Raw genomic sequence first — 57,671 nt, 5'->3', positions numbered from 1 at the left:
ATTTCATTGATATTGTGCCCCAATTAATGGATGAATTAGAGATCAAACTTGCACGCTATTTCCCAAAATCTGAAGTAACTGAGTCAACTTGGGAAGTACACTGCGGCGATGTGGTTGATATTGCCTTTGAGCAGTATGAAGGAAAACACCTAGTCATTATTGCGGGTGTGGGGGGCGATCTGACTCAACATTTTATCGAATCTATCCATGCACAGTATCCAACTTTAGCACTCGACTTTTTAATATGCCCGGTCCACCAGCAGTTTGAATTAAGACAGCAATTACAACAGCTCAATTTTCAGATGAAAGACGAATGCTTACTAGAAGAAAACCGCCGCTTCTACGAGATCATGTTGCTCAGCAATCAGCCCCAACAACAACCGAGTCAAAAAGTTCACCCTGTTGGCGAGAAAATATGGCAAGCCGATACCGAGCTTCAGCTTAAAACCGCGCTCAATTACCGCAGTAAAACCCTTCAACATTACCAGCGTTTACAGCTAGGAAAGCAAAATCAGGTAGAGCACATCATTGAAGCCTACCAAGCGATCCAATTACCCGAGCTATCTAGTTAATTACCTGAAGTCATCTAATAATGACCAACAGCTATCCAGTAAAATACCTATATAAAATTGCCTAGACCCAGATACAAAAATGCCAGCGACTATGCTGGCATTTTTATAGGATTATTCAGATGTTTTCATCGATAAGCTATTTACTGTACTTACGATAAACACCTTGTAGATATTCGTCTTTTTCTTGCCAGGTTTCATTCAACCAAGCATGGAAACGGCGTTTAAACGCTTTATCTTTGAAGTAATCACCATTTACGTTTTCATCCATAGGGTACACTTTCACACGTACCACAACAGAAGTTAGTTTGCCTTTTAGCATGTCCTCAAACGGAGAAACTTGGTTCTCTGGGTACGCTAACGTCACATCAACAATACCATCTAAAATCGGTCCCATTGCAGATAGAGCAAAAGCTACGCCACCAGTTTTAGGCTTTAACAAGTGTTGGTAAGGTGTTCTAACTGTTGATAGTTTTTCTTGGTTAACGCGAGTACCTTCCACAAAGTTAACCAGAGTTGTTGGCGCCAGCTTAAATTTTTCACACGCTTTATTGATAGCATCAAAGTCATCATTTCGTCTTTCTGGATGACGGAGTAGGTATTCACGAGAATGTCGCTTCATAAATGGCATATCCAGCCCCCAACATGCGAGCCCGACAAAGGGTACATACAACAGTTCATGTTTTAAGAAGAACTTAGGCATGGGTAATTTATCTTTCAAAATGGAAGACAAAATAACGATATCTGCCCAACTAAGGTGATTCGCCATCATCAAATACCATTGCTTTGTTGAAACGTCTTCCGCTCCCTCAACCTGCCACTTAATATTGTTATTAATATTTAGCATCCACAAGTTCAAAGACGCCCAGCACCAGAAGGTAAAGTTAGCCAAGCGTGTACACGACTTTTGAACGGTAGGGACAGGAAGAATCAACTTAATTAACCCAAAAAAACTCACTGTGAAGGCGGTCATTGCGGTATTTACAGTCACAAACAAGACGTTCAAGACCATGCGGAATTTATCAAACATAAACAAGGCTACATTAACAACGAAAAGCGCACATTATACTCATCTTATAAATAATCTCTCGACTAATTATATTGATGATTTGATCACTTGATTACCCCCTAAAGTGTACGCGAAAGCCTTGCGGTACAACCTTGGTGTTCATTATTTTCAATCTCAAACTTCCAGCCATAAGTAATGCATAAGCGCCGTACAATCAACAACCCAAGTCCATGCTCTGTTTCATTGGTTCCACATAACCCTGTACCACTGTCGCAAACTGTAATCTCATTAGAGGCAATGCTTATCGATATTTCGCCTTCCACTGTAAACCTAATCGAATTTTGCACTAGATTCTTCAAAATCATATTCAGTACAACAGGAGGGAAGTTTAGCTGACTATCCTTAGCTATGTTTAAGTTCAGTGCTACTGCTTCTGGGCGCTTTTTACTAAAGTCAGCTAAGGTAATATCGCTAGTCTGAATCAACCAAGGCTCTTGATTCAGGTTCGCATCTTCCTGTTTCACAATATTGAGCAGCACCTCCACTGTAGCGTGCATGTTTCCTGCTGCGGTCAAAATTCTTTCACGTTGTTTAGTCTGGAACTCAGGATCATCTTTCATCGCTTGTAAGTTCGCAGCACCCAATACAATCGCTATTGGTGTTTTCAATTCATGACTAGCATATTTTGCAAACATCATTTCCTGTTTAGCGACACGGTCTCTCATTTTCTGATAATGGTTTAATTCTCTTGTCAGCTGCTTTAATTCATCAACACCTTGTTCAGATACTGTAAAGTCCCCTTTCACGCCTGAATTTAACTGTTTGCTAAGCTCAGCTACAGGAGCCATCAACTCATCAAACGTTCTTTTCACTGAGAAGTTTAAAACTACGACTAAAAAAATGATTAGCAGCATAGATATACCCATCAATGTATCCCAGCTATCATCACCAAAATCTATCGACCTAGTGCCGATAGTCAAATAAAGCGGTAAACGCACTCCTTGGAAATCAAATTGCACGTGATAAATCATCATGCCTTGCTTGCTGTAAGTTCGGTACTGAGTGACTTTGTTTTCTTGAAAAGGCAGTTCTTTCTGTAAGTATTCAGGCAGATATTTTTCGTCAAAATACGCGGTAACTGACTGGCTTAACTGGGCTGTAGGCACTTGCTCCAGTTCATAATGTTTAGTCGCAATATTTTCGAAAGATTTAAGGTGAACTTCAAGTTGGTAATCCTCCCCTAAAATTAAGCGAAGAGAGAAAGCAAAGAAAACGACAAAGGATGTCGACAACGCAATTTTAGCAAAAGTCACAATCAAGCGTTTTTTAACTTGAGATATGTTGTGTACTTTTGGTTGACCAAACAACTGAAGCCTAAGTTTTGACCACCGACTCATACTCATAGCTCTAACCTGAAGCCACATTTAGGTACTGTTTTCAGCATGGGTGTGGCAAAAGGCTTATCCAGTATATTTCTGAGCAGATAAATATGACTACGCAACACGTCATTTTCGGGTGAGTCATCACCCCAAAGTTGTTGTATTAAAGACTCACGAGTTACGACTTCTCCTTGCGCTTTCACCAGCAAAAGCAAAATTTGGTACATAACTGGGGTAGTCACGAGGTTATGACCCGCTCGCTGAACAAGCCTGGTTTTTTCATTGATTACAAGCTCCCCAAAAGACAACTCAACCGCAGCGACATGCCCTCTAAATCGCTTAATCAACGCCGTAAGTCGCACTTCCAACTCTTCAAAGTCAAAAGGCTTACTCACAAAGTCGTCTACTCCATTTTCAAACCCTTTTAACACATCATCACGCCCATTCAATGCCGTTAGCATCAAAATAGGTGTGGTGCACCCTCTTTCCCGGAGTTCTTTCGCTACCTGCATACCGTCTTTTCTCGGCATCATGACATCAAGGATAATGGCATCAAATTCATTGCTTAACGCAAGCTTAAGCCCTAAATCACCATTATCGGCAAAGTCTACTGTCGCTCCTTTCACTTCAAGGAAATCCGCCAAAATCCCCTGAAGTTCATCGTTATCTTCAACAATTAAAATTTGTTTACCTTTTAACATTATCTGCTCGCCTGTTTACCCTGATACCCAATTATTTACCGCAACACCCATTTACTACGATGCGAATGAAATAATAATGGCTCAATGTCGAATTAATGTCGAATTTCGTACACACATAATTCAACACCATGATTGATAAAAAAAAACCGCGTTCACTCCAAGCCAAAAATACAATCATTCAAACATATAGGTATGTCATTCTATAAAATATACGAGTTTATATAATCCATATCGACAAAAACTCGACAAGAGAGAAGTAACACTAGACGTATCAAATTAAAGGGATACTCACATGAAACCACAACTACTGATCAGCCTGCTGTGCGGCTCTCTTCTTACCTCTTCTGTTTTTGCCGTTGACCTCATCGGTCAAACGATCAGCAAATCCCCGTTGAATGTGGTCGCAGAAATCAGCGGTGTTGTTGAGAGTGTCAACTTTGACTCTGGTGAAGCAATTCAACAAGGGCAAGTTATCGCTACGGTTAAAACACAAGACTTCGATTTTGCGGTAGCGAAACAAACCGCCAATCTACAACTTGCTAAAGCAGACTTGCAACTCAAGCGATCTGTCTATGAGCGTTATGTAGAACTGCGTAAGAAAAACAGCTTATCGCAAAACGAATTAGATATTGCGAATGCCGATTTCCTAAGTGCAAAAGCCAGCCTGACACTTGCAAGAATTGAGTTAGAGAATGCGCAACTTGACCTTAAAAACACAAAAATCACATCCAACATCTCAGGGTTTGTAGTCAATCGAAATACAGATAATGGCGCATGGGTTAATCAGGGGGATCTGCTTTATAAGATCGTCAATATCGACACATTAACAGTTCGGTTACTGGCAAGTGAATACGACATTAATTCACTCAATGTTGGTCAACCTATCGAGCTATGGGCTGAAGCCGATCCTGCTAAAAAGTTTCAAGCAACCATCAACCGCATTGGTGTCGAAGTAGACAACCAAACTATGGCTTACCCCGTAGAAGTTGAGATTAACAATACCAACCAAAAGCTAAAGCCAGGCATGTCCATTCATGCCTCTACAACGCTTTCTAATATTGCTGTCATTCAATAGGTAAAAACCATGTCATCTCTTATCGCTTACTTTGCACAGAGAAGCTTCTTAGCTCGCATCATCACGATCATGGTACTGCTGCTCGGCGTCGCTTCTTTATATACTTTAAAGCTTCAAGAATATCCTGATGTTGCTTTTGAAACGGTTGAAATCGAAACTCTATACCCAGGCGCTACCGCTCAAGATATCGAACTGAATATCACTAACCCTATTGAAAAAGAGCTGCGCAGCGTCCAAGGCATCAATTACTTCTCCTCTCAATCAACTGATGGCATGTCTTTTATTGAAGCCGAGCTTTTACCCGGGGAAGATGCGGCTAGAGCATTACGAGACATTCAACAAGCAATCGACCGTGTGAACAACTTACCGGCAGATATCACGAATCCACCAGTCGTGACTCAAAAACAAACCTCATCTTTTGAGGTGCTGACTTTTGGTGTCAGCCTTGCAAACAGTGAACAAGTACACTCAGACTTATTGCAGCAATATGCTTACCAACTAGAGAAGAAAGTGAATGCGCTTTCAGGGGTCAGTAGCGTCAGCATGTCTGGTTACAACGAGCGCGAGTTCTGGGTAGAGATCGACCCTACAAAAATCAGCCGTTACCAATTAACGTTTGATGAAATTGGGCAAGCCATTAACCAGCGTAATTTATCTCAATCTGGCGGGGTGGTGGAATCTTGGGTGAGTGAGCAAAAGATTGTCACCATGACACAAGTTCATTCGGCAGAAGACATTGCGAATATCGTCATTAAATCACTGCCAAATGGTTCCGTGATACGAGTATCTGATGTAGCAAGCGTGGAAGATACCTTTGCTAAAGCGACACAAATGGGAGTAATTAACGGTCAAGAAGCGGTTCTATTTTCAGTGACGAATAGTGCCAGTTCAGACATCATCGCGACAGTGGACAGCATAAAAGCGTTAGTGGAAAAAGAACAAGCTCAATATAGTGACCAGTACCAATTTCAGTATGGTTTAAACCTTGCTGATGACATGAATGATAAGTTCTCTATCGTGTCTACCAATGGCGGTATTGGTTTGGTATTAGTGCTGGCAGTCTTAAGCTTAATTCTTAAAAGACAAGTGGCTTTCTGGGTATCGGTTTCTATTCCATTTTGTATTTTAGGCGTGATGTTTATTCTACCTATGGTGGGCTTAAACTTAGACAGTATTACGCTTGCGGCTCTACTTTTGGTGATCGGTATTATTGTCGATGATTCAGTTATTGTGGCCGAGAGTATTTACCAAGAAAAAGAGAAGGGTAAAAGTGCATTAGAGGCGGCAATCACTGGGACGCAAAAAGTCATTAAGCCAATCATCGCCAGCTTAACGACCACCGCTCTTGTTTTCATTCCTATGTTTTTTATGCCCGGAACAATGGGTAAAGTGTTAATCGTTATTCCGATCACGGTGATCTCAGCCCTTCTATTCTCACTGGCTGAATGTACTTTCACTTTGCCCGCTCACTTAGCAAGTGCGTTAAACACCAAAGGAAAAGACAACCAACAAACACAAAAAGACCGCTTTGAAGGCATTATCAGCGCCTACAAAAAAATGCTGACATTCAGCCTTCAATACAAGAAGTCAGTTATCGCTTCAGCACTGGTCATTAGCGCCCTTTCGACCAGCATGGTCATGGCATTAAAATTGGATATATTTCCATCTGAAGCGGCTAAATACGTAGAGATTTACACGGAAGTTAAACCAGGGACACCATTAGAGAAAATACGTGACGTTCATAATGATATTGAACAGGCGATCGCGGCTTTACCCGATAACGAACGTGTCTCTTACAACATGACTTACTCATCACCGGTAAGTACTGGTTTGCTGATTTTGACCAGCTATGAGTTACGTGATCGCACCGCTGACCAAATTATTGCTCAGTTAAACGAGAAAGTGGCTAACAATGACCACGGGATTTTTGTGAAGTTCTCGGTTGATGCTGGAGGTCCACCTCCGGGAGAGCCGATTGAAATGCGCGTTCTTGGGGGCACAACAGATGAGCGTAACCTCGCAGTAACGGCGGTGAGTGAATGGCTGAATCAACAGAGTGGTATAAGTGGCGTTACCAACAATGAAGCGTTGAAAGATCCTCAGTTGAGCATTGTTCCTCAATATGAGTGGTTAGCAAAATACAACTTAACCGTATCTGATTTAGCCACCACACTTCGCCTTGCGTTTGAAGGTGACTCAGTCACATCGACATGGCTTGGTGATCAAGAAGTAGATATTCGTGTCATTTTGAAAGACGAATACAGAGACATTAAACGCTTAGCGACCACCAAAATATTTACGCCAGATGGAGTCCAAGTACCACTGAGCCGTTTAGCAAAAGTAGATAACATTGAAGCACCACGTTTAATCAAACACTACAACGCAGAAAGAGAAGTCACCGTTACGGCGCAGATTACAGATGACACACTCAGCTCTGTCGCACTTTCAGAGAAAATGCTCACCGAGCTGCAAGGTCATTATTCGAGTAACGTGACGCTAGATGTGGGCGGAGAAGCAGAAAGTACCAATGAAACCATGAGTGGCTTTGTATTAGCGTTCCCTGCTGCCATGATCGCTATCTACTTTGTTCTAGCAGTGATGTTTAATTCATTGATACAGCCGTTACTCGTTATGGCTGTGATCCCGTTTGCAGTTGTAGCGGCATTAATGGCACTAGTCGTTCATATGCAAGCTTTATCTATGTTTGCCTTAATTGGCGTACTTGGTATGACAGGCGTCGTGGTGAACAATTCTCTGGTACTGATAAACCGCATTAACGAGATTCGAGCAGAAGGTAAAGACACTTTGGAAGCGGTGATTGAGGCATCTGCTAGCCGCTTAAGACCGATACTATTAACCTCTATAACCACTGTCGTGGGTCTACTGCCTCTCGCTTATGGTTTAGGCGGAACCGATGTGTTTATGGGACCTATGTCTTTAACACTAGGCTATGGTTTATTGTTCTCATTGCCAATTGTCTTATTCGTCATTCCTAGCCTATACGCGCTTTGTTTTGGACGAACCAAACGTAAATAGCCCATCCATATCCTTCATCTGAAGCCTTTTGTTTTCGCCTTTAAGCTATCACTCCAAGTGGTGTAAAGGTGGAATAAGAGGCTTCTTCTTTCTTCTTTCTTCTTTCTTCTTTCTTCTTTCTTCTTTCTTCTTTCTTCTTTCTTCTTTCTTCTTTCTTCTTTCTTCTTTCTTCTTTCTTCAGGAAAACACATGCACGTCATAATGACATTAAATTTATGGGTCTTTATGACTCAAATAAATTCATGATGTTTACCGAAGACCCATTTGATAACAATTCTCATTATCGGCATAGTTAATGCACTATGATTAGTACAGGCTTCTGGTGCACCGAATGTAATAGGCATCACCAGTGGATAACCCAATCGATAAGGTGGCTCTATGGACAATGTTTCTCAAGGTATCCCTCACGGTTTAGTTCAAGGAAAAGTAACCAAGAAAATAGAATGGAACGACCAACTATTCAGCCTACATGTGCACGCCCCTGTTTCACCTTACCTTGCGGGGCAGTTTACTAAACTGGCTTTGCCACTTGTTAATGAGCAGCTAAGACTTACTGAACCGGCAATAGCGACTGAATCCGCGGCCTTTCCAGAAAACAGTAACCCTGAGAGACAAGAGTATGTGCGCCGAGCTTACTCCATGGTGAACTCACCAAGCCATGCACTAGGGCACCAGCACTTAGAGTTTTTAATTGTTAAAGACGCCTCCGGTCAACTTTCACCAAAACTTCATGAATTAAATACTCACGATGAGATTTTTGTAGGGAAAGAGCCCAGCGGTTTCATGACGTTAGAAGAAATACCGCCAGCCGCTAAAGATTTGTGGATGTTAGCCACAGGTACCGCGATTGGTCCTTTTATTGCCATGCTTGAAACACCTCACATGGCCGATAAATTTGCCAACATCATATTGGTTCACGCCGTCAGAACTCAGCAAGATCTCACTTATCAGTCGCGCATCGCGCAGCTTGTTCACCAATTTCAAGGAAAACTACGTTATGTGCCAATTATTTCTAGAGAATCAATCACCGGAACATTGCGCGGACGAATCCCAACGTTGTTACTTCGAGGCGAACTCGAACACGCTTCCTCCATCGCCATCGATCAGCAACATAGTTTCTTCTATCTTTGTGGAAATCCCGCCATGGTTCGCGACACAAGTGAAGCGCTTAAACAAATCGGATTAACCAAACACTTACGCCGTCAAGCGGGGCAATTCAGTAGCGAGAATTACTGGTAATCGTTCCGAGCCCGCCCTTCGATTTAATCGCTACGGGCAGTTATTCATTAACAGTAATTCTAAGCTCCATGTTTCTAATTATCACAAGCTTCATGTTTGTCATTATCAAAAAATCCATATTTCTATTTATCAGAGGTTCATCATGAGTCATTTACGCATTCCATCTCACTGGACAATTCAACGCTCAACGCCATTTTTCACAAAGGACAACATACCTGCGGCATTACTTAACCATCACAATACTGCTGAAGGAGTGTTTGGCCAGATTTGCGTGATGGAAGGAACGGTAACTTTCTATGGTTTTGCTAACGCTGACGCAACCGAACCAGAAAGCGTCGTGGTGATTAATGCAGGTCAATTTGCAACAAGCCCTCCTCAATATTGGCACCGAGTTGAGCTCAGCGAAGATGCTCAATTCAATATCAATTTCTGGTCAGAAAAAGAAACCAAGAAAATGTTCAATACCCGAAAAGATAAGTGATCGATTTATGCATTTCACTCGTTGTGAAATTCATTGATGATTCAATTAAGCGCGATAAATACGGTAAAACCAGAACAAGCCGTTTAGCTAAGTAAAAATAATTCCAAAATAAGCATAGCTAGATATAAATATAATAACCTTAATAATTACAATGACTAATGATGATAGACAAGATAATAAATCTCTAGCAAACTGCCCTAATTATTAGCCTGAATACACGATATTCGCATCTTTCGTACAGAGAGGAAGTTATGCTCAACATTGCTTTTTTTAGCTCAAAATCATACGACGAAAAATCATTCAATCTTGCTAAAGGGGAGCTCAACGCTGAATTTCACTTTCACGATTTTCGCCTCACCAGAAAAACAGCAAAAATGGCTTATCAAAGCGAAATAGTTTGTGCTTTTGTAAACGATGACCTGTCTCGTCCCGTTCTTGAAAAATTGGCGAAAGGCGGTACAAAACTCATCGCAATGCGCTGTGCTGGTTTTGACAAAGTCGATTTAGAAGCCGCAAAAGAATTCGGTTTACAAGTAGTTCGCGTGCCAGCTTATTCGCCAGAATCAGTTGCCGAGCACACTGTCGGTATGATGATGTGTTTAAACCGCAAGCTACACAAAGCCTACCAACGAACTCGTGATGCTAACTTCTCTCTTGAAGGGCTGGTTGGTTTCAACTTCCACGGTAAAACTGTGGGTGTGATTGGTTCGGGGAAAATTGGCTTAGCAACAATGCGTATTTTGAAAGGTCTAGGCATGAACATTCTATGCTATGACCCGTATCCAAACCCATTAGCAGAAGAGCTTGGCGCAAAATATGTGGAACTCGATGAGCTGTACCAAGAGTCTGACGTAATTACGCTGCACTGCCCAATGAGTAAAGAAAATTACCACCTTCTAGATGCAACAGCATTTGGCAAAATGAAAGACGGTGTGATGATAGTGAACACCAGCCGTGGTGAACTACTGGATTCAACCGCTGCTATTGAAGCCTTAAAACAAAGCCGAATTGGCGCACTAGGTCTAGACGTATACGACAACGAAAAAGAGTTGTTCTTCCAAGACAAATCTAACGATGTGATTGTTGATGACGTTTTCCGACGCCTATCCGCTTGTCATAACGTGTTATTTACAGGGCACCAAGCATTCTTAACCAAAGATGCTTTATTCAACATTGCCAACACTACACTCACCAGCGTTGAAGCATTTTTCAGTGATAAAAAAAGTGGCAATGAATTGATCTAGCTTGGCTAGAATCATGAAGCCTCGACTTAATGTAATCGCTGCTTAGCAGATAAATCAAACCACTAAAGCCACGCTTGCTACAGCATTAAGCGTGGCTTTTTGATCGTTTCAATTTACTAGTTTCAATTTGATCGTATGAATCGCTAGTCTAAGTGAAACTACTGTTCATAAGATTGCCTCGACATCAGGTCTTTAACTGGCTATCCATAAACATTAGATACAGAAATGGCAATTTTCAGTATCTAGCCCGTGTACCCCTTGTCGAATTGCTAGGTGCTCTTCACCTGCTTGAACGCCCATCTCATAACCTGCGTTTAGAATCCCTTGATCCATCGTTAACCGTTTAACCGCGAACGCTTCTGGTGGAGCAATAACTTTAATGATCGCATCTTTAGGTGGATTTCGGATGAACTCCAAAGATTGATTGTAATTCTCAGCGCGTACAGCCATGGACTTTGCAATATTCGGATACTTAGACAGCAGCTTTTTTAGCATCCATTGATACTTCTGAGGTTTCATTTGATAGCTCAGAGGGTGAGACAAAATCACGGTAATGTCACGAGCACCACGGCGGTATGCTTCACGAACTGGAATCGAGTCCGCCACACCACCATCTGTGTAACAACCACCTGAAAAACATGGCGTTTCACGATAAGCAATGGGCAGAGCAGTGGTTGCTTCCACAACATTCGATAAGTTTTCAGGCTGAATACGATAGTAATCCGCACTACCAGTATCGATATTTGTAACAGCAGCAAGCAACGGAACACTTGAGAATAATTGCTCACAGTTAAGCGGGAAACGGTTATTGGATTCATCCCATAACCACTTAACATCCACCAAGTTGCCGCCTTTAGCAAAGCGAGTTGGGTTAAAAAAAACTTTGTCAGTCGCCATGGTCGTTATCACGTTATAACTGCGCTTTGGTGCTTGAGATAAGTAACCAACAAGGTTAGACACACCAGCAGAGACGCCAATGGCAAAATCATAAGGTCGGAATCCTTCCTCCATAAAAGCATCCAATACTCCAGCGGCGAAGATGCCTCTCATTGCTCCACCTTCTACAATTAATGCGCTTTTACTCATCTCAAACTCTACTGCTGTATCAACTAATGAGAATAGGATAATCACATTTAGAACGTGAAGATAATGGGTTGAATTTATCATTTTGATAGGCAAAAACTATTAACCATAAAACATAAAAACTTCATAAAGTTAGTCAACATTCTGGTGAATACGCGATCAAAAAAGGCCGCTGAGCGAGTAACTCACGGCCTTTTGATTAACAAGTCTAGTTATCGATTACGAATTAAATTCGCTCACATCGATTGCAAGCAATTTACCGATGCCTTCGCCATATGCAGGATCAGCCTTGTAGCAGTGTTTAAGGTGACGAAGTTGAATTTCTTTAGGCACACCACCTAAGTTACGCGCTGTGTTATCAAACAAAATATCTTGCTGCTCTGGCGTCATTAAACGGAACAAGTCACCCGGTTGCGAGAAGTAATCTTCATCTTCACGGTGGTTCCAATGATCAGCCGCGCCTTCTAGATTCAGTGGTGGCTCTGCAAAATCGGGTTGCTCAGCCCATTGCCCTTGATCGTTTGGCTCATAACCCAAGGTGCCACCGTGATTACCATCAATACGCATTGCACCATCACGATGATAACTGTGTACTGGGCAACGTGGCGCATTCACTGGAATATGGTGGTGGTTTACTCCCAAACGGTAACGCTGAGCATCACCATAAGCGAACAAGCGGCCTTGCAGCATCTTGTCTGGCGAGAAACTAATACCCGGAACCACACTTGCTGGATTGAATGCAGATTGCTCTACTTCTGCGAAGAAGTTTTCTGGATTACGATTCAGTTCAAGCTCACCCACTTCAATTAATGGGTAATCAGCGTGTGGCCATATCTTCGTTAAATCGAATGGGTTATACGCGACTTTTGAAGCGTCCGCTTCTGGCATGACTTGAACTTTAAGAGTCCATTTCGGGAAGTCTTGGTTGTCGATGCTTTCTAGCAAATCACGTTGGTGACTTTCGCGATCATCACCAATTAATTTCCCAGCTTCAGCATCAGATAAGTTTTTAATACCTTGCTGAGATTTGAAGTGGAATTTAACCCAGAAGCGTTCGTTGTCATTATTGATGAAGCTGAATGTATGGCTACCAAAACCATGCATGTGGCGATAAGTTGCTGGGATACCACGGTCACTCATTACGATAGTAATTTGATGAAGCGCTTCAGGTAGCGACGTCCAGAAATCCCAGTTATTTTTCGCGCTGCGCATGTTAGTTCGTGGGTCACGCTTCACAGCGTGGTTTAGATCAGGGAATTTCAAAGGATCGCGTAAGAAGAACACTGGCGTATTGTTACCCACCATGTCCCAGTTACCTTCTTCAGTATAAAACTTCACAGCAAAACCACGGATATCACGTTCTGCATCCGCCGCACCACGCTCACCTGCAACCGTTGTAAAACGTGCAAATAAGTCGGTTTTTTTGCCCACTTCAGAGAACAGTTTTGCTTTAGTGTATTTGGTAATATCGTGCGTAACGGTGAATGTGCCATATGCACCAGACCCTTTCGCGTGCATACGACGTTCTGGAATCACTTCACGGTCAAAATGCGCCAGTTTCTCTAAGAACCAAACATCTTGAAGCAGTTGTGGACCGCGTTTACCCGCAGTTTGAACATTCTGGTTATGTGCAACAGGGCAACCCGCTGCTGTGGTCAGTTTCTTACTCATGGTCTATTCCTTACGGTTAAAGATGTCACAGCCTCTGTCACACCTTAGGTTCAAGTGAATTCACTTTTTAAATAAACCACTTGATTAGTATGGATAAAGAATAGACCTGAGTAAGCAGAAAATATAATTGTTTATATTTATCGTTGCTATCTATAAAACCTATCAAACTTAAGCTGGAAAACTTAAGCTATAAAGCTAAAAGCTCAGGCAGCCTTTAGCCATCATGAACCCCATAAATATGAATCGAGCATATAAGAACCTTAAGCATAAACTTCTTAGGTTATCTTCTGACCTAACTGTAATGTCGCGGCAATATTTCTTGCTGTTCTCGTTAAGTTTTTTTCTGCTTCTTGTAGCACCTGATTGAGGGATTGAGGAGAGCGCACCGTTCCAAATAGGCTACTCATTTCACCATATAAAGCTTCAACTTCAGTTCCTAATGACCCAGCTATTCCTATGGTTGGAATACCTTGCAAACTCGCGCGTTTGGCGATGCCGTAAGGTGTTTTCCCTTGCAAAGTTTGATTATCCATCTGCCCTTCCCCTGTAATCACAAGGTCAGCACCTTTTAATACTTCATCGGCTTGCAATACATCCAATACCATTTCAATACCGGGTTTGATTTGCATATTAAATAGTAAACTTAGCCCCAGAGGTGCACCACCAGCAGCACCATAACCCGCGCGCTTCTTAATGGGTTCATCACCAAGACAATCTTGTGCCTCTACTACCTTAGAAAAATGTGCGAGTGCACAGTCAAGCGTCAATACTTGATCTGAATTCGCCCCTTTTTGCGGTCCAAATATATGGCTTGCACCGTTATCACCGCACAATGGATTATCAACATCGCACGCGACAACCAGCTTTATGTCAGCACAGATCGCATCGACATTAGACAAGTCGATGGCTGCTAATTCGGCTAGCGCAGCGCCACCGCGGCTAATCTCTTGTCCATCACTATCTAATAGACGACCACCTAATGCCTGAACGATACCGGCGCCACCATCATTTGTAGCGCTTCCACCTAACCCTAAAATAATGGTTTTCGCACCTTGCACGGCGGCTTCTAAAATCAGTTGACCAGTACCAAAAGAGGAAGCCATTAGCGGATTTCTCTGCTCAGGAGAAAGTAAATCCAAGCCGGATGCTGCCGCAATTTCAATAAGTGCCGTTTTATTAGGGTTCAGTTCTGAAGGCTCTAGCATTGCCCATTCAGCATGAACTTTATCGCCTAATGGTCCTTCAACCTGAAGCGTTCGCTTTTGCCCTGGTAACCCTTGAAGCAACACGTCAACCGTGCCCTCACCACCGTCAGCTAAGGGCAGAGTCACGTAATCAGCATCTGGGAATATTTCACGAAATCCTTCCTCAATACACTCTGCCACCGAAACTGCGGTTAATGATTCTTTAAATGAGTCTGGTGCAATAACAATTTTCATACTGATAGATCCAAAGGAATATAAATTTTGATAAGTCGTGGGAAGCAAAAATTTTGGAAACCATAAGCAGTTGAAACAAAAAGCCGTGGAAACCAAAATGCCCTTACCACTGATTAGCTGAAAGCCAATCAAATCATAAGGGCAGTATAAGAGAGATAGCAGGTTAGTTAGCGATTGCTGGTTTTACTTGTGATTTCTCTTTGCTTTTTAGCCATACAAACAGAGCGCCTAACACTGCAATTGGAATTAATGGGTCAATCAACGTACCACCTTTACCAAACACTAGGTTAAGAATCATGATGATGCTTGCACCAATAGCCCAGGCGATGGTTGAAGACACTGACCAGATTTTAATTTGGTCTGCAAGTTCAGTAATGCCTAACGTACGGTTGATAATGTGAAAGTATGAATCGTTCAAGTGAGAGAAGCCTACAGGACCTACCGCACAAGCTAATGCTACAAATACAGGGTCTAGACCTAGCGTTTCAACTAGAGGTAGTGTCATGGTTGCCGCTACCATCATAGATGCAGTTGCTGAACCTTGAATTAGACGCAGCATAGAGGCAATAGCTAATGGTACAAGTAGTGGGGGAATACCGCTGCTTGCAATCGCTTCTGCAACTTGGGGACCCGCACCAGATGCTTTCAGTACAGCACCCATTGCGCCACCACAACCCGTTACGACAAGGATTAGACCAGTTGTAGACAATGCATCATCCATTGAACTAACCATATCTTTACGCTCAATATGGCGAGTAAGACCGTATAGCGCCATCAGCACACCGATACCTACCGCAACGACTGGGTTACCAATCAACGAAATAGCCATGTGTACTGCGCTATCACCTTGACCAACAAGTGTATTGATTAGGATAAATGCAATTGGAAGAAGAATCGGACCAAAAGATAAGAAGTTACTTGGCAGTTCTTTGTCGTCCGTTTCTTTAACTTTCTCTAGGTTTGCCCAATCAGCTTGGTTAGTAATCCATGTTTCACCATTTGGCACACGGTAGTATTCATTACCTACTCGGCGGATATAAATCATAGAAAGCAACATCATAGGGATAGAAACCATCAAGCCCCACAGCATATATTCACCTAGGTCTACACCTAGAATACCTGCCACTGCCACTGGACCCGGCGTTGGCGGCACAAGTGCGTGAGTAATAAGTAGACCAAGCGCTAAAGTTACACCTAAACCCACCGCTGATTTACCTGTATCTCGTGAAATTGCGCGAACAAGAGAATGCAAAATGATGTACGCAGAATCACAAAAAACTGGAATAGCGACTAATACGCCAGTAAAACCCAGAGCTAAGTCTTCACGACCTTTACCACACAGTTTTACAAACGTTTTTGCCATTCTTACCGCGGCACCAGAACGCTCAAAACATGCGCCCATGATTACGCCAAATGCGATAATCAGACCAATGCCACCAAGCACACCACCAAAACCTGCTTTGATCGCATTAATTAAGTCTGTCGGTGCCATACCAGCAAATAAACCCATGATAATACTGGCAATAATCATAGCAAGTGCAACTGGGATTCTCGTTTTAATAATCATCCCCATCATGGCTAAAATGCCAATTACAATGCCTATCAGTGCTCCATCCATTGTATATTCCTTTTTATATCTATTTTGTTGTGTAGGGTTTGCATGCGAAAGGCATAGCTACGCCTCCCGCTGCACTTTGTTATGCAGCGGCTTATTATTTAGCCACTTTATTATGTTGTAACGTGCTAAAGAGTCGGTGTTAAAAGCTCATGCTTAGTCACTATCTCTATAAGTAGGGTTTTACCCATCCCAAGCCTTCCTCGGTTGAGGCTCTCGGGTTGTATTCACACCCAATCCAACCTTGGTAACCCGTATCATCCAACACATTAAATAGGTGCGGATAATGCAGCTCACCTTCAGATGGTTCATGCCTTTCGGGTACAGATGCAATTTGAATATGACCGGTATACGGCGCCACTTCGCGGATTAAAGTGCTTAAGTCACCATCCATAATTTGAGCGTGATACAAATCAAGTTGTAGTTTCACATTTGGTCTGTCGACAAACTTGATTAGCTCAACAGCGTCACGCTGATGCGCCACAAAGTAATTAGGGACATCGCGACTATTAAGTGGTTCAATCATCAATTCGATGCCTTGCTCAGCAAATTTATCTGCGGCAAATCGAATATTTGATATAAAGGTTTCGACGTGCTGCTGGTGAGTAAAATTGGCATCCATCAGACCAGACATCGCATGCACTTTTTTACAGTTCAGTGCGGTGGCATACATCAATGCAGTATCAACGCTAGCCTTAAACTCTTCTTCACGACCCGGAATCGCCGCAAAACCACGCTCACCCGCATCCCAATCACCAGGAGGCATGTTGAAAAGTGCTTGTTCAAAACCGAATTTTTGCACTTTCTCTGCTAACTCTTCAGCTTCAAAGGTATATGGGAATAGATATTCAACCGCTTTGAAGCCAGCTTGATGTGCTTTTTCAAAACGTTCCATAAATGGCACTTCTGTGAATAACATAGTTAGGTTTGCTGCGAACTTAGCCATTATTTGCCTCTCCCTTTTAAATCCATCACTTCTTCATCAGTGAGGTAGCGGATATCTTTATCTTTTAGTAAGAACGCCAGTTTAGCGGTCTCTTCTAATTCTTCAGCATTATCTACCGCATCAACAAAATCAGTGCCGGTTACTACCGGGCCGTGGTTTGCTAACAAGAATGCTCGATAATCACCTGCTCTTTTCGCCAGTTCTTCAGCGATTTGTGGATCGCCAGGACGCAGATAAGGAATGACTGGTAATTCACCAATTCGCATCACGAAATACGGTGTAAACGCCTTAATTGCATTGTTACGATCTAGCCCTTCAATACATGAAAGTGCAGTTAGGTATGTAGAATGCAGGTGGACAATTGCATTGCATACAGGATTATTACGGTAAATCGCTAAGTGAAACGCCGCTTCCTTTGATGGCTTCTTACCTGAAATATGATTGCCGTCGATATCGACGACTGACAATTCCTCAGCAACAAGACGACCAAAAGAAGACCCAGTTGGCGTTGCCAAAAAGTGACCGTTGGGTAATTTAATAGACAAGTTGCCAGCCCCGCCTGTCGCGTAGCCCCGTTCAAACATAGAACGAGCGAGCGTGACCATTTGATCTCTTAATTGCTGCTCGTTCATCAAAATCTCACTCATCTGAACCTCGCTTATGAAAAGAATGCTTGCGCTTTAGCAAAGAAGTTTTCGTCACCAAAATTGCCCGATTTAAGCGCCAATGAAAGATCACCTTCAACGGATTTCACCCAAGGCACACCTGGCGCAATTTGAGGACCAATATGGAAACCTTTTACCGCTAAACTTTGAGTCACAACGCCAGAGGTTTCACCACCAGCCACGATGAAATTTTTCACACCATTTTTTTGCAGCTTGATAGCTAATTGGCTAAAGAACTGCTCAACCGCATGACTTGAAGCTTGCGCACCGTATTCTTCTTGAATCGCTTTAAGGGCAGCAGCATCGGCGGTTGCGTATACCAAAGGAGCAAATTCGCTTTGGCTATGAGTCATAACCCAATCGAAGACTTCATTTGTGTATTGAGCATTGGTTAAGCACGCTTTCACATCGATAGCAAAATGCGGCGCAAGTTGTTTATAAGTGGTCACTTGTTGATTCGTCATCACAGAGCAAGAACCAGAGAACACAACAGTTGGGGCTTTTACTGGGCTACCCGCAAGTTTTGCATCGCTTTGATCTACAAGATGCTCTGTCCAATTTTTTGCAATACCAGCAGCTAGCCCTGAACCACCAGTGATTAGCTTCAGAGATTTCGCAGCTTGTCCTAGTGTCACTAAGTGTTCGGAATTAAAAGCATCAACGACCGCATAGCGATTTCCTTGGCTTTTTAATTCTTCAAAACGAGCAGTGATCGAATCAGAACCTTGCTCAATAGTTTGGAAGTTCACCAAACCAGAAACACCTTCCGATTGCGCGTTCATCATGCGAACCACACTTGAATCTGTCATAGGCGTAACGGGGTGGTTACGCATTCCCGAATCACTTAATAGCTCACCAAAAACAAACAGATGACCGTTATAAACCGTGCGGCCATTGACTGGCAATGCCGGACAAACCATAGTGAAAGACTCACCGAGCTCAGCCAAGAGTGCATCGGTAACAGGGCCAATATTCCCCTGTGCAGTACTGTCGAACGTAGAGCAATATTTAAAATAAAACTGTTGGCAACCTTGGGATTGCAGCCATTTAAGAGCAGTAACGGAATCAGTAATCGCTTCATCTACAGGACAAGAGCGAGATTTAAGGCTGATGACTACCGCGTCTGCCGATACATCAAAGTCACCTGCTGGAATGCCATTTAATTGAATGGTGCGCATACCGTTTTCAACTAGGAAACCAGCAATATCTGTTGCACCTGTAAAGTCGTCTGCAATAACACCTAACAACATGATTATTTCTCCACTTTCGGCGCATTCACACCTGGTAAGTCAATGCCTTGAAATACTTTAATCACAGCACTGTCGTCTTCTTGACCAAAGCCTGCATTACTTGCACTTACAAACATATTCAGTGCAGCACTTGATAACGGAAGTGGGAATTTCAGGTCTTGAGCGGTATCAGATACCAAATTCAAATCCTTAACGAAGATATCGACCATAGATTTTGGAGAGTAGTCGCCATCAACCACATGTTTCATTCGATTCTCGAACATCCAAGAATTACCCGCAGCGTTGGTCACTACGTCGTACATAAGATCTAGAGGAATGTTTGCTCGTGCCGCTAATGCCATAGCTTCCGCGCCCGCAGCAATGTGAACACCAGCCAACAGTTGATGGATGATCTTCACTGTTGCGCCAAGACCAATCGCTTCACCGATGTTGTAAACTTTAGCCGCAGTAGCATCGAGTACCGGAGCCAATGCCTCGAATGTACTCGCAGCACCAGAAGCCATAATAGTCATACCTCCAGCTTCTGCCTTTACTGCACCACCGGAAACTGGCGCATCAAGCATCACAAGGTCGAATTCAGATAGCTGAGTTTCGATTTGTTTCGCATCTTCTGCAGAAATCGTAGCTGACACCATTACTGGAGTATTCGGTTTCAATGCTGCTGCCAAACCCGTCTTAAATAACACAGTGTTTACTTGCGCTGCATTCACAACCAATACCAAAACCGAATCAAGCTTGTCTGCAAACTCTAGCGCATTAGTCGATACCGCTTTTGCCCCATATTCACCCAAGGTTTCAAGTGCTTGAGGGTTCAGGTCGAAACCATATACATCAAGCCCAGCACGAACACATGACTTTGCAGCGCCCATCCCCATAGAACCTAAACCGATAACACCAACAGATTGAACTTCACTCATAACAGGATGCCTTTCACGTAATTATTAAATTCTAGATTTTGTTAATTCTTGTTTATGTTTGTGATTATATGTGAAGCAACCGAATGCGACTTAGTGACAAGTCACACTTTTAACAAAAATTAACATTTAAGGATAATTTACCCCTTTTGAGGCACTGAACAACAGTATTCACAGCGGCTATCACAGTTCGAGTGACTATTTCACAACAGATATTCACATATATTCACAAAATGAGAAAAGGTTGGTAGGATGATGAAAAATAAGAATATAGAAGAAGAATCATGATTCCAGCAGAACGCCAGAGAACCATTCTGTCACTATTATCACACCAGGAAGTGATCAGTATTTCTGAACTCGTTGAGCACTTAGAGGTATCTCACATGACCATTCGTCGAGATATCGTAAAACTAGAAACGTCTGGAAAGGTAATTTCAGTGTCAGGCGGTGTACAACTGGCTAAAGCACTGCACAGTGAATTGTCACATGACATTAAAGTCGAGCAACAAGCCAATGAGAAGGCTCAAATTGGTCAACTTGCAGCTCAAGCAGTCCCAGAATTTTCGACGATTTATCTTGATGCAGGGACGACCTCTTTAGAGATCGCCCACCAACTTGCTGGTCGCGATGATCTTCTGATCATTACCAATGATTTTGCAATTGCCGCGTATTTAATGAATAACACTCAATCTGAGATTTACCATACAGGTGGCAAGATTGATCGTGAAAACCAATCCAGCATTGGTGGTAAAGTAGCTGAATTTTTGAGAGGGATGAATATTGATATTGCGTTTATCTCTTCTTCATCTTGGAACCTGAAAGGATTATCCACGCCATGTGAAAATAAGGTATTGGTCAAGCAAGCCATTATTAAGGCAGCTCATACTAACTATCTAATTTCAGACTCGACCAAATATGGCCGGATTGCTAGCTTCCATGCTCTAGATATGAGCGAACTTGATGGGGTCATTACTGATAGTAAACTTTCAAGCAGTGTGACCGATGAATTAAACGAAAAAGGTCTTAAGGTTATTCAACCAACTTAAGCTTGGGCTACGTATAAACATAGGTTATGCATAAGCTTTTGTTATATATAAGATTTTGCTATTCATAAACGTTGATATTTACCGAGTCTGGTCATATAACTCTGACCATATTGTATAGCTATCACCATAAAGCTCTGACCATATATAAGGTAATCCATTAAGCTCCTAATAAGTCATTCAAGCAATGATCTTATTAGGAGCTTAATAGCTGACCTCTGAGCTTTCTAATACCCTACAAACATGTTTTTAGAAGTATTGTCGGATTGTTTTATCTAATAACTGCTTACTAGTAGGTTTAGATAATCGTCCATCCATCAACTGGTTAATTTTATCAATTTCTCTCTTGCCAGACTCTCCCGAGAGGGCAATCACAGGTAAAGTCGGCTTCAATAACTTTATCTGTTTGGTCGCCGCTAAACCATCCAAGACAGGCATTTGTATATCCATAAAAACAATATCAACAGGGTGCTTCTCAACGAACTTCACCGCTTGCAGCCCATTTTCAGCTTCATGAACCATTGCCCCAAGCTGCTCTAAATAAATACGTGTGAGCGCTCTCTGTCCTTTATTGTCATCTGTAACAAGAACTTGAATACCTTCTTTGATGCTTGATTCAGGCAACTGAACCCCTGCTAAATAGTCTCGTAAGCTATTCGTATCAACTAGGTTACTATCGTCGTTTTCTCTTCTTACATTAGAAGCAACTTTAGGAAACACTAACTTAAATTCGGTAAACTTCCCGTAAACCGACTGGCAATGAATACTGCCATCAAACAAAGTCATGACGCGTTTACAGTAGCTCAGCCCTAGACCACTACCATCGTATTTTTGGTGCGTGAAAAAGTCATCAAAAATCCGTTCCACCACTTTTGGATCAATACCTGGTCCATAATCTTTAAACAAAATTTGATTGAATTTTTCACCCGTTTTAAGTTTTATTTCAATATAGCTTTTTGGGTAATCATCGAAATAGTGCAGAGCATTTCTCAATAAGTTAAACAGAATGAAACTAAACATAGTGTCGTTTGCATGCACTAAGTAATCTTGCTCTTCAGGTTCAAATTGGACACGGCTAGTAAAAGCTTCAGACCCATAGGCATAGTCATCCAATGCTTTATTGATGAGCTCAACAACTGAGTAGTAACCCAGAGAGTCTTGATTCAAATAGAGATCATGGGCTTCATGTAACGTTGCATCAATCAGTAAATTACCGCGCTGGATAGCGTCTCTACCACGGTTAATCTCTTGCTCTAGCTTCGCTTCTAAATCAGTCCACTCTTCATTTGCCAAATTAGGCGTTGTCTCAGGGAATCGAGCCGTAAGCTCACTGATCTTTTCTAAGTGCAGCTGAACTTGTGCCAAAGGGTTACGCATTTCATGAGCTATTGATTTGGCCATCGCTTGGGAATGCTGAACCTTACGTTCGTTATGAATATACGGCCACGCTTTTTTCAATAGCTTCTGGAGAGCTGAAATTTCTTCATTTGTGAAAAGTGAACCATCGCGCTTCCCTGAAGACATAATGAAATACGACAACGTATCTTGTTTGTCATGCAAAGGAAGAATCATTGCGGTATTACTTTTCAGCATTTTGTCGCGAATAGCGTGCAACTTAGTATTCGGTTGACTGCTAACCTCGTACTCAACCTCTTTAACTAGGAGAGCAGAACGAGTTTGATTAAGAACAGATGAGTAGAGATCATTGGAATTTGCGTCCAAAACAAGCAGCGCTTTGTCTACATGAAGAATACCAGCTAATTTTTCCATCGCTTGCTCGGTTGAGGTTTGAAAATCGTCAACTAAACCTGCAATTTTATCTGTCGGATCTTTAATGCTTCCATAAATCAATACGCTTGAGATTGAACGAGCAACTTTCCATGTAAGCCGCCAAGTTCCGGTAACCATTAGCGCACCCAGTAATACAAGCTCAAAAGCCTCTTCTTGCATATTAAATCCATCAAAAGACCACGCAAGAAAAGTAAAATACACTCCCAGTGTTAACGCTAAACTGCTGCCAATATGCAAAAGATATCGCCAGCTGTAAAAACGATTACAGACCACGGCATACCCCATAAATAACAACTCACTTATGGATAATGCAGGGGGAAGCCATGTCATTGAAAAATCGTTAAGAATCAATGTCGCAAAGAGATGAACAAGCGTGGTCGATATCATGAAGATAATGATACCAGCCGCCATGTACGTCACTTTAAGACGCTTAATTTGACTCTTTTTCAACCCGTACCAAAACAGATTACTCAGCGTTAAAAAGAAAAACAGTAAGATCGTAAAAAAGAAAAGCGGAGTACCAGATCCAAAATGGAGAATAAAATCACTTTGAGCGGTGATATCAATGCCGATGACGGTGTAGCCCGACATTAAATTAATCGGTACAGAGTATAAGGTTGCAAGCCCTATTAAACCCCACTGCCACTTAGGAAGTTGGTGATTTTTATATTCAGAAGTCACTTTGCATGAGAAATGGAAAGCGCAAACAAACGCCATATACGAGAAGATATTGGCGGCTCTTGCCATTAATATTCCGGCATCATCTCCTAGCCCCACCAATAGAGAAGAATGAAAATAAGCATTGCTGAGAACCCAAAATAGGATAGAGACAGAGTACACAATGTATGACGTGTACAAAGAGGTAAGGACTTTCACTTCTTGCTGGTAAACAAAACGTACAAAGTAGCTTAACCAACAAAGTATGATGAGGCTTGTACCTAACAGCAGCGATAATTTGAAGTATGGTGCGATATTAACAAAGATGTCAGCCATTCAATGCTTCCCTGCCTTTTCTCATCTTAGGTTTTTTCAAAACGCTCATACATTCACTGCCCTTGGCAAGTAATAGTAAAAAATAATACGCACTTTATCGAACTCGTTACAACAATATGCAACATTACACAATCAATGTGATATTGAGCCAAGTAATGACAGAAGAATAGTGCCAATAACGGCAAGGGCGTAAAATTTAACCCTGCGCGAATTTATAGTATTTTATTCTATTTATAAAAATCAACTCAACACGGAAAATTAAAAATGATGATGCCACTCGTAACTAATATAAGTTTTTAAAATAAAAACGCCTAAAACAAGAAGTTTTAGGCGTTCATTATTACGAATAGTTGTCGCTCAAACGTTAGCTTGCTGCATGTTCCCAGCGAGTCAGCAGGTCCATGATTGCTCTCGAATCATTAATGGTTGCGCATGGGGGTTGTAATTGTTTATGCCCCGCTTGAATAGCTCCACGAATATTTCTAACCTGATAATGGAAACCATCGCCCTGCGCTTTTACTGTAACTTCTCTATGTGAAGTTTCGTATAGCTCTACACTAAAGTGATTATCAATTGAAGGTAACCAAGGATTGGTTGTCAGTGTGATACAGCCTTTACTGCCCAAGATAGTAAAATGGTGCTTCAAACCATGATCTTCGGCAGTGTGGATTTGGGCACTGACTGCGTCATTAAATCGCATTAAAGCCGAAGATTCACAAATATTCCCATCTAAGCCGCGACGACCTAATGCTGAAATATCAACATTATCGAATATCTGATCCCCATATTGTTGCTGCATTACTGAATGAATAAGCGACATTGGGTAGCACCCTAAGTTATACAGTGCCCCCTTACTTGCCGGATTCACAAATTGATCAATGGCCGCGATATATGAAGCTTGTATAGAACGCACTTCACCAATCTCGCCAGATTCCAATTCAGAGAGAAGTTGTTCAACCAATGGGTGATTAAGATACATCAAACCCTCAGCGAAAAAGACCTGGTTTTCCGCTACAGCCGTGAGCGCTAAATCCGTTTTTTCCATATCAATGGATAATGATTTTTCGCACAAAATAGCTTTACCTTTATTTGCTGCTTTAATCACATATTCGTGATGTACATGGTTAGGTAACGCAATGTATACAACATCTACCGAATCATCGTTAAGCAATGCATCGTAACTGTTATATGACGTTGTAGGCTTGTATTGGGTGGTAAATTCATTAAGAGTAGATTGCGTTCGCCCAGCAACAGCATACAACTCGCTGCCTTCATCATTGTTTATTGCGTCTGCCATCACACCTGAAATAAAGCTCGTACCTAATATTCCCCACTTCATACTGCCGTCCCTTCTTTGTTCGTCTCTGAGCTTGATTTTTGGCTTTGGCTTTGGCTTTGGCTTTGGCTTTGGCTTTGGCTTTGGCACTGAGTTTGAAATACTTGAACCAAAGTCGTTAGTCCACGGTCAATAAAAGCCTGTGTGTGAGGCATAACAAAATGCGCTTGTATTGCCGCTTTATCTTGATAACGCTCCCATAAGATCACACGTTGTAAATCTTCCGAGTCATAACTAGCGGTTGCCTGTAAGCATCCTTCTTCACTTTGCATATCCAAACAAAATTGCTCAATCGCTTTTATTGTTTGTTCACGGTCTATGCCGTCTTGAATTTTAAGTTCTGCGGTGACAAAAATACTGCTATCCATTGGGGAATCTCACGTTATCAGCGTTCTAAATAAGGTACTCAATATAATTAGACACATTTAATTGATAAACTAACCTTTAGTTTATTTTTTATAAACTCATAGTGTTCAATTGACAGCAGTTAAGAAAAATCCTTAGCAAGCAATGCGATTCAGGTTGTTATAGCCAACTACTAACTGCGCATAGTTAACAGTACATAATTAATAGTTGTAGGTGATGATTGATGGATAAGCTAACAAGCATGAAGGTATTTGCGTATGTGGTAGAAAATGGCAGCTTTCGCTGTGCTGCTGATCACTTCAACTTATCACCAACGATGATTGGCAAGCATGTCTCATCACTAGAAGAAAGTCTGAATACACGTTTAATTCACCGCACTACTCGTAAGCAATCTCTGACTGATTCAGGCAAACTCTATTTTCAAGAATGCCAACGAATTTTAGAAGACATCAGTAATGCTGAAAACTTAATTCAAACTCTTGAGAACCGCCCACAAGGTACTGTGACCATTAACTGCCCGGTAACCTATGGCAACAAAGTTCTCGCACCTATTGTGGCTGAGTTCCTCATTGAACACCCTGAAATCAACGTTGAATTAATGCTATCAAACGAGCTAATTGACCCTTACAAAAGTGAGACTGACCTCATTATTCGAATTGGAGAGCTGAGTGATTCAAGCTTAGTTGCAAGACATATCGGTGATTACAAGATGATTTACTGCGCCTCTCCCGATTACATAAGCCGTCACCCAAAAATCGAATCCATCAGCGATTTATCACAACACCACTGTTTGGGGTTTCGTTATACAAATGGTCAAAGTCAGCATACGCTCAATGCGCCAACCAGCCCATTTAAAAGCAACCATACCCGATTGGCGTCCAATAATGGTGACGTGCTTAAATATGCTGCGCTGCAAGGGGTTGGGGTACTATTACAACCTATGATTTTAGTCGAACAGGAAATTAAACAGCAGAAACTTATACAAGTTTTAAAAGACAGCTCTCCTCAAAGAAGACCCATCCATCTATTGTATAAAAGCAAGCAACTCTCTTTAAAAAACCGAACCTTTGCTGACTTCGTGATCAAGCGTTGCCGTGACGAGTGAGGCGCGAGTAAAGTAAACAAAGGGCAAACACCAATTGCATCCCTACAAAATGGAGTTTAAGCGCGTTATTTCTGTTTGAATATTGACTCGGGTTTGCTCTCGCTCAGTGCCCACCTGATCAGTCACTATCGAGATTTTTTGTCCATTGAGCTTATGCATACTTTCAACGGTTCCATTATTCAGCACCCCCGCAAAATTCAGCTTCATACGAACCATATCTACTGCTCCAAAATCACCGCACTTGTGCTTTAAAATCGCGGTATCTATTGCGAGACCTTCACAAGTCATGCTCACCAGAGGCGAGATTTGAACCACATTAGTGCCAAAGATTTTATATTTCGCTTTTACATAACCGCTAGAAACCAGCTTAAAAACAATATAAGTCGCCGCTTTTTTGCTGATTGAGCTATCTGATGTAAGCCGAAGCCTATCAATACAAACGAGATACAAAGTATCCAAATCATCAGCATAGATACCGCCTGTGGAACCAAAAGCTAGGCTAGATCTTTTTAAACTTTGATGAATAGAAGGGGATGAATGTGATGTATAAAAAAGCCTGAGGGTATTGATGATTCTAGACGCTTCAATATCTGTTTTAACTTTAACAAACAAACGATAAGCCTTTAACGGAAAAGAACCATGATACTGATATTTCCCGTGGGCTATGTAAGGCTGTGTAAAGCAGGGCTTAATTTGATAAGCCCTATCTAATGAAACTATATGGAAAACGAAATAAGAACCTGAAGGGCGAAATAGCAGACAGTTACAAGGCTTCGCTATTCAACTGCTGTAGAACGCGATTAAATTCATCATTAGTTTTCAGTTGCAGCTGACCTTCTTCAATCAATGCGTCCACAAGCCCCTTATCTAAAGTAAAGTCGGTTGGCACCTGATTAAACTCGTTCTTTTTCTGCAAGTCTTTCGTATGTTCAAAACCTATATCAATAAAATGAGGGTACACCTTAGTCGTTTCTGTCGAACTCTCTTTCGCCCATTGTTCCATCGATTTAGTAAATAGCGCCTTCGTCGCATCGTTATAGCGGTGTAGCTGAATATCGGTAATTGAGTTCAATGTTTGAGGCACTGACGGCACCTCCATGCTTTGCCCAATGCCCAATTCAGGGCTTGTTGAGGCATCAACCGAAATCACAATCACTTGATGAGTGCTAACACCATCAGGCATGACGTGTTTGCTGTGAAAGTTACCCAATTCTAGTAAATCATAAATAGCCAGTAAGCCTAGGTTATCTGTAATCCCCCCATCCACTAAATGAATGTAGCGGTTACTGTCTTTGTCTGAATAGTCTCTAATATCTTGGATGGTTTTCTTCGACTGATATGACAGATCGTTCGTGACAACTTGAGCTGCTTGCCTTTGCAGTTGCTCATAACAACCTTCATAGTTTTCTAAAACAACAGGCTCAAATAAAACCGGAACCGCAGCAGAAGCGGCAACAGCTTTAGATATCGGGTATTCGCCTATATCTGAACACAACAGGTCAAAGTATTCTTGTATGAAAGAGAAACGCAACCCAGTGGTAATATCTGATGCGTTGATAATGATATAAGGCGAACTTTGCGGGTCGATATCGTTAAACGTGGCTGAACCAAAAATATTTTCTTCATAATATTGGTTCGCCGCATCTGTTCGCCCTAAGCTTGAAAACCAGTGAACTGGACTTAGAATAATAGAGACAAGATCATCTTTCACATCTCGGTACAAGAAGTCACTCTTATAGCTATCAAATATCTTATCTTGATGAATACCATAATAAGCTGAAGTGAAGCTGCCACCTGAAACGGAGCTAATCACATCCACTTCATCCAGCAGGCGCTTCTGTTTGCCATTAATCACAATCTGAGTATCACGCAGTTGTTCAAGCACACCGTAAGACAGAGCGGCTGCCCGAGTACCACCACCAGAAAAAGCTAAAATGATGGTGACATCATTCTCGGTAGAGTTCGTCAATTCAGTTAATGTGTAATCACTCGCCTCTTTCGATTCATCCTTTACTACATTGTTAGGCTGGTTAATCGAAGAACACCCTGACAAAACACCAGCCATGATCAAGAACGTGTAGAAGCGATGAGTCATTACTATTTCCTATTTAAAAACGATTTTTTCACTAAATAGTGTGTGCTAAATGCGTTACATTAAACGCATAAAATAAGGAATGATAAGCGCATTCGCTAAATCGATAAAGAATGCACATACAAGCGGAACAATAATAAAGGCTTGAGCCGAATGACCATATTTATGGCTCACTGCCGACATATTCGCCATTGCTGTAGGCGTAGAACCCAGTGAGATACCGCCAAAACCAGCACACACCACCGCTGCATCATATGTTTTACCCATAGCAGGGAAAACAACGTATATATTGATAACAACAGCCAGTAGTAACTGCATACCAAGTATCGCAAAAATAGGACCAGCAAGGTCAATCAAAGTCCATAACTGCATACTCATCAAGGACATCGCAAGGAATGTACCCAGAGCAATTTCAGCGATTAAATCAATGGCAGCAGTACGTGTTGGCCACTTGGTGCCAGTGATTCTTGGATAAGAGTCTGGGATCAGGTTGGTGATAACAATGCCAGTAAACAAACATGATACAAATAGCGGTAGTTGCAGGCCAGTTTGACTAATGGCTTCATTTAACAAAACACCAAGAATGACACAAACGTGAATCGCTAATACCGCGTCGAGAAACTCAAATGAAGTCATGGATTCGCGTGTGGCTTTTTCTTCTTTCTTTGCAACACTACCCGTCCCTTCTAATTCTGAATTAGTCACTAACTTATGCTTTTTGATTAGATATTTAGCAATTGGACCGCCCATTAAACTCGCCAAAATCAAACCAAATGTAGCACTCGCAATGCCGATCTCCATTGCACTTTCTAAACCAAATTCTTCCCCTACTCTTGGCGCCCATGCTATAGCAGTTCCGTGACCACCAATTAACGAAATACTTCCACTCAACAAGCCGAAAACAGGTTCAAGACCAAATAATGAAGCGACTGAAATCCCTACTACATTTTGCATGACCATAAAGAATATCGTGATAGCGAGAAGTACAACTAATGGCTTCCCTCCTTTCAATAAGTCTTTTAGGCTGGCGTTGATACCGATAGTGGTAAAAAAGTAAACCAACAACACGTCACGAGCCATTAAATCGAATTGAACCTCAATTGAGGTAGTTGCGTACAGTAGCGCAAAAAGAGTCGAGACAATAATCCCCCCAGAAACGGGCTCAGGAATACTGAACTCCTTAAGAAACCCCACGACTTGATTCAGTCTACGCCCTATAAAAAGGACAACAATACCCATAGTTACCGCAAAGAATGAGCCTAGATGTAGTATGTTGTTTTCAAAATCCATAGTTTATTCCATTAGAAAATGCATTAAGATCAGTGTTCATTACTCTCACAGTTATTCCAATAGTTCCAATCGTTTATTTAGAGAGACTCGCCACTTTCGGTACCTCAACGCCTTAGAGTTTTGATGTCATTCATTTGATTAAGCTAATTCAAGCGACAAAGACAAAATAATTAAGCAGATGATTATAAATTTCACTTAATACCAATGATCAACTTAGCCGGTAAATGACAATTAGTAATAGTGTTTAATAAGTAATAAGCAAATTATTATTATCAAATAACAAATACTATCTAATCTATCCATGTAACCGATTCCACCACGACTATGACGGGTATAACCTACATGGCTTTACGATAATAATCTGTAAGTCAAAGTAAGTAGCATCTCACACACGGTGAATTAACCTAAAATGTGCCATTGTTGAAATCAGTTTTAGCACTTAAAACTACGAAAGAAGGAGGGAGGATGAATGATGAATGATGGGAAAGTAAAGCGATAAAATATCGATAGACAGCGCTGGTTGTCAGCGCTACCAACCGAAGAACGAAACTTATTGAACTAGACTTATTCTCTGATTTTGAACCGAGAACGTTGCCTTATTGAGCTTTAAAGAACTATTCGATACTTGTCGAATCTGAATTACACCCAAGTAAAAGCATCGTAGGTAATGCGATTAGATTAATTTCTTTATTGTTAGTGCAGTTCCATAGTTTCAAAAACATATTCACCATCAACTTCCGTAATCTTCTCTAAAAGGATAAAAACACCGTTTTCAAAGGTGAATGCTTTTTGGTGGAGATTATAATTGTATACATACGAAATAGTGTCACCCATATCGATAACCATGGAGACTTCACCTAAATATTCCGCCAGTTGTTTTGGTGTCGTTTTACCTTCTTCCAAAAAATCTAAATCATGACTCTTCATACACCCCATAAGAGCACTGGCAATTACCATGACTAGAATTAACCTTTTCATTCCAAATCTTCGCCTATTAATTAGTTTTTACTCATATTTAATAACGTTAAATAATCATTAAACTCTTGGTGATAATCATTGCCTGTAATACATTTTTCATGTTTAAAGCGATATAAAGCCTGCTCTCGAAGAATCGTTCTATCTCGTTTCGTCAGTATCCCATTTGATTCAGCAAGTTTGTCCATCAAATCCGATTCATTAAGGTTCAATGATTTTATTTGAGAAAGTAATGATTTTGATCGAGTTATTAACTGCTCCACCGATTCAGAATCAAATTTTTCATAATGGCTACATAGAACTACTCTGTTTTCATTATTTATTGTCAAACCACTATGAACTTGATTAGATAAATATATTTCATATATATCATTTTTAAATAAAAAAGCACCAGTCGTCAGGACGAAAACAGAGGATAATATCCAAATAATAGTTTTACTCATTAACTACACCTTATTACTAATAAACGCTATAGAGTATTAGAGCTAATTTTATCAAGGAAGTTTTATTGGCGATGTAAGTGTATGTAAGCATGATTGTTAAAAAGACAACTATCATATAAATATAGAGATTTTATATGATAAAAAGCCGCACATGACGTGCGGCTTGGCGTCTATTTTTCAATAGTGAAAGGTTGGATAGTAACCTCTACACGGCGGTTTCTCTGCCTACCTTCTTTTGTCTCATTAGAGTCAATAGGGCGAGTTTCCCCAAGTCCATAGGATTCCACTCGGCTAGCATTCACACCTCTTGATATGAAGTAATCAGCAATAGATTCCGCTCGTTTTTCTGATAGGCGCTTATTCAATGTCTCTGAACCCGTTGAGTCTGTGTGACCAACAATCACCACACTAGATTCTTCATACTTTAATAAGGTGTCTAGCGTCTCATCAAACTTATATAGGCTTGAATGTTTTAGCCTATCGCTTCCAGGTTCAAAAATCGCCACGCCTTTTTGGGAATCAAAGGTAATAGTCTTTTTCTTTGGTAAAACAGGCGCTACTGGTGCAGGTTGTGGGGCTGCAACTGGTGTTGGCTCTATTGCAGGCTCATTCCAAATATCACCTAGGCTCGCCTCTACCTTTAGTTTTGTTATTTCAGCTCTTAAGCGGTCAATCTCAAGGTTGTACAATCGGTTACAGTTAATTCGTTCACGCTTTTCACCAATCGGAATAACCATTTGTACGTAGGCACCCACTTCGTTTTTATCTTGGATATTGTTGTAGTATCCATTTTGGCTTTTATCGTATTTTTGGTCAGTCTGCGAACCCACTAAGCCCGTTTGCACATAAGTCGCACTTGCGATCGTTGATTCACAAGTTACCCCATCGGCGGTTGTCACGCGGTCATAACCACTTGGTACACTGGCAGATGGAATAGACACTGCGGCAGCTTTAAACGTTGCAAATGTGACTACTGAGATGACTGCGGATAATACACTTTTACTTCTGAACATATCTTACTTTTAACCTTGTCTGTTGGCTTTGGCACTGAAACAGTGCAAACAGTAAATTTATACAACTGGTTAGGCTGAACTCTTGGCAACCTAACGCTAATATTCTTAAATTGTTCTGTACTTAAATGAATTTTTTGACCCGTTAAAACACCATTCACTTCCACATTGAATGATTGTTTAATTTCTCTAATATTTCCCACAGTTATTTTTATCCGTGGTTGTCCATCCGTGGACAATTCTTTAATTTTCAAAGGGTGCTGTACATGAGAAAATGAATTAAAACTCACCATGCATATTAATATTAAAATTAAACTCCGCATCTTATTGTCGTCACCATTTTATATTCACCCGCTAATAAATCAGATCGATTTAAATTAATGATAGGGGCGATCCTTACACTAGAACGGTAAAACTCACTTTGAATTTTATAATTTAAATTTTTAGATATAATGTCATCGCCATTAAAGTTTAAAACTTTATAATTATAAAAGTAAGATTCAAAATATTTAGCAGTATCATTAAATTCATGTTCTAAACTTAGAGTAACAGGTGTATTATCCGTCGCCATTGCGCCAACATTAAATCCCGCATAAGTCGATGAAGTTGGCTTTTTATCGTTAAAGATAAAACCTCCAGAGCTGTCATCCACTTTAATAAAGCAATAACTTTCTTCTAATAACGATTTAAATGTGACATCTAGTTTTGTATCAATTACATCATTAATATAAATACTAACTTTTTTATTTTTTCCACTTAAATAATTTTTTCCATCAGCATAAGTTGCCATCATACTGAACGACGCTATCCAACGTTTTGGGTCATTCGCATATGGAATAAACTCAAAGTTATAGCCGTTAGAACTGGCTTTCTCGGGAGGTTGAAGCCCTTGATTGATATAGATTGAAGTATAAAGCTCATCATCGGTTCGGTTTAATTTTACGTTACCCTTAAACCTGATGTAATTTCCGTCTGTATCCTTTGGCGGTGTTATCGTCCAATAAGCCCCAAGTTCGCGAATGTACTTCTTATCTTTCACAATAGGAGCAGAAGGGGAATAGCAGACTTTCGTTGAATATTGCTGACCATCGATAGCATTTGTGATTGGTAAGCTCCTACACGACTGCTGATTTGAGCTTGTGATATAAGTAGCACCCGCAAACATTGGAAATAAACAGATAGGCACAAAGCATAATCGAAGTAGTGTTCTCATCCTTCTTTTGCCTGTATCAATTTAGTTTTTGGGAAATAGACTTTTACTGGAGTACACATTCTTGTTCTTGGGATCCCCGCTTTCGGGCTTCGCGCAATGGTGCATACTTCTAATGAGACTTTTTTATCTGGCTCGATATTCGGCAATCTTATGTACGCTTTTTTCTGCTCTCGCGCTTGTAGCTTGACGGTTTGCCCCGTCATGATTCCATTCACTTCAATGTCATACGTGTATGGAGTGCTATTTAAATTGCCGAATTGAATTTGAATGGTTGGTCTTTGGCTGTATACGATCTCTTTAATTTCATCTTGGTTTTGCGAATGTGACATTACATTGAAAGAGGTTGCCGCCATTACAGCGGCTATCATCACTAATTTTTTCATTTCTAATTACATGAGATTAAATCATCCTTCTTGCTTTTCGCTTTTGCCTTATCCGTGTTGATGGTGTAAATCGCATTTCCGTCTTTGTCGTTTTTGTAAAACTCCAGACGGCTATCATTCACATCAACTTTTTTAATCCAGCAAATTCTTGGTACTTTTTCAGAAAAAACCAGTGTTGCACTGTAAGAACCAAAAGAGAAAAACAACAAAAACAATGTCGTGATTAATTTAATAGCCATACCTATCCCTTGCATTACTTGTCGATATACAAGTAATGCAACAGCATGGCTCTATATTCCAACGCTATTGATGGGCTTTATGATCTGCATTCACAAATATCAATCACCCGGTCAAAGCACTGGCGTGTCAACTTTTTGGTTAGCTTAAGCAATCAACATTAATCACAGCATCAACAGTATATTTAACGCCAGCTTTACTACCAACCACCTGAGTTGAATCAAGGTTGGAAACCGCTATTGCTTTTAACGTTTTATTTACTGCGAAATCGTCGTACGCACTTTTTGCAAGACCATTCGTAAAACTCGCATTTGCTGTATCTTCACCAATCCACAATTTGGTTGCGCTTACTTTCGTCACTGATGATAGCTTTGCAATATCACTAGTTAAGGTTGTTACTGACACTTTCACTTCGTTTTTATTATTTTCATTTGTAGCTAATTCGAATTGAGCAAAATTTTCAGTATCTTTCACTTCATCATTAAATTTAATCGACCCTTCAAAATCATTTGTTGTTAAAGTTTTGATACCGCAAACAACTTTCACTGTTTCGGTGAATTGCATTGTTGCAGAAGACGGAGTAGCAAAATTATTTACGGGTGCAACATTCGCAGCTACCGTAAATGAAGCCGATGCGATTACTAACGCTAAAATTGTCTTTTTCATGTGATGAATTCTCTTACCAGTCAAAATATTTCGCCTAAAAATTGGCGCGTCAAATTATGGTCGAATTAAAACATCTATATGACTCAAATCACACATTGGGAATGTAATTGCTTGTAAGGCACTTAGCCATTTGTAAGCCATAACAACTAAAGAACGCTTACATTAGTAAAATTTCTGATTGGAGAAGGTGCTATTGAAGGGTTAAATGACAGCGAGAGAACTCGTTCAAACAGCACTGTCATTTCGTTGGCAGGTTTTAGCCAGTCGTTTTAATGGCGTTAGTGATGTATTTCATACTAATCAATATACGAACCTAATAAAAAAAGAACCGCTGCCGGTTCTTTTTAATATTCATACTTAATCACTTTCTTTTTCTATACAGCCCAAGCCCAAACAAACCAAGAACAGATAAGAATCCGATAGAGCCTCCTGAAGATCCGCCGCTATTTAAAGCAGGAGCAGGTTGAGGTTCAAGTGCTGGAGTTGGATCAGGTGTTGGTACCGGATCTGGCGTTGGTTCTGGCTCTGGATTCGGGACCGGATCTGGCGTTGGCACAGGCTCTGGAGTCGGAACTGGGTCCGGTGTTGGTTCAGGCTCTGGAGTCGGAACCGGATCTGGCGTTGGTTCCGGAGCTTGATCACCCACAGAATGATAATTGCTCGTGTCTAAATTCTTATCATAAACGAGAGGGCTTCCAGGGTTATAGCCTTCATTATTTATGACATCATTAATCCAATCTTGGTAATGAATCAGTTCAGTAAAGTTAGAATGTACACTACTACCACTATTTACAATCCCAACCTGAATCTGCTGCCCGTTTGAATGGTTGTAAAATAGAGGACCACCAGAATCACCCTGTCCTGTAACACCATAGTCACCGCGATTATAGTCAGGGTGGATGGTGCATATTAACTTATCTATATGGGCATAACCTGAGACATAACATGTGTCATCCCCTAGCAGCTTGGTTTGACCATATTGCAGCACGTCAGGGATATAGGTGATAAACCCGTTGTCTTCTTTTGCATACCCTAACCCAACCATGTCTAGCATTGTATCGGGCACATCGTATTCCTTATCAAAAGGCAATGTAATGGATTCAACATTATCAATAGGGTTAATCGGTGTTTGTAATTCTATAATTGCGATGTCGTAAATTCTTTCATCAGCAAGCGTAAAGCCGAGTGCTTGATGTTTAAATTTAAAGTTCGGATTAGCGTAAAAGTTTTTAACAGCTTTTAATTCAGATTGATTAACATCCCTTGTCGGGTTTTTTACTAAAATCTTAAGGCTATGCTTATCGATAGGTGCATAAACGGCAGCTCTTTGGATTCCCGAAGAAGTATTACCAGGGGTATTGTAGACAGGAGCAGAGGTTTGATAATAAAGACAATGCGCAGCCGTTAAAATAAGCGTATCACTAAGAATAGAACCGCCACAGAACTGACTACTTGCTTGACCTTGTTCCAAACGTAATTGTGCGTAACTTTTGAACTTACTTACGTCTGCATCATCGCCACCAATGACATAGGCTTCTGGAATAGCCTGACCAGCAGCAATACCAGCGCTGAAGCACATCGTCGTTAGCAGCATCGGAATAGTATTTATCTTTTTCATATGCCCCCTCTCCCTGAGTATTTTATAAACCCGGAGGTTAACATAAAAACAACAAGACCAAAGAGTGAAAATATGTGTTAAGACAATCAGTTAAACGTTATCGCTCTAAATTCCCCATGTAACATAGAGATGAACTTGCAGAACGGAACTCGCTTCATAAGCATTTATACGCTCATTGAGTTAGAGTCGACCTACCATCATTACTGCTAAATAAAAACGAGTGCAAATTTTTCTGAGCTACCCATTAATACCAGCCAGGTTAGCTTTGTGTATGATAAGTTCTTGTGCTTGATTAAACTCCATAAAACCGGTGATCTCTTCTCGTAAAGCTTGAACAAAACTTTCTTGCTTGCTGGCTCCCCACTTCTCAACAACGCCTTCCACCACTAAATTATTAATATTTAGCACTGATGTTTTTCGATCCACTTTGCAATCCATTCTTCCCACCAATTCACCCTGCCATAAAATGGGCAAGCAGAAGTATCCGAACTGCCGTTTTGGTTCTGGAACATAGCATTCAAGCAAGTAATTGTAGCCAAACAATGCCTGCATGCGCTTTCTTTGAATCAATAGGTTATCAAAGGGAGACAAGATTTTGAGCTTGCTTCTCGCGAGTGGACGATTTAACAAATCTAAAAACCCCGGCAAGACAAAGTATGCAAGACCATTGACCGAAACCTGTACCACACTTCCCTCTTCTAGCATTTCAGACAGCACTTTCATCACCAACGGCTTGGTATTTTTTAGTAAGTAAGACATTTCTGCAGCCAGCCCAAGCCCATTCGCCTTCAAAAATTGAGTCACCAAATAACGTGCATACTCTCCCGCGGTGGGAACCGAACTATCTATAGTTTCAGGTACAACTCGCTGCGTTAAGTCATAAACCTTATGAAAATTTGAACGTGAAGACACCATTAAGTCCCCTTGCATAAACAAGGTTTCTAATGCTTGCTTAGCTGGCTTTCCACCCCAGCCACCCTTGTGCTTTCTTTCACCCTCGAAATCTTTAGCCATTAACGGACCTTCACTTTCGATGCGTTGAATAACACTTTTCATCAATTCATGATTAGCCTTATACCAATGACTTAACGCACCCGTTTTAAAGGCTTGTTTTCGGTACAGACTGAAACGGTAATCACGCATAGGCAAGTAAGCGGCAGCATGGGACCAATACTCAAAGACTTCTCTATTTTCTACTAACTCATCAATATGGTTAAGCTGATAACGCGGATTCCGATTCCACAGCGTGTGGTGGTGGGCTCTTTGAATCACAGAGATAGTATCTATTTGGATATAGCCAAGCTGTTCTATCGCTGAAAGAGTATGAGAAATCGCACTTCCTTGCGCTTTATTTGTGGGTGGAAGGTCTTGCGATAACAATACTAACTTTTTAGCTTGGGAAGGAGACAAAGAATCCATTTTCATACTCTCTTGAATCTGTTCGAAGCCGATTAACATACGCGATTTCATCCGTTTTCACAAAATCATAACTTTCAAGCAAAAAATACTCGTAGTTAAGTCGCTAATAGTTGAATTTATTACCTGAACAAGGCTATAAAGAGCTCACAAAAGTCTGAGGACTTAATAAGAAAAAGGCAAAGGAGCTCAAATGAAAACGATGACTTGTAAACAACTGGGTGGCGCGTGTGATGAGGCATTCACAGCAGCAACATTTGAAGAGATTGTTGAGCTAAGTAAGACACACGGAATGGCAATGTTCCAACAGCAAGATGCGACTCATATGGCAGCGATGATGGAAGTACAAAAAATGCTTCAAGATCCTGCAGCTATGATGCAGTGGTTCGCCACGAAAAAACAAGAATTTGACAACCTAGCTGACAACTAAACCCTAGAAGCTGAGTAATCGAAACTAAGTGGTCATAGCTGAGTTATCGACGCTAAATGATAAAAGCTAAGTGATAGAAGTTAAGCTAGAAAAGCTCACTAACGAATAACAAAAAAGCCAGTGACTATCAGTATGTACTGTGGGTCACTGGCTTTTTTATTTTAGATTTTTATGTGAAAGTTGACTATGACACTAGTAACTCACGAAGCACAGTCAGAACACCTGAATCTTTATTGCTTGGAGCCATAAAACGCGCCGTCTTTTTTACGGTTTCATGGGCGTTTTCCATTGCGTAAGAGTGGTAGCTCTCTTTCAGCATTTCTAAATCGTTCAGGTAGTCACCAAAGCTCATGGTTTGTTCATGAGTGAATTCTAAGGTTTGCTGTAAGTGCTTTAAAGCCGCGCCCTTCGATGCTTCGGCATTCATGACATCTAGCCAAATCTTCGCACTTACCACCACTTGATAATCAGCCCCAAACTTCGCTTCAATTGTTGGGTTTACATGCTCTTGTGAACCATCAAAATGGCAGATTGCCACCTTAATAAAATCATCTTCAACCGCCAGTAAATCAGCAACTTGCTCACAACGGTGATAATACTTAGAGAATTCTTTTAGTGCGTCTTGATTGTTTGTTTCTACGTAAGCTGATCGCTTACCACACAATACAATGTGCGCGCCTTCAATCTGCCTTGCTTCTTCAATTATGGTTACGATTGATGCTTTATCAATTGTGCAGCTGTAAAGCTCTTTTCCTTGATACATCACTAATGTGCCGTTTTCAGCAATAAACATCATTCGATCTTTTAACGGTGCGAACGTTTCAATTAAGCTGTAGTACTGACGACCCGAAGCGGCAGCAAACATAACCCCTTTTTCTTCTAACTGCTGGTACACATCGAAGAATGCAGGGTCTAACTGGCTATGTTCATTCAGCAGCGTGCCATCCATATCAGTGGCAATGAATTTAATTGATGGTTGTAGCATCTGTAGGGCTTACCTTAAAAAATTGGGTGCATCAAAAGTGCACTTAAAAATGGAATACCACCATTTCGATGATGGAAATATTCATATATTACTTGGCGTAAGATTTATCACTTAACATTTTTTGATACAAGCGGATTAGCAGCACTAGCTTGCTAGATAATCAAGCTTGTACCAGCGCTTGCACAGATTGGCGATACTGGTTTTGGTCTGTCATGCTAACTCCAAACTCACTTCTTACAATCATCCCTTCAATGAAGGTCATAAGAATTTCAGTCTTCATCTCTATTTGTACTGCGTTCAAATTATCACTCAATTCTAGGCAACCAATAATCGACTCTTTAAGCCACGCTTTGTGCTGATAAGACAACATCGCCACCGTTTCTTCTGTCTCTTTGAACTCAGCTAAAGCATGCATGAACATACAACCTTTGAAATCTGGCTGCTCAAACCAATCAAAATGCCAATCTAGCAAGGCGTCCAAACGATCCATTGCTGATGAATGACCATCTACCCAGCTCGCTAAGCTTGATTCAAATCGCTGGTGTCTTCTGGCTAACACCGCTTCAATCAGCTTAGTTTTCGAACCAAAGTGGCGATACATCGACGTCTTAGAGACCTCTGCAGAATCACGAATCATATCAACTCCTACAGCAGTATATCCAAACTGATTAAACAAGCTTTCTGCAACATCAAGGATATGTTCTTTCTTACTCATTCACTTTCCACGAATAAATGGGGTTGCAGGGAGTGTACAGATCTGTATCATAAATGTCGAACAGTACAGATCTGTACACATTGATTTTTAGGATCATTAATTTTGTAAACCAATAAGGGGCATATGATGGATAAATTAAAAGGTGGGGGCGCTTTACCCCCGCAACCAACATTCAGCCAGATTTTGAAAGGGTTTGTTGGCGGGACTTTAGGCATTCTGGTTCTTTCACTTTTAGCTGAGTATTCAAGTTCTCCTTGGTTAATGGCACCGTTTGGCGCAACCTGCGTGCTCATTTTTGCCGTACCTTCTTCTCCTTTGGCACAACCAAGGAATGTTATTGGCGGGCACTTTATCTCTGCTGCTGTTGGGCTTTTGGCACTTTACGGCTTAGGTGATTCTTACATTGTGCTCTCATTTGCAGTCGGTACGGCAATCATGTTGATGCAATTTTTAAGAGTCGTTCACCCACCAGCAGGAGCAAACCCAATTGTGGTGATTCTTGCAGGAACCAGTGCTGTTGATTGGTCTTTTCTGTTCACGCCTGTACTTGTGGGAAGCATAGGACTCGTGTTGATAGGTTTAGTCGTGAACAACACATCCACAGCACAAAACTGGCCAATTTATTGGCACGGAATGACTCGTAAAAGCTCAACCAGCCAATAATCAAAATATTAACTCACTTCAGTTCTGTGCTTGAGGGGAAGGAATCCAATAAAATCACTGCAACTAAAATAATCAGTTGACCCAAAAACTGATCAGGACTACCATTAATCGTCTTTTAACGATTAATGGTAGTGAGCAATGACTTCAACATGCCAACCATCACTGAATTGCCTTATTCCTGAAAAAAATGAACAGCAGGAAAGTGATTTAGCCGCATTAGCAAAAGCCCTCTCACACCCGGCACGCATCAGAATTCTCAGTATATTATCTGCATTAGAGAAATCTGGAGGCTGCTTGAATAGTGATCTTGTGACTGAGCTTGGACTCGCACAATCTACCGTTTCTGAACATTTACGCATTTTGAAAACATCGGGTTTTATTACGGCGGAATCGATTCCACCTAAGATGTGTTACCGCATAAATAGAGAAACCATTAAACGTTTTGAAGGCATCATAGATAACGTTTTAAATTAATAGAATTCACAAAGCACGCTCTGTACATCAATAATATGCGTGCTTTTTAATAAACACATTAATCGTATTTCGACGATTTACGATTTAAAAATTACAATTCGAAAGCTTTCGATTGATAAACTTTTGTCCCCAACATGACCAAATCAGAGGTAATTGTTATGCAACCAAAACTCGGTTTTTTAGATAGATATTTAACATTGTGGATTTTTGCCGCGATGGGGATTGGAGTATTGCTTGGCATTCTATTTCCACAGATTGAGCAATGGAATGAATCCATGTCTGTTGGCACAACCAACATACCACTCGCGATTGGCTTAATTTTAATGATGTACCCACCTTTGGCTAAAGTGAATTACAGCCTGTTAGGTACCGTAGTTAAAGATAAACAAGCCATCAAATTGTCACTTATCATGAACTGGATTGTTGGCCCGATTTTAATGTTTGTGCTCGCGATTACTTTCCTAGGTGACCACCCAGGTTACATGGTCGGTGTAATACTGATTGGTTTGGCTCGATGTGTGGCGATGGTATTGGTTTGGAATGATATTGGTGGCGGTAACAAAGAATACGGCGCAGCCTTAGTTGCATTGAATAGCGCATTCCAAGTTGTCAGCTACAGCTTCATGGCATGGTTGTTCATTAGCGTTCTTCCACCAGTATTTGGCTATGAAGGCATGATGGTTGATATTTCAATGACCGATATTGCCCACAGTGTGCTTATCTATCTTGGTATTCCATTCCTAGCGGGTTTCTTAAGCCGTAAGATCTTAGTGTCGATGAAAGGTGAGCAATGGTACAACGAGGTATTCATTCCACGTATTTCACCAATAACGTTAATTGCGCTGCTTGCCACTATCGTACTGATGTTTAGCTTGAAAGGTGAAATGATTGTTGAACTGCCAATGGATGTTTTACTCATTGCTGTGCCATTGACCATTTACTTCACGGTGATGTTCTTTATCAGCTTCTTCATTGGTAAAAGAATGGGCATCGCTTACGACAAGAATGCTTCGATTGCTTTCACGGCAACAGGCAATAACTTCGAACTCGCGATTGCAGTCGCCATTTCTGTTTTCGGCATTAATTCAGATCAAGCGTTTGCTGGAGTGATAGGTCCTCTGATTGAAGTACCCGTATTGATTTACTTAGTTAATGTGGCTCTAAAAATGAAAGACAAATACTACCCACAGACGGTAACAACCGAATCATAACTCGTACTCAGCGGCATTAAGGATGTTAAGATAAGCCCTACAAAAAATAGCCGTGCCAGTATAAAACTGACACGGCTATTTTTTATTGTTCACTACGCTTATTTAATCAGATAGAGAAAGATTCGAACTTAAATTCATCAGCAGGCATTCAAAGAAAACAGAAGTAACGTTATTCGTTATTATCTGCCCAGTTAAACTTGCTTTCATCTACCCCTTCTTTCGCCTCTTTAATTCGCTCTCGTCTAAAGCGTTCTTCAGCACGAGCATCGTCAATTTCTTTCATGATAGCGTCAATATCGGCTTCACTATCGAGCTCTTGGAATTCACCAGTCAGTTCTGTCTCTGGCATCAATTCACCTTTTTCATACAGAGCCCACATTTCTTTGGCGTATTCCGTTGTTAATAGCTCTGGTGCAAATTGACCGTAATATTGACGGATATTGTCAACATCTCTCGCTAACATCCATTCGGCGTTATTGTTGGCAGACGCATCAACCGCTTGGGGTAAATCAATAATGACCGGTCCATGCTCATCTACTAACACATTAAATTCAGATAAATCGCCATGAATGATGCCCGCGCAAAGCATCTTCGCGACATAGTCCATCATTGTATTATGGTCTCGCACCGCTTGCTCAGCAGAGATCTCCACGTCATTCAACCTAGGAGCGACATACCCTTCATCATCAGTCACAAGCTCCATAAGCAGAACACCGTCAAAACAGCCAAAAGGTTCTGGTACTCTTACGCCAGCCGCTGCCAGTTTATATAACGCATCCACTTCTGCGCTTTGCCACACTTTTTCCTGCTGTTCTCGACCAAAGCCAGAGCCTTTTTCCATTGCCCTTGCTCGGCGGCTATTACGAACTTTACGACCCTCACGGTAAGCCACAGCTTGCTTAAAGCTGCGCTGGCTTGCCTCCTTGTACACTTTGGCACAACGAATCGTATCACCACAGCGCACAACGTACACTGAAGCCTCTTTGCCACTCATTAACTGGCTTTTCACCTCATCGACTAAACCATCGTCAACTAGAGGCTGTATTCTCTTAGGTATTTTCATAGCATCCTTATACCCTAGTTCTCTGATAGATGTAATCTTAAGCTGTGTTCTGGCTTCTATTAATTCAAAAAAGTCTTCTATTAAACTGGCAAGGTTTTTTATTAATCCAGTAAAGTCTTCAATTTGTCTTCCAACCAAAGCTGAGCAGGCCCTTTCACCTGTAATTTGGAAGTGATGAGATCAACTGGCGGGCTCCAAGCTTTATGATCAAACGAGCTATTAATCTCGACTAACGTTTTGTTCTTAATTTCTACTTCTATCATATGGTGCGGCAAATACGCCCAACCCGCTTTACTATTCAAAACAACGTCTTTGACTGCTCTAAAACTCGTAGACCACCAGAACTTGCCAGCAATAGTCGGGAATTGATCAATAAGCCCGTTATTATGACCTCGTAGCACAAGCTGACGATGCAAAATGAAATCACTCACTTTAGCTTCTTCTAGTTGGGCTAAAGGATGAGATGGATGACAAACAGCATAAAAAGGTAAGTTACCGATAAAGCATGGGTTAGTATCCATATTGAAATTCAAATCAGTAAACATAAGCCCAATGTCCGCACGAGACTCTTCAATTAACCCAATCACATCAGTACTTGATGTAGAGATCAGATCAACTTCTGTGGCAGGAAATGTCTGACTAAATACATCAAGGATCTTCGCTAAAGAAGGTAAGAATAATGCGTCATCAAAAGCGACTCTCACTAACCCTTCTTCATTATTACCTATCGCATTGACCGTCACATTGAGATCTTCTACCTGCAAGACAATGGCTTTAACTTGTTTGAAAAGCTGTTCGCCTTCTTGAGTTAAGGTCGGCTTTCGTGTTGAACGGTCAAATAATTGAACATCGAAATCAATCTCAAGATTACTGATCCCTTGGCTAACGGCTGACTGCACTTTTCCTAGCTTACGTGCGCTGGCAGAAAAAGATCCAAGCTCCACAGCCGCAACAAACATCCTGAGTTGTTCAATGTTATACATCTCACTTACCTTCTTTTTAACCCGCCAAACCATCAGTAATAGTGATGGTTATAATCTTTTTATAATCACAAATAAAGATATTATTATATCCAGACAATCCAGATAAACGAAACAATAGAGAAACGCATGTCACATAAAGAACGAATTTTACACATGGTGCTATTTGAACTTATTGCTTTAGTCATAATGGCAGGGCTAGCAACCTATATTACAGGTAATGGTGCTGGAGAAATGGCGGGCTTGGCACTTGCGATGTCGTTAATCGCAATGGGATGGAATTACCTTTATAACTTGGGTTACGACAAACTGTTCGGCGCAGACCGCACCAAAAGAACAAAATCAGTTAGGGTACTACACGGGCTTGGATTCGAATTAGGATTACTTGTGGTGACCTTGCCAGTGCTGATGTGGGTACTGCAACTTGATTTCTTAACCGTATTTATTATGGATATTGGATTAGTGATTTTCTTTGTACTGTACGCTATTGGATTCAATTGGGCATACGATTCGGTCAGAAACCAATTGGTCGCAAAAGGGAAAGTAGCAGCTCTGGTTTAATCATTTAAGCTCCACGTGACAAGCTCGTAACATTTCAAATGAATATAATGGTTGGTAAATGTTCATTACCAGCCATTTCTCCCTTTAATACGCTCCCCAAGTGTAATTATTCACCACTCATGCAGCAGTATCACAAAACTCCTCCAACCAGTTGTATATTACCGCTCATAAGCGTAGTTTTAGCCCCCATAACAGATTCATTTGGAATAAAACACTTTCAAATGAGCCCCGCCTAATGAGCAAAGTTGCTCTATTTAACAATTAACGCTCCTTTCATTAACAAATTCATGCTCAAACACTCACTTTTAATGTTCGTTTGTTTTCGAATTCGCAAATTTATGCAGAATACACCCTGCTAAATAAGCACAACTAACAAGGACTCGAACATGACAACAAACAAACACCCTTCCTTATTCGGAGAGTGCCTCGCGGAATTTATTGGTACTGGGCTACTAATATTCTTTGGCGTAGGCTGTGTAGCTGCACTGGTTTTAACAGGCGCAACATTTGGGCAGTGGGAAATCAGCATTGTATGGGGCTTTGGTGTCTCTATTGCTATCTACTGTACTGCCGGCGTTTCCGGTGCACATATTAACCCTGCGGTAACCATTGCCTTGGCCATGTTCCACGGCTTTGATAAGGCGAAAGTTGTACCTTACATTATCTCTCAATTACTTGGCGCATTTTGCTCTGCGGCTTTAGTTTACAGCCTCTACAGCAACTTATTTACTGACTACGAAATCGCAAACAACTTCGTTCGTAGCAGTCAAGATGCACTATCAACTGCTGGTATTTTCTCGACATACCCACATGCTTCACTTTCTTTCTTCGGCGCTTTTGCTGTGGAATTCGTGATTACAGCAGTACTGATGTTCGCTATTTTGGCTTTAGGTGATGAGAACAACGGCGCATCACGCGGCGCAATGAACCCATTACTGATTGGTATTTTGATTGCAGTGATCGGTGGCTCACTCGGTCCACTGACTGGTTTCGCTATGAACCCAGCACGTGATTTTGGACCAAAACTCTTCGCTTACTTTGCTGGCTGGGAATTCGCACTCACCGGTGCTCGTGATATTCCATACTTCATCGTACCTATTCTTGCTCCAATTGCTGGTGCGTGTTTCGGTGGCTGGTTGTATCCGAAAGCGATTGCAGCTTACCTACCTGTAGAAGGACAAGGCTGCACAATCCCAAACCAATGTGACACAGAAGAAGAAAAAGAAGCTGAACAAGCTCGAGCTTAAACTTTTGCTATGAGCTGTTAGCTATCGTCTAGAAGCCATAAGCACTCTACATTGACTAAAATATAAATAACGAAACAAAAGGATTCTTACCATGACCGAGCAAAAATACATTGTTGCATTAGACCAAGGCACAACCAGCTCTCGCGCTGTAATCCTCGACCATGATGCAAACGTCGTCAGCTCATCTCAAAGAGAGTTCACACAGATTTACCCGAAAGCGGGCTGGGTTGAGCATGACCCAATGGAAATCTGGGCTACTCAAAGCTCTACGTTAGTTGAAGCATTAGCAAAAACAGGCATTCGCAGTGACGAGCTAGCCGGCATTGGTATTACCAACCAACGTGAAACGACGATTGTATGGAATAAAGAAACGGGTAAGCCTGTTTATAACGCGATTGTGTGGCAATGTCGTCGTACTGCTGACATTTGTGAAGACCTTAAAGCACGCGGTTTAGAAGACTACGTTCGTGATAATACTGGTTTAGTCCTTGACCCGTATTTCTCAGGAACCAAAGTAAAATGGATTCTAGACAACGTGGAAGGTGCTCGCGAAGAAGCAGAAGAAGGTAAATTACTCTTCGGTACTGTGGATACTTGGCTAGTTTGGAAGATGACACAAGGTCGCGTGCATGTAACGGATTACACCAATGCTTCACGTACCATGTTATTTAATATCAATGATTTATGCTGGGATCAAAAGCTACTTGATGAAATGGGTATTCCAGCGTCAATGATGCCTGAAGTAAAACGCTCTTCAGAAGTGTATGGCCAAACGAACTTAGGTGGTAAAGGCGGAACGCGTATTCCAATCGCTGGTATTGCTGGTGACCAACAAGCTGCACTATTCGGTCAAATGTGTGTAGAAGCGGGTCAAGCGAAGAACACTTATGGCACGGGCTGCTTCTTATTGATGAACACTGGCAAAGAAAAAGTGACGTCTAAGAATGGTCTACTGACAACCCTAGCCTGTGGTCCTCAAGGTGAACCTGCTTACGCACTGGAAGGTGCAGTATTCATGGGTGGCGCATCAATCCAGTGGTTACGCGATGAAATGAAGTTACTTGCCGATGCAAAAGATTCTGAATACTTTGCAACAAAAGTGGATTCTTCAAACGGCGTGTACGTAGTTCCTGCATTCACCGGTTTAGGCGCACCATATTGGGATGCTTACGCTCGCGGTACCATTGTTGGCTTAACTCGTGGTGTGAACTCTAACCACATCATCCGAGCAACCTTAGAAGGTATTGCCTACCAAACTCGTGATGTACTAGATGCAATGCAAGCGGACTCTGGTATTAAACTGGCGAACCTTCGTGTTGATGGCGGCGCGGTTGCGAACAACTTCTTAATGCAATTCCAATCTGATGTATTGGACACAGAAGTTCACCGACCTGAAGTAACGGAAGTGACAGCTTTAGGTGCTGCTTACCTTGCAGGTCTTGCTGTTGGCTTCTGGGATAGCATTGATGAGCTACAAAACAAAGCCGTATTGGATCGCACTTTCGAACCGCATCACGACGAAGAAAAACGCGCACGTCGTTACAAAGGCTGGAAGCGAGCAATCAAGTGTGCGCAAACGTGGTCTCAGCTTCACGATGACGACGAAGAATAACTCGATTTCATAAAATGACATCAAAGAGCATCTATTTAGGTGCTCTTTTTACTTATTAGCTCCCAAGTTTTGGTATTTCCGCCCCCTTTTGGGACTTTAAACCATAATTACTGACTTTCGTCACTTCTCTACACTCTCCAATTCGAGCACAATAGCGCGAGTATATATTTTCGAATTTGATGCACTAGAGCTTTTTCTGTGTGCGAAGGAGTGGTAATTGAAACAAATACCAAGACACCAGCAAATTGTTGATCTGGTGAAAACGCAAGGATATGTCAGTACCGACGAGTTAGTAGAAAAATTTGAGGTGAGCCCGCAAACTATTCGTAGAGACCTCAATGAACTGGCCGATAGCAATAAAATCCGCCGTTATCATGGTGGGGCGACCATTCCTCTTAGTTCAGAGAACACCTCATACAATACTCGTAAAGCACTGAACTTTAATGAGAAAGATCTAATAGCCGAAGATTTGGTCAAGCATATTCCTGATGGCGCGACATTATTTGTAGACATAGGCACTACGCCGGAAGCTGTTGCTCGCGCACTGAACAAAAATCATAAACAATTACGCGTTGTCACTAACAACATCAATGTGGCTAGTATTTTGTTTCCCAATCCTGAAATCAAAGTCATTCTTGCCGGGGGTGAAGTCCGCAGTCACGATGGTGGAATTGTAGGGGAAGCAACTTTAGATTTTGTTAAACAATTCAGTCTTGATTTCGGAATTTTAGGTGTCAGTGGTATCGACTTTGATGGCTCACTGCTTGATTTTGATTACCATGAAGTACGAGTGAAACAAGCCATCATAGATAATAGCCGCAGCATTTTCCTTGCGGTTGACCATACAAAATTTGGGCGCAACGCGATGGTTAAGTTGGGTCACATCACTCAAGCTCACATGGTGTTTACTAACCAACAGCCACCACAAGAAATTCTCAGCATTCTCAATGAGTCATCGATTCCTTTAGAAGTCATCGAAACAGGTAACATGCCCTCAAGATAAACCGAAAATCCATAAAGGAATTCGATGATAGGAGTGTTTACTTCTATACTCAGTAAAATCTAATTAAACCTCTTCTTATTTATAAGTAGAGGTTTTTTTATGCTCAAATCACAGAAAACGCTCATAAACGAAAATAAAAAGTGACCAAAAACGAAAGTTCATATAGGATTTGTTTATGTTCTAAAATGCTCGTTCGCTCACGAAGGAATCATAAATTATGAGTGCTCAACAAAATAATTCAAAAAATAGCCAATCCTCCACTTTAGATTTAATCGTGATCGGTGGCGGCATTAATGGCGCAGGTATCGCAGCTGACGCTGCAGGTCGAGGTCTTAATGTTGGTTTGTATGAAGCCAATGACTTCGCATCAGCGACGTCCTCTGCCAGCTCTAAACTTATCCATGGCGGCTTACGCTACCTAGAACATTATGAGTTCCGTTTAGTTTCCGAAGCACTCGCTGAACGTGAAGTGCTATTAAGAAAAGCACCGCATGTTGCTCAACCTATGCGTTTTCGTTTACCTCATCGCCCATTTTTACGCCCAGCGTGGATGATCCGCTGTGGCTTATTCCTTTACGATAATTTAGGTAAACGTACGACTCTTCCTGGCAGTAAAACGGTGAACTTAGCAAAATCAGGGCTACTCAAACCGGAAATGAAAACTGGCTTCGAGTATTCAGATTGTTGGGTCGACGATGCGCGTATGGTGCTTCTCAATGTGTTAGCTGCAAAAGAAAACAACGCAGAAGTTCGTAACTACTGTCGCGTAGAGAAAGCCCATCGTGAAGGTGATATTTGGCATGTAACGATTCATGATGTCGTGACGGATGAGCGCTTTGAACGTAAAGCAAAAGCGTTAGTAAATGCAGCAGGACCTTGGGTGAAGCAGTTCTTTGACGATGGTTTAGAGCAAGAATCACCACGTAATATTCGCTTAATCAAAGGCTCACACATTGTCGTTCCACGAATTCACAACGAACCACAAGCCTATATCTTGCAAAATAAAGACAACCGCATTGTTTTTATGATCCCGTATCTAGATAAGTTTTCTATTATCGGAACCACCGATCTAGAGTACAAAGGCGACCCTCGTGAAGTGGCTATTTCTGATGATGAAGTGGATTACTTAGTCGATATCGTTAATCAACATTTTGTCGAACAGTTAACTCGTGAAGATGTAGTGTGGACCTACAGCGGTGTAAGGCCACTGTGTGATGATGAATCTGACTCTCCACAAGCGATTACTCGCGACTACACACTAGAATTAGATGCAGAACTTGACCAAGCACCGCTGCTTTCTGTCTTCGGTGGGAAACTAACTACTTACCGTAAATTAGGTGAAGCAGCGCTTAAAAAGCTGAGCCCATACCTTTCAAATATGGGGGCTCCATGGACAGCAAATGACACGCTACCGGGCGGTAACTTTAGCTGTAGCCGTGAGCAACTCGCTGACATGATTCATTCAAAATATGAGTGGATGTCTGAAGCTTTACTGCTGCGTTACGTTACCCAATTTGGCACGTTAACGTGGAATTTACTGGAGGGCGTGAGCACCCCAGAAGACTTAGGCATTGCTTTTTCAGATGAAGCAAATGGCGTGTACCAAATCGAAGTTGATTACCTGATCAACCAAGAGATGGCTGTAACAGATGAAGATATTCTATGGCGCCGTACGAAATTAGGGCTGTACCTTAATGCATCTGAGCAAGAGGCAATTTCTCAATACGTGAAAGACAAAAGTGCAAAGGATGTAAGCGTACAAACAAAAGACCCAAAAAAGGTCGTGGAGTTTTCACAAGTAGGGTAACAATCAACAACGTCTGAATTAACGTTAAACAAATTCATCCACTAATGGCTGAATTTCAATACAAAAAGACCACGCATTTATACGTGGTCTTTTCTATATGTGATTCTAAATAGTGGCGACAGCTAAACAGCTCAGTATGAATAACCTAGATAAAAATATGAGAGTTTGATTGGCCTCAAAATGGGTGATATTTAAAAATATCGTCAATCATGTCATTGAGCAGCGCTTGGCCTTTATTGGCTCGTGCGTAAGTTCTTAAACCCATAATCTGAATCTGAACATGCCTTGCTAGCTGCTGTGGGTCTTTATCTTGAGAAACTTCACCTTGCTCTTGTGCAAGTTCAATAACTTGTAAAAAGGCATTTTCCATTACCCCTAACAAACGCTGAGCTTCTGCCAATACTTCCGAATTATCTTCAGTTAATTCAGATATGGTTTTCGCCAACATGCACATACCGCTTGGTGCCGTTGCTGATTTATCGATTATGGTATGACGAACAAATAACTTTAATGCTTGCAGTGGCGAGCCTGATTCTTGTTGGCATTGAGCTAAATGCGCTAAGCCCATATCCGCGTATTTCGCTAACGCTTCTTTGAACAAACCTTCCTTACTGCCAAAGCTTGCATAAATACTGCCAGGCCTCATATCGATTACATCTTGAAGGTTACGCATCGAGGTGCCATGAAAGCCTTTTTCCCAATACAAGTTGGTCGCTTTTTGGATAACCTCTTCGCGATCAAATTTTGCTATATTCGCCATTGTTCTACCACTTAGTAAATATGAACATCTGTTCAATTTTATCGACTCTTATTATAAAGATCCACACCCATTTATTATCTGCCAAGTCTACACCCTACTTACTTGGCATAAGTCAGTATAAATATAGGTATGGCTGAGTGGATTACTTTAAAAAAGAAAAAGCCTCATAATGAGGCTTTTCAATTTGGTGTTTACTTAACCGAAACCAGTAATCTGTTATAACGGTTTAATAGAAGTTTAGGGCAATTTAGCCCACTAAACGTTGATGTAGTGAATCTTTAAGCACCGCTCTATCATGCTTCAATTGATGCATTTCACCGTCATCAATTGGAGAGCCATCTAGCTCAAGTTTACGTATTTCTTTATCAAGCTCGTCATATTTCGCCATGTCATTTGCAAACACTTCATCTGCTTTTACCAAACTCGTAATTGCATCTTTCATTTCTGGAAATTCGCTTAGAAGAGAGTGATTTTCACCTAGCATAGAGACCCCTTTGATCGATAAATAAAACCTATTGATTGCTTATGCAAGCCTTCAGTGATTTACCATAGCAATTGCCATATTGAACAAATGAGATCTAGGGCACAGCATGAAATAAAGGTCATATGGCAAGGGAATTACCGAGTATTTAACTCTGAATACGAATGGTGAGGTCCTTAAGTTTTTTAGTCAAACAGTTCAATAACAAGCTGATTATTTCTAATGACTAAATTAGGTTCTGCTGTTTTAATTAGCGCTTCTTGAACCTTAGCGCCATCCAATTTATAAACAGGGTGCTGAGATAAAGCTTGCCCTATCATCGCAACGGCTGGCTTTAATAAAGTTTTCACTTCAGGCGTCAAGCTCTGGCTATGCTCTTCCAGTTTTTCAAGTCTTAATGATTTAAGAAACACTTCCCCTGTTTCTTGATTGTATTCAGGAATAGCACTAAATTCGATGTCTAAATCTAGCCCCATATTAGGTGCACTCAGCACTTGAACCAATGCATTTGTACTGGCAAAAACAGAAATTCGCTCTGCCTCTTCACGCCCAATTTTAACGTTGATGTCTTCTACCGATACTCGAGCATACATAACATTTTGAACACCAACCGACTGTTCAAGACTGACATTATCTCGCAGGTATTGGGTCATATCACTTTCCGTAATGTTGTAGCTTACACATCCGCCCAGCGCTAAAGCCGAAAACAATACTAATGTTGATCGACACGCTTTAAAAAATTTCACCATAGTTCTTATCATCTACACCACTCTTTATGTTATTCGCTATGCATGCACTAAAGCTAAGCAATATAGATGGAGTGACCCATCAAGCATATCAGGCGTTAAAGGCTCTGAACTTTGGTTACAATTCAAAGCTAATGCATAGCCATGAAGATAGCCCACCAGCAGATCTAACGCTCGTTTTTTGTTTCATCATTTAAAGATAGCAGGCTTAATACATGATCAAAACGCTCACTAAAGACATCTGAAGGCCCCAATGCTTCCATCTTTAATACTGGAGACTTTCAGCTACAAAGCTCTACAACTTATCTAGACGCGATTGTGCAGAGTCACTTTATTCGTAAGCGTTATTAGTTGAGCAAGAATGATTAAAACTTGATTTCCCTCTACCTCACCCTACTCTAAAGTAGTATCATTTATGGCACTTCATTCTAAATATACATTTGAAAGCACATGAGACTTTTAGTAGATAAAACCGGCGAGCAGTTTTTACAGATACTGGATGAATTAGGCGACGTTATCACCGTCCAATTCATTAGTAATGAAGGGGTTCGTAAAGGCAAACCTTTTACTGATTCTATGGCTGGGCTATTTCTTACTGGATGGAAGCCTCGCGCCACTTCAACTGCGATTGGTCTAGAGCGCTTCAAACAAGGTAAACTGGAAGATCCAAAAGTTAGCTTCGCTTTACATCAGCTTTATCCTTTGGGTAGAGACGTAAAACTGCCGAATGGAGAAGTCGCCACCATCGCAAGTTACGCGAATACTCACGCCGATGGCTACTATATGTATGTTCGTATCGACACTGAATTGAAGCACTTCAAAATAACCCCTGAATGGGTATTACTGCCTTCTCAAGTACTTTTGGCTTTACCTTTCTATCCTGCACCGAAAACCCAGCAGGAAATAGATAATATTGATGAGTTTGATTCATGGGCGGGTGGGTTTTAAGACGAATGCATACAGCTTAAATGCTATGTCACTAGTCGCTAGAATGATGGCGAGCCAATGACTGGGTTTCGACACCACCATAAACATCAATCGTAAAGTCTCTTTGCTTGGCATAGTTTTGAGGTGTTAGCCCAATTTGCTTTTTTAAATGACGAATCAAATGAGGCTGGTCGCTAAAACCAAACAAATACGCCACTTCCACCCAATCAATATCTTTCAAATCTCGTTGATAAAGGTATTCCAACATCGCTTCAAGTTTTTGCATGGTATGGCACTGTTTAAGAGTTAATCCAGTGACTCGGCTAAAACTTCTTTCTAGCGTTCTTTGAGAACAAAACAAAGCCTCTCCCAACTCCGAGATTTGTCTATCAGCTAATAAAGGCAATACCTTACGAGTCAGTTCACTGTGCTTATCTTCTGAGGCTTTGTTAACCCAAGGCAACAAGGCTTGATCTAACATTTTGCCGCATTCTTCAGGATGGTTTAGAGCCAAATGAATCATCGCATCTTCTGTCATTTGGCAATGGTTCAGCAATGCTTGTAGGCTTTGAGCATATACATTATCTAGCTGTGGATGAGCACAATCTGGCACTTCCAAAGAATATAGCGCCCCAATTTTAAATTTAATACCAAGGTGAACAAACGGCTTAGAATGATCAAGCTGCAACGTTTCACGGTAGGGAAATAGCCAATGGCTACCTAAGCCATCAAGTAAAGCCGACTTTGCTTGATAGTGGTAAGGCTGGTTTGAAGGCGAAATAATAAAATGAGCGTTGGATTCCGGATTCAACTTAGGAAAGGCATGGCTATCGCTGTCTGGCTGCTTTTCTATCAGCCAGTAGCATTCTACGTATTTCGCAATTTGAGAGGAGCGTGGAGGTTGTATCCAACTGATCATGAGAAATTATGCCTTCCGTTGTTTATATCCGTGTTTAACGAGAAAATTGTTTAGCAATAAAAAAATTTAACGGGAGAGCATTGAACGAGTTATGACTGATCAAACTCAAATTGAACAATGCGGTTTTGAGATCGCATACCCACTCGGCTAATGGCTCTTTGCGCCCCAATATTACACATTTCTGTCGAACAAATCGGGGTTAATTGCTTACTTAACGCGTGTTGAACCAAGTGCTCAAGGACACCTGTTGCAATGCCTTTACCACGTTCAGATTCAGCAACAATCATACCTAAATCAGCAAATTCTTTTTGAATATCCTCAAAGAATCGGCATTCTCCTGTCGCAATCAATTGACCTTCCACCCAGTAGCCCCAAAGCTCATCACGTTGAATTAGATTTGCAAAGTAGCCAGACAGCCATTCTTTAGGTGCACCAATGGCATTTACCGCAAAATCGACATAATCATTTAACTGTTCAGGCGCAGCAAGCTGCATTGGCAAAGCTTCATTTGTTTTATGTTCTTGAGTTTTTAATGCTTGATCGAATCTATACATCTTGGCATTCACGTTAAATGACAACGAATTATCAAGAGTTAACGCCATGTATTGCGTTTCTGCTGTACTGACAAATGCACCGCTTAACGTGCCAATCTCAGAACTATTACCTTGAGCGATCAAAGTAAACAGCTCCGAAGCTTGAGCTGTCGCAATAGGGGAAAGGTAAAATTGCAGCAGATAGTTTTCACTATTCACCACGCAATAACCCACCAGCAAGTTGTCTTCATAAAAGCCAAAGTGATCCGACATTGGAACAAACCCGAAGTGCCACATGCCATCTAAAGGAGCGGTTGCCTCAGCAAAATACGCAGCTTTTAGTTCACCGAGTTCAGTGATTGATTCAATTTTTTTAATATCCAGCATCGTAATATTCCTCACGTACATTCTTATTTATGTACGTTTTCTACGTACACTTTTATTCAGCTTTCACCCGAAGGTTTCGATACGGAGAATAGTAAACACTTTCCCTTTTTGTAGATTGAACAAAAACGACAACCGAGCTTTTTATCGGTATTCATTAAGTCGCAGGGCATGATTTGTTCATGCCCTTCTTCATAGGCACACAACAAAAATAATCTCTCTGAAAAAAGTAAGATTCACTCTAATTTGAGACCTCCTTACCAATAAAATAGCCCCATAAACACTATGCTTATATGAGCATAAGCAACAAGAGGGCACGCTATGGAATATAGACACATACTTGTCGCGCTTGAGCTTTCAGAAGAAAGTCATGTGCTGATAGAAAGAGCGAAATTTTTAGCAGAACTACTCGATGCTAGAGTTTCTTTTATTCATATTGATGGATCGCACGGAGAGATATACCCAGACCTGATTAACTTACAAACGACAGAAGGCTTAGCGCCATTAAACACCCATTCAATTAAGCAACTGAGAGATTTTGAAGCCGCTATAGACTACCCAGTGAGTAACATATTAGTGGGAACGGGGGATTTAGCCGATAAACTTGCAGAAACGATAATGGATAATAACTTTGATTTATTAATTTGTGGTCATCACCACGATTTTTGGAGCCGAATTATTTCTTACTCTAAACACCTTATCAATAAATCTCCTATCGACATTCTAGTGATACCAATAGAGTCTTAGATGATAAATTACATTAAGAGTTACACCACTTAGCCAGAAGAGCATTTCACTCTGCTGGCTTTTTTATGCATTGACCCGTCAACTAGTGTAGGCTTTAGGCTCTTCCTCTAACTACATGAGGTCGATATGTCTAACTTAAAAACATTCTTGGTTCCAACCCCTTTCACATCTTATTTTCATTCCTTATCTGATCCAACCAAAGGCATTACGCTAGCTTTAAATTCTAATGCGCTGTTTATTTTAGTGGGCGTGATTGTTAGAGATTTGAGCCAAACTATCGATATTTTCCAAATACTACTATTCAGACAACTGGTCTTTGTGGCGCTTTTGGTGCCATCCATCGTCAGTAGTTGGCAAGCGATGACTCATCCGAAAATGCCCATGATGCATGCAATGCGAGTAACAGGCGCATTCATCGCATTGTATTTCAGCTTCCTGACCGTCAGTAATATCCCGTTTGCAGATGCCACGGCATTAGGCTTTATGAAAGTACTTTTCGTTGCCATTATTTCACGTTCATTTCTGTCGGAAACCGTTGGAACGCAGAGAATTATCACGATCATTATAGGGTTCATAGGAGTGCTTCTAGTAGTACAGCCTACGATGGACAGTAACTCGTTGTTTTATATAGGGACGGGCTTAGTGGCGGCATTAGGCGCGGCTGTAGCTGTGATCTGCGTGAGGAAAATGTCGGTTGTTGAGAGCAAAGTCGTTGTACTCGCATACCAAGCTATTTTTGTAGGATTAGTCACCCTAATTCCAAGTATTTTGGCGTGGCAATGGCCAACCATCACTGAACTGACATTACTTGTGTTGGTTGGCGTGATTTCATCAATTGGTCAGTGGTTTGGCGTAACTGCTTATAAATGGGGGGAAGCGAATGTCGTTTCTAACGTGGAATACTCTCAGATGATTTATTCCATGTTACTCGGCTACTTTCTGTTTTCAGAGTTACCAAATACACTGGCACTTGGAGGCGCTGTCATCATTATAATCAGCGCACTGATTCCGTTCGTGTTCCGCAAAACATTAAAAAATCGCCTTTCAAAATAGTACGAATTACGCGCTCAAGATTGTCTGAGCTTTATTATCTTGAGCGCACGAATAGAAGGATTAATTAGGAAGTAAAA

Annotated in this window: 55 protein-coding genes and 1 pseudogene (1 of these 56 cut by a window edge); 20 read left to right on the top strand and 36 right to left on the bottom strand. The window is 41.2% G+C overall.

Annotated features, from left to right (window positions below):
- Window positions 1–572, top strand: the 3' portion of a protein-coding gene (locus tag L4C37_RS03090; protein ID WP_429767838.1) for a tRNA (adenine(22)-N(1))-methyltransferase. The gene continues 133 nt to the left of window position 1, outside the view; 572 of the gene's 705 nt are visible here — the last part of the coding sequence; its start codon lies beyond the left edge, outside the window; the stop codon is at window positions 570–572.
- Window positions 573–708: 136 nt separating this feature from the next.
- Here the strand turns inward: L4C37_RS03090 and yihG are convergent, their stop codons facing one another.
- From yihG to L4C37_RS03075, 3 genes are all read right to left on the bottom strand, one after another.
- The gene (gene yihG, locus L4C37_RS03085) at window positions 709–1,599 is read right to left on the bottom strand and encodes a 1-acylglycerol-3-phosphate O-acyltransferase, YihG family (protein ID WP_429767837.1); all 891 of its coding nucleotides are present in this window, start codon (window positions 1,597–1,599) and stop codon (window positions 709–711) included.
- 98 nt (window positions 1,600–1,697) lie between these two features.
- Window positions 1,698–2,975 (bottom strand): sensor histidine kinase, encoded by a 1,278-nt coding sequence (locus tag L4C37_RS03080; RefSeq protein ID WP_429767836.1) that lies wholly within the window; start codon window positions 2,973–2,975, stop codon window positions 1,698–1,700.
- Window positions 2,976–2,977: 2 nt separating this feature from the next.
- Window positions 2,978–3,658, bottom strand: a complete 681-nt coding sequence (locus tag L4C37_RS03075) for a response regulator transcription factor (RefSeq protein WP_137371903.1) — start codon at window positions 3,656–3,658, stop codon at window positions 2,978–2,980.
- Window positions 3,659–3,950: 292 nt separating this feature from the next.
- On the opposite strand from L4C37_RS03075, the gene L4C37_RS03070 reads away from it, so the two are divergent.
- Both L4C37_RS03070 and L4C37_RS03065 read left to right on the top strand, forming a co-directional pair.
- Window positions 3,951–4,733 (top strand): efflux RND transporter periplasmic adaptor subunit, encoded by a 783-nt coding sequence (locus L4C37_RS03070; RefSeq protein ID WP_429767835.1) that lies wholly within the window; start codon window positions 3,951–3,953, stop codon window positions 4,731–4,733.
- A gap of 9 nt (window positions 4,734–4,742) precedes the next feature.
- Complete coding sequence (locus tag L4C37_RS03065) at window positions 4,743–7,769, top strand: efflux RND transporter permease subunit (RefSeq protein WP_429767834.1); 3,027 nt, start codon at window positions 4,743–4,745, stop codon at window positions 7,767–7,769.
- A gap of 14 nt (window positions 7,770–7,783) precedes the next feature.
- Here the strand turns inward: L4C37_RS03065 and L4C37_RS03060 are convergent, their stop codons facing one another.
- Window positions 7,784–7,960: a hypothetical protein gene (locus L4C37_RS03060; protein ID WP_429767833.1), complete on the bottom strand. Its 177-nt coding sequence runs from the start codon at window positions 7,958–7,960 to the stop codon at window positions 7,784–7,786.
- Between the two features lie 187 nt (window positions 7,961–8,147).
- On the opposite strand from L4C37_RS03060, the gene L4C37_RS03055 reads away from it, so the two are divergent.
- From L4C37_RS03055 to L4C37_RS03045, 3 genes are all read left to right on the top strand, one after another.
- Complete coding sequence (locus tag L4C37_RS03055) at window positions 8,148–9,008, top strand: ferredoxin--NADP reductase (RefSeq protein WP_429767832.1); 861 nt, start codon at window positions 8,148–8,150, stop codon at window positions 9,006–9,008.
- Between the two features lie 142 nt (window positions 9,009–9,150).
- On the top strand, window positions 9,151–9,489 hold the full coding sequence (locus tag L4C37_RS03050; RefSeq protein ID WP_273294125.1) for a TehB family protein: 339 nt from the start codon (window positions 9,151–9,153) through the stop codon (window positions 9,487–9,489).
- Window positions 9,490–9,740: 251 nt separating this feature from the next.
- Window positions 9,741–10,733: a 2-hydroxyacid dehydrogenase gene (locus tag L4C37_RS03045; RefSeq protein WP_429767831.1), complete on the top strand. Its 993-nt coding sequence runs from the start codon at window positions 9,741–9,743 to the stop codon at window positions 10,731–10,733.
- Window positions 10,734–10,946: 213 nt separating this feature from the next.
- On the opposite strand, the gene L4C37_RS03040 is transcribed toward L4C37_RS03045, so the two are convergent.
- The 8 genes from L4C37_RS03040 to ltnD all read right to left on the bottom strand — a co-directional run bounded on the left by L4C37_RS03040 (window position 10,947) and on the right by ltnD (window position 20,319).
- The gene (locus L4C37_RS03040; RefSeq protein WP_429767830.1) at window positions 10,947–11,819 is read right to left on the bottom strand and encodes a patatin-like phospholipase family protein; all 873 of its coding nucleotides are present in this window, start codon (window positions 11,817–11,819) and stop codon (window positions 10,947–10,949) included.
- 216 nt (window positions 11,820–12,035) lie between these two features.
- Window positions 12,036–13,487, bottom strand: coding sequence for a catalase KatE2 (gene katE2, locus L4C37_RS03035; RefSeq protein ID WP_429767829.1), 1,452 nt, complete (start codon window positions 13,485–13,487; stop codon window positions 12,036–12,038).
- Between the two features lie 275 nt (window positions 13,488–13,762).
- Window positions 13,763–14,926, bottom strand: a complete 1,164-nt coding sequence (locus L4C37_RS03030; RefSeq protein WP_429767828.1) for a glycerate kinase — start codon at window positions 14,924–14,926, stop codon at window positions 13,763–13,765.
- A gap of 163 nt (window positions 14,927–15,089) precedes the next feature.
- Complete coding sequence (locus tag L4C37_RS03025) at window positions 15,090–16,544, bottom strand: GntP family permease (protein ID WP_273294122.1); 1,455 nt, start codon at window positions 16,542–16,544, stop codon at window positions 15,090–15,092.
- Window positions 16,545–16,710: 166 nt separating this feature from the next.
- Window positions 16,711–17,487, bottom strand: a complete 777-nt coding sequence (gene otnI, locus L4C37_RS03020; protein ID WP_429767826.1) for a 2-oxo-tetronate isomerase — start codon at window positions 17,485–17,487, stop codon at window positions 16,711–16,713.
- A complete protein-coding gene (gene otnC / locus L4C37_RS03015; protein ID WP_429767825.1) occupies window positions 17,487–18,134 on the bottom strand; it encodes a 3-oxo-tetronate 4-phosphate decarboxylase in 648 nt (215 codons plus the stop codon). The genes otnI and otnC overlap by 1 nt, the downstream gene beginning before the upstream one ends.
- A gap of 11 nt (window positions 18,135–18,145) precedes the next feature.
- Window positions 18,146–19,402, bottom strand: coding sequence for a 3-oxo-tetronate kinase (gene otnK / locus L4C37_RS03010; protein ID WP_429767824.1), 1,257 nt, complete (start codon window positions 19,400–19,402; stop codon window positions 18,146–18,148).
- A gap of 2 nt (window positions 19,403–19,404) precedes the next feature.
- Complete coding sequence (ltnD, locus tag L4C37_RS03005) at window positions 19,405–20,319, bottom strand: L-threonate dehydrogenase (RefSeq protein ID WP_429767823.1); 915 nt, start codon at window positions 20,317–20,319, stop codon at window positions 19,405–19,407.
- Window positions 20,320–20,600: 281 nt separating this feature from the next.
- On the opposite strand from ltnD, the gene L4C37_RS03000 reads away from it, so the two are divergent.
- A complete protein-coding gene (locus tag L4C37_RS03000) occupies window positions 20,601–21,362 on the top strand; it encodes a DeoR/GlpR family DNA-binding transcription regulator (RefSeq protein ID WP_137371890.1) in 762 nt (253 codons plus the stop codon).
- 246 nt (window positions 21,363–21,608) lie between these two features.
- Here the strand turns inward: L4C37_RS03000 and L4C37_RS02995 are convergent, their stop codons facing one another.
- The 3 genes and pseudogenes from L4C37_RS02995 to L4C37_RS02985 all read right to left on the bottom strand — a co-directional run.
- On the bottom strand, window positions 21,609–24,143 hold the full coding sequence (locus tag L4C37_RS02995; RefSeq protein WP_429767822.1) for a hybrid sensor histidine kinase/response regulator: 2,535 nt from the start codon (window positions 24,141–24,143) through the stop codon (window positions 21,609–21,611).
- A 364-nt stretch (window positions 24,144–24,507) separates the two neighbouring features.
- A complete protein-coding gene (locus L4C37_RS02990; RefSeq protein ID WP_429767821.1) occupies window positions 24,508–25,482 on the bottom strand; it encodes a Gfo/Idh/MocA family protein in 975 nt (324 codons plus the stop codon).
- Window positions 25,483–25,562: 80 nt separating this feature from the next.
- Window positions 25,563–25,847 (bottom strand): annotated as a pseudogene (locus L4C37_RS02985) (putative quinol monooxygenase); the annotation flags it as partial.
- Window positions 25,848–26,068: 221 nt separating this feature from the next.
- Between L4C37_RS02985 and L4C37_RS02980 the strand changes: the two are divergent.
- Window positions 26,069–26,950 (top strand): LysR family transcriptional regulator, encoded by an 882-nt coding sequence (locus tag L4C37_RS02980; protein ID WP_429767820.1) that lies wholly within the window; start codon window positions 26,069–26,071, stop codon window positions 26,948–26,950.
- 42 nt (window positions 26,951–26,992) lie between these two features.
- On the opposite strand, the gene L4C37_RS02975 is transcribed toward L4C37_RS02980, so the two are convergent.
- The 12 genes from L4C37_RS02975 to L4C37_RS02920 all read right to left on the bottom strand — a co-directional run bounded on the left by L4C37_RS02975 (window position 26,993) and on the right by L4C37_RS02920 (window position 38,296).
- The gene (locus L4C37_RS02975) at window positions 26,993–27,562 is read right to left on the bottom strand and encodes a hypothetical protein (protein WP_429767819.1); all 570 of its coding nucleotides are present in this window, start codon (window positions 27,560–27,562) and stop codon (window positions 26,993–26,995) included.
- A gap of 151 nt (window positions 27,563–27,713) precedes the next feature.
- Complete coding sequence (locus L4C37_RS02970) at window positions 27,714–29,045, bottom strand: patatin-like phospholipase family protein (RefSeq protein ID WP_429767818.1); 1,332 nt, start codon at window positions 29,043–29,045, stop codon at window positions 27,714–27,716.
- A gap of 54 nt (window positions 29,046–29,099) precedes the next feature.
- Window positions 29,100–30,332, bottom strand: a complete 1,233-nt coding sequence (gene gltS / locus L4C37_RS02965; protein ID WP_429767817.1) for a sodium/glutamate symporter — start codon at window positions 30,330–30,332, stop codon at window positions 29,100–29,102.
- Between the two features lie 693 nt (window positions 30,333–31,025).
- Window positions 31,026–31,310 (bottom strand): hypothetical protein, encoded by a 285-nt coding sequence (locus L4C37_RS02960; RefSeq protein WP_429767816.1) that lies wholly within the window; start codon window positions 31,308–31,310, stop codon window positions 31,026–31,028.
- Window positions 31,311–31,330: 20 nt separating this feature from the next.
- Window positions 31,331–31,750: a hypothetical protein gene (locus L4C37_RS02955; RefSeq protein ID WP_429767815.1), complete on the bottom strand. Its 420-nt coding sequence runs from the start codon at window positions 31,748–31,750 to the stop codon at window positions 31,331–31,333.
- A gap of 170 nt (window positions 31,751–31,920) precedes the next feature.
- On the bottom strand, window positions 31,921–32,763 hold the full coding sequence (locus L4C37_RS02950; protein ID WP_429767814.1) for an OmpA family protein: 843 nt from the start codon (window positions 32,761–32,763) through the stop codon (window positions 31,921–31,923).
- A gap of 307 nt (window positions 32,764–33,070) precedes the next feature.
- The gene (locus L4C37_RS02945) at window positions 33,071–33,973 is read right to left on the bottom strand and encodes a hypothetical protein (protein WP_429767813.1); all 903 of its coding nucleotides are present in this window, start codon (window positions 33,971–33,973) and stop codon (window positions 33,071–33,073) included.
- Window positions 33,970–34,356: a hypothetical protein gene (locus L4C37_RS02940; protein WP_171734334.1), complete on the bottom strand. Its 387-nt coding sequence runs from the start codon at window positions 34,354–34,356 to the stop codon at window positions 33,970–33,972. The genes L4C37_RS02945 and L4C37_RS02940 overlap by 4 nt, the downstream gene beginning before the upstream one ends.
- A gap of 2 nt (window positions 34,357–34,358) precedes the next feature.
- Complete coding sequence (locus L4C37_RS02935) at window positions 34,359–34,595, bottom strand: hypothetical protein (protein ID WP_137371877.1); 237 nt, start codon at window positions 34,593–34,595, stop codon at window positions 34,359–34,361.
- Between the two features lie 139 nt (window positions 34,596–34,734).
- Window positions 34,735–35,259, bottom strand: a complete 525-nt coding sequence (locus tag L4C37_RS02930; RefSeq protein ID WP_429767812.1) for a hypothetical protein — start codon at window positions 35,257–35,259, stop codon at window positions 34,735–34,737.
- Between the two features lie 361 nt (window positions 35,260–35,620).
- A complete protein-coding gene (locus L4C37_RS02925) occupies window positions 35,621–36,877 on the bottom strand; it encodes a S1 family peptidase (RefSeq protein WP_429767811.1) in 1,257 nt (418 codons plus the stop codon).
- A 237-nt stretch (window positions 36,878–37,114) separates the two neighbouring features.
- Window positions 37,115–38,296, bottom strand: a complete 1,182-nt coding sequence (locus L4C37_RS02920; RefSeq protein ID WP_429767888.1) for a winged helix-turn-helix domain-containing protein — start codon at window positions 38,294–38,296, stop codon at window positions 37,115–37,117.
- 190 nt (window positions 38,297–38,486) lie between these two features.
- Between L4C37_RS02920 and L4C37_RS02915 the strand changes: the two genes are divergently transcribed.
- Window positions 38,487–38,723 carry a DUF1059 domain-containing protein gene (locus L4C37_RS02915; protein WP_429767810.1) on the top strand — a complete coding sequence of 79 codons (237 nt, stop codon included), beginning with the start codon at window positions 38,487–38,489 and terminating at the stop codon, window positions 38,721–38,723.
- Window positions 38,724–38,907: 184 nt separating this feature from the next.
- On the opposite strand, the gene L4C37_RS02910 is transcribed toward L4C37_RS02915, so the two are convergent.
- Entirely contained in the window at window positions 38,908–39,708 is an 801-nt protein-coding gene (locus L4C37_RS02910) for a Cof-type HAD-IIB family hydrolase (RefSeq protein WP_429767809.1), read from the bottom strand.
- Window positions 39,709–39,868: 160 nt separating this feature from the next.
- Window positions 39,869–40,423 carry a TetR/AcrR family transcriptional regulator gene (locus L4C37_RS02905; protein ID WP_273294115.1) on the bottom strand — a complete coding sequence of 185 codons (555 nt, stop codon included), beginning with the start codon at window positions 40,421–40,423 and terminating at the stop codon, window positions 39,869–39,871.
- Between the two features lie 123 nt (window positions 40,424–40,546).
- Between L4C37_RS02905 and L4C37_RS02900 the strand changes: the two genes are divergently transcribed.
- From L4C37_RS02900 to arsB, 3 genes are all read left to right on the top strand, one after another.
- Window positions 40,547–41,086, top strand: coding sequence for an HPP family protein (locus tag L4C37_RS02900; protein WP_429767808.1), 540 nt, complete (start codon window positions 40,547–40,549; stop codon window positions 41,084–41,086).
- A 138-nt stretch (window positions 41,087–41,224) separates the two neighbouring features.
- Window positions 41,225–41,560 carry an ArsR/SmtB family transcription factor gene (locus L4C37_RS02895; protein WP_137371870.1) on the top strand — a complete coding sequence of 112 codons (336 nt, stop codon included), beginning with the start codon at window positions 41,225–41,227 and terminating at the stop codon, window positions 41,558–41,560.
- Between the two features lie 158 nt (window positions 41,561–41,718).
- Window positions 41,719–42,771: an ACR3 family arsenite efflux transporter gene (gene arsB, locus L4C37_RS02890; RefSeq protein ID WP_137371869.1), complete on the top strand. Its 1,053-nt coding sequence runs from the start codon at window positions 41,719–41,721 to the stop codon at window positions 42,769–42,771.
- A gap of 169 nt (window positions 42,772–42,940) precedes the next feature.
- On the opposite strand, the gene L4C37_RS02885 is transcribed toward arsB, so the two are convergent.
- Together L4C37_RS02885 and L4C37_RS02880 are read right to left on the bottom strand one after the other, a co-directional pair.
- Complete coding sequence (locus L4C37_RS02885; RefSeq protein WP_429767807.1) at window positions 42,941–43,834, bottom strand: PA4780 family RIO1-like protein kinase; 894 nt, start codon at window positions 43,832–43,834, stop codon at window positions 42,941–42,943.
- Window positions 43,835–43,935: 101 nt separating this feature from the next.
- Window positions 43,936–44,817 (bottom strand): LysR family transcriptional regulator, encoded by an 882-nt coding sequence (locus tag L4C37_RS02880; RefSeq protein WP_429767806.1) that lies wholly within the window; start codon window positions 44,815–44,817, stop codon window positions 43,936–43,938.
- A gap of 126 nt (window positions 44,818–44,943) precedes the next feature.
- Between L4C37_RS02880 and L4C37_RS02875 the strand changes: the two genes are divergently transcribed.
- From L4C37_RS02875 to glpD, 5 genes are all read left to right on the top strand, one after another.
- Window positions 44,944–45,375, top strand: a complete 432-nt coding sequence (locus L4C37_RS02875) for a PACE efflux transporter (RefSeq protein ID WP_137371866.1) — start codon at window positions 44,944–44,946, stop codon at window positions 45,373–45,375.
- 386 nt (window positions 45,376–45,761) lie between these two features.
- Complete coding sequence (locus L4C37_RS02870; protein WP_137371865.1) at window positions 45,762–46,622, top strand: MIP/aquaporin family protein; 861 nt, start codon at window positions 45,762–45,764, stop codon at window positions 46,620–46,622.
- A 91-nt stretch (window positions 46,623–46,713) separates the two neighbouring features.
- Window positions 46,714–48,234: a glycerol kinase GlpK gene (gene glpK / locus L4C37_RS02865; protein WP_137371864.1), complete on the top strand. Its 1,521-nt coding sequence runs from the start codon at window positions 46,714–46,716 to the stop codon at window positions 48,232–48,234.
- A 217-nt stretch (window positions 48,235–48,451) separates the two neighbouring features.
- A complete protein-coding gene (locus L4C37_RS02860) occupies window positions 48,452–49,237 on the top strand; it encodes a DeoR/GlpR family transcriptional regulator (protein WP_429767805.1) in 786 nt (261 codons plus the stop codon).
- 217 nt (window positions 49,238–49,454) lie between these two features.
- Entirely contained in the window at window positions 49,455–51,044 is a 1,590-nt protein-coding gene (gene glpD, locus L4C37_RS02855; protein ID WP_429767804.1) for a glycerol-3-phosphate dehydrogenase, read from the top strand.
- A gap of 175 nt (window positions 51,045–51,219) precedes the next feature.
- On the opposite strand, the gene L4C37_RS02850 is transcribed toward glpD, so the two are convergent.
- The 3 genes from L4C37_RS02850 to L4C37_RS02840 all read right to left on the bottom strand — a co-directional run bounded on the left by L4C37_RS02850 (window position 51,220) and on the right by L4C37_RS02840 (window position 53,034).
- Entirely contained in the window at window positions 51,220–51,804 is a 585-nt protein-coding gene (locus L4C37_RS02850) for a TetR/AcrR family transcriptional regulator (RefSeq protein WP_429767803.1), read from the bottom strand.
- Between the two features lie 247 nt (window positions 51,805–52,051).
- A complete protein-coding gene (locus L4C37_RS02845) occupies window positions 52,052–52,288 on the bottom strand; it encodes an HP1242/YdcH family protein (protein WP_273294107.1) in 237 nt (78 codons plus the stop codon).
- 182 nt (window positions 52,289–52,470) lie between these two features.
- Window positions 52,471–53,034, bottom strand: coding sequence for a YceB family lipoprotein (locus L4C37_RS02840; RefSeq protein WP_429767887.1), 564 nt, complete (start codon window positions 53,032–53,034; stop codon window positions 52,471–52,473).
- A 447-nt stretch (window positions 53,035–53,481) separates the two neighbouring features.
- On the opposite strand from L4C37_RS02840, the gene L4C37_RS02835 reads away from it, so the two are divergent.
- Window positions 53,482–53,979 carry a hypothetical protein gene (locus tag L4C37_RS02835; protein WP_273294105.1) on the top strand — a complete coding sequence of 166 codons (498 nt, stop codon included), beginning with the start codon at window positions 53,482–53,484 and terminating at the stop codon, window positions 53,977–53,979.
- 31 nt (window positions 53,980–54,010) lie between these two features.
- Here L4C37_RS02835 and L4C37_RS02830 read toward each other — a convergent pair whose 3' ends face one another.
- Both L4C37_RS02830 and L4C37_RS02825 read right to left on the bottom strand, forming a co-directional pair.
- The gene (locus L4C37_RS02830; protein WP_429767802.1) at window positions 54,011–54,877 is read right to left on the bottom strand and encodes a helix-turn-helix domain-containing protein; all 867 of its coding nucleotides are present in this window, start codon (window positions 54,875–54,877) and stop codon (window positions 54,011–54,013) included.
- Window positions 54,878–54,966: 89 nt separating this feature from the next.
- Window positions 54,967–55,797, bottom strand: coding sequence for a GNAT family N-acetyltransferase (locus tag L4C37_RS02825; protein WP_429767801.1), 831 nt, complete (start codon window positions 55,795–55,797; stop codon window positions 54,967–54,969).
- A gap of 318 nt (window positions 55,798–56,115) precedes the next feature.
- On the opposite strand from L4C37_RS02825, the gene L4C37_RS02820 reads away from it, so the two are divergent.
- A complete protein-coding gene (locus L4C37_RS02820) occupies window positions 56,116–56,541 on the top strand; it encodes a universal stress protein (protein ID WP_372265048.1) in 426 nt (141 codons plus the stop codon).
- A gap of 126 nt (window positions 56,542–56,667) precedes the next feature.
- Complete coding sequence (locus L4C37_RS02815; protein WP_429767800.1) at window positions 56,668–57,594, top strand: DMT family transporter; 927 nt, start codon at window positions 56,668–56,670, stop codon at window positions 57,592–57,594.
- Window positions 57,595–57,671 lie beyond the last annotated feature (77 nt).

It is taken from the genome of Vibrio kagoshimensis, from assembly GCF_050337535.1.
Lineage (GTDB): Bacteria > Pseudomonadota > Gammaproteobacteria > Enterobacterales > Vibrionaceae > Vibrio > Vibrio gallaecicus.
Note: the sequence above shows the minus strand (reverse complement) of the source record. Positions and strands in the feature narration are given on the sequence as shown.

Coding starts and splice junctions, on each gene's coding strand:
- yihG (WP_429767837.1), bottom strand. CDS start 1,599: ATGTTTGATAAATTCCGCATGGTCTTGAACGTCTTGTTTGTGACTGTA.
- L4C37_RS03080 (WP_429767836.1), bottom strand. CDS start 2,975: ATGAGTCGGTGGTCAAAACTTAGGCTTCAGTTGTTTGGTCAACCAAAA.
- L4C37_RS03075 (WP_137371903.1), bottom strand. CDS start 3,658: ATGTTAAAAGGTAAACAAATTTTAATTGTTGAAGATAACGATGAACTT.
- L4C37_RS03070 (WP_429767835.1), top strand. CDS start 3,951: ATGAAACCACAACTACTGATCAGCCTGCTGTGCGGCTCTCTTCTTACC.
- L4C37_RS03065 (WP_429767834.1), top strand. CDS start 4,743: ATGTCATCTCTTATCGCTTACTTTGCACAGAGAAGCTTCTTAGCTCGC.
- L4C37_RS03060 (WP_429767833.1), bottom strand. CDS start 7,960: ATGTGTTTTCCTGAAGAAAGAAGAAAGAAGAAAGAAGAAAGAAGAAAG.
- L4C37_RS03055 (WP_429767832.1), top strand. CDS start 8,148: ATGGACAATGTTTCTCAAGGTATCCCTCACGGTTTAGTTCAAGGAAAA.
- L4C37_RS03050 (WP_273294125.1), top strand. CDS start 9,151: ATGAGTCATTTACGCATTCCATCTCACTGGACAATTCAACGCTCAACG.
- L4C37_RS03045 (WP_429767831.1), top strand. CDS start 9,741: ATGCTCAACATTGCTTTTTTTAGCTCAAAATCATACGACGAAAAATCA.
- L4C37_RS03040 (WP_429767830.1), bottom strand. CDS start 11,819: ATGAGTAAAAGCGCATTAATTGTAGAAGGTGGAGCAATGAGAGGCATC.
- katE2 (WP_429767829.1), bottom strand. CDS start 13,487: ATGAGTAAGAAACTGACCACAGCAGCGGGTTGCCCTGTTGCACATAAC.
- L4C37_RS03030 (WP_429767828.1), bottom strand. CDS start 14,926: ATGAAAATTGTTATTGCACCAGACTCATTTAAAGAATCATTAACCGCA.
- L4C37_RS03025 (WP_273294122.1), bottom strand. CDS start 16,544: ATGGATGGAGCACTGATAGGCATTGTAATTGGCATTTTAGCCATGATG.
- otnI (WP_429767826.1), bottom strand. CDS start 17,487: ATGGCTAAGTTCGCAGCAAACCTAACTATGTTATTCACAGAAGTGCCA.
- otnC (WP_429767825.1), bottom strand. CDS start 18,134: ATGAGTGAGATTTTGATGAACGAGCAGCAATTAAGAGATCAAATGGTC.
- otnK (WP_429767824.1), bottom strand. CDS start 19,402: ATGTTGTTAGGTGTTATTGCAGACGACTTTACAGGTGCAACAGATATT.
- ltnD (WP_429767823.1), bottom strand. CDS start 20,319: ATGAGTGAAGTTCAATCTGTTGGTGTTATCGGTTTAGGTTCTATGGGG.
- L4C37_RS03000 (WP_137371890.1), top strand. CDS start 20,601: ATGATTCCAGCAGAACGCCAGAGAACCATTCTGTCACTATTATCACAC.
- L4C37_RS02995 (WP_429767822.1), bottom strand. CDS start 24,143: ATGGCTGACATCTTTGTTAATATCGCACCATACTTCAAATTATCGCTG.
- L4C37_RS02990 (WP_429767821.1), bottom strand. CDS start 25,482: ATGAAGTGGGGAATATTAGGTACGAGCTTTATTTCAGGTGTGATGGCA.
- L4C37_RS02980 (WP_429767820.1), top strand. CDS start 26,069: ATGGATAAGCTAACAAGCATGAAGGTATTTGCGTATGTGGTAGAAAAT.
- L4C37_RS02970 (WP_429767818.1), bottom strand. CDS start 29,045: ATGACTCATCGCTTCTACACGTTCTTGATCATGGCTGGTGTTTTGTCA.
- gltS (WP_429767817.1), bottom strand. CDS start 30,332: ATGGATTTTGAAAACAACATACTACATCTAGGCTCATTCTTTGCGGTA.
- L4C37_RS02960 (WP_429767816.1), bottom strand. CDS start 31,310: ATGAAAAGGTTAATTCTAGTCATGGTAATTGCCAGTGCTCTTATGGGG.
- L4C37_RS02955 (WP_429767815.1), bottom strand. CDS start 31,750: ATGAGTAAAACTATTATTTGGATATTATCCTCTGTTTTCGTCCTGACG.
- L4C37_RS02950 (WP_429767814.1), bottom strand. CDS start 32,763: ATGTTCAGAAGTAAAAGTGTATTATCCGCAGTCATCTCAGTAGTCACA.
- L4C37_RS02945 (WP_429767813.1), bottom strand. CDS start 33,973: ATGAGAACACTACTTCGATTATGCTTTGTGCCTATCTGTTTATTTCCA.
- L4C37_RS02940 (WP_171734334.1), bottom strand. CDS start 34,356: ATGAAAAAATTAGTGATGATAGCCGCTGTAATGGCGGCAACCTCTTTC.
- L4C37_RS02935 (WP_137371877.1), bottom strand. CDS start 34,595: ATGGCTATTAAATTAATCACGACATTGTTTTTGTTGTTTTTCTCTTTT.
- L4C37_RS02930 (WP_429767812.1), bottom strand. CDS start 35,259: ATGAAAAAGACAATTTTAGCGTTAGTAATCGCATCGGCTTCATTTACG.
- L4C37_RS02925 (WP_429767811.1), bottom strand. CDS start 36,877: ATGAAAAAGATAAATACTATTCCGATGCTGCTAACGACGATGTGCTTC.
- L4C37_RS02920 (WP_429767888.1), bottom strand. CDS start 38,296: ATGGATTCTTTGTCTCCTTCCCAAGCTAAAAAGTTAGTATTGTTATCG.
- L4C37_RS02915 (WP_429767810.1), top strand. CDS start 38,487: ATGAAAACGATGACTTGTAAACAACTGGGTGGCGCGTGTGATGAGGCA.
- L4C37_RS02910 (WP_429767809.1), bottom strand. CDS start 39,708: ATGCTACAACCATCAATTAAATTCATTGCCACTGATATGGATGGCACG.
- L4C37_RS02905 (WP_273294115.1), bottom strand. CDS start 40,423: ATGAGTAAGAAAGAACATATCCTTGATGTTGCAGAAAGCTTGTTTAAT.
- L4C37_RS02900 (WP_429767808.1), top strand. CDS start 40,547: ATGATGGATAAATTAAAAGGTGGGGGCGCTTTACCCCCGCAACCAACA.
- L4C37_RS02895 (WP_137371870.1), top strand. CDS start 41,225: ATGACTTCAACATGCCAACCATCACTGAATTGCCTTATTCCTGAAAAA.
- arsB (WP_137371869.1), top strand. CDS start 41,719: ATGCAACCAAAACTCGGTTTTTTAGATAGATATTTAACATTGTGGATT.
- L4C37_RS02885 (WP_429767807.1), bottom strand. CDS start 43,834: ATGAAAATACCTAAGAGAATACAGCCTCTAGTTGACGATGGTTTAGTC.
- L4C37_RS02880 (WP_429767806.1), bottom strand. CDS start 44,817: ATGTATAACATTGAACAACTCAGGATGTTTGTTGCGGCTGTGGAGCTT.
- L4C37_RS02875 (WP_137371866.1), top strand. CDS start 44,944: ATGTCACATAAAGAACGAATTTTACACATGGTGCTATTTGAACTTATT.
- L4C37_RS02870 (WP_137371865.1), top strand. CDS start 45,762: ATGACAACAAACAAACACCCTTCCTTATTCGGAGAGTGCCTCGCGGAA.
- glpK (WP_137371864.1), top strand. CDS start 46,714: ATGACCGAGCAAAAATACATTGTTGCATTAGACCAAGGCACAACCAGC.
- glpD (WP_429767804.1), top strand. CDS start 49,455: ATGAGTGCTCAACAAAATAATTCAAAAAATAGCCAATCCTCCACTTTA.
- L4C37_RS02850 (WP_429767803.1), bottom strand. CDS start 51,804: ATGGCGAATATAGCAAAATTTGATCGCGAAGAGGTTATCCAAAAAGCG.
- L4C37_RS02845 (WP_273294107.1), bottom strand. CDS start 52,288: ATGCTAGGTGAAAATCACTCTCTTCTAAGCGAATTTCCAGAAATGAAA.
- L4C37_RS02840 (WP_429767887.1), bottom strand. CDS start 53,034: ATGGTGAAATTTTTTAAAGCGTGTCGATCAACATTAGTATTGTTTTCG.
- L4C37_RS02835 (WP_273294105.1), top strand. CDS start 53,482: ATGAGACTTTTAGTAGATAAAACCGGCGAGCAGTTTTTACAGATACTG.
- L4C37_RS02830 (WP_429767802.1), bottom strand. CDS start 54,877: ATGATCAGTTGGATACAACCTCCACGCTCCTCTCAAATTGCGAAATAC.
- L4C37_RS02825 (WP_429767801.1), bottom strand. CDS start 55,797: ATGCTGGATATTAAAAAAATTGAATCAATCACTGAACTCGGTGAACTA.
- L4C37_RS02820 (WP_372265048.1), top strand. CDS start 56,116: ATGGAATATAGACACATACTTGTCGCGCTTGAGCTTTCAGAAGAAAGT.
- L4C37_RS02815 (WP_429767800.1), top strand. CDS start 56,668: ATGTCTAACTTAAAAACATTCTTGGTTCCAACCCCTTTCACATCTTAT.